The organism is Xanthomonas sp. JL1 (assembly GCF_038405005.1).
In genome coordinates, this window is record NZ_JBBYGR010000043.1 from 1 (window position 1) to 43780 (window position 43780).

37 protein-coding genes, 2 tRNA genes, 1 other RNA gene and 9 pseudogenes are annotated in these 43780 nt (G+C 64.7%); 31 read left to right on the top strand and 18 right to left on the bottom strand.

The window, feature by feature from the left end; translation table 11 throughout:
* The 5 genes and pseudogenes from WJW29_RS09445 to WJW29_RS09465 form a co-directional block, all read left to right on the top strand.
* Positions 1-348, top strand: a pseudogene (locus WJW29_RS09445) (transposase); the annotation flags it as partial.
* Between the two features lie 435 nt (positions 349-783).
* Positions 784-879 (top strand): annotated as a pseudogene (locus tag WJW29_RS09450) (hemolysin D); the annotation flags it as partial.
* Between the two features lie 8 nt (positions 880-887).
* Positions 888-1109 (top strand): annotated as a pseudogene (locus WJW29_RS09455) (hypothetical protein); the annotation flags it as partial.
* Positions 1110-1689: 580 nt separating this feature from the next.
* Positions 1690-3195, top strand: a complete 1506-nt coding sequence (gene katB, locus WJW29_RS09460; protein ID WP_027704120.1) for a catalase KatB — start codon at positions 1690-1692, stop codon at positions 3193-3195.
* Positions 3196-3253: 58 nt separating this feature from the next.
* A complete protein-coding gene (locus WJW29_RS09465) occupies positions 3254-3829 on the top strand; it encodes an ankyrin repeat domain-containing protein (RefSeq protein ID WP_011257351.1) in 576 nt (191 codons plus the stop codon).
* A gap of 284 nt (positions 3830-4113) precedes the next feature.
* On the opposite strand, the gene WJW29_RS09470 is transcribed toward WJW29_RS09465, so the two are convergent.
* Positions 4114-4299 carry a hypothetical protein gene (locus WJW29_RS09470; RefSeq protein ID WP_113160272.1) on the bottom strand — a complete coding sequence of 62 codons (186 nt, stop codon included), beginning with the start codon at positions 4297-4299 and terminating at the stop codon, positions 4114-4116.
* A 250-nt stretch (positions 4300-4549) separates the two neighbouring features.
* On the opposite strand from WJW29_RS09470, the gene WJW29_RS09475 reads away from it, so the two are divergent.
* The 7 genes from WJW29_RS09475 (at position 4550) to WJW29_RS09505 (ending at position 12095) form a co-directional block, all read left to right on the top strand.
* Positions 4550-4774 (top strand): hypothetical protein, encoded by a 225-nt coding sequence (locus tag WJW29_RS09475; RefSeq protein WP_011257352.1) that lies wholly within the window; start codon positions 4550-4552, stop codon positions 4772-4774.
* A gap of 463 nt (positions 4775-5237) precedes the next feature.
* Complete coding sequence (gene dusA, locus WJW29_RS09480) at positions 5238-6242, top strand: tRNA dihydrouridine(20/20a) synthase DusA (protein WP_011257354.1); 1005 nt, start codon at positions 5238-5240, stop codon at positions 6240-6242.
* Positions 6243-6578: 336 nt separating this feature from the next.
* A complete protein-coding gene (locus WJW29_RS09485) occupies positions 6579-6881 on the top strand; it encodes a hypothetical protein (protein ID WP_033013584.1) in 303 nt (100 codons plus the stop codon).
* 71 nt (positions 6882-6952) lie between these two features.
* Entirely contained in the window at positions 6953-7636 is a 684-nt protein-coding gene (locus WJW29_RS09490; RefSeq protein WP_002808458.1) for a response regulator transcription factor, read from the top strand.
* A 74-nt stretch (positions 7637-7710) separates the two neighbouring features.
* On the top strand, positions 7711-9081 hold the full coding sequence (locus WJW29_RS09495) for an ATP-binding protein (RefSeq protein ID WP_012446314.1): 1371 nt from the start codon (positions 7711-7713) through the stop codon (positions 9079-9081).
* Between the two features lie 120 nt (positions 9082-9201).
* Positions 9202-10791 carry a DUF1800 domain-containing protein gene (locus tag WJW29_RS09500; RefSeq protein WP_012446313.1) on the top strand — a complete coding sequence of 530 codons (1590 nt, stop codon included), beginning with the start codon at positions 9202-9204 and terminating at the stop codon, positions 10789-10791.
* A gap of 119 nt (positions 10792-10910) precedes the next feature.
* The gene (locus tag WJW29_RS09505) at positions 10911-12095 is read left to right on the top strand and encodes a DUF1501 domain-containing protein (protein WP_027704119.1); all 1185 of its coding nucleotides are present in this window, start codon (positions 10911-10913) and stop codon (positions 12093-12095) included.
* A gap of 152 nt (positions 12096-12247) precedes the next feature.
* Here the strand turns inward: WJW29_RS09505 and WJW29_RS09510 are convergent, their stop codons facing one another.
* Both WJW29_RS09510 and WJW29_RS09515 read right to left on the bottom strand, forming a co-directional pair.
* Positions 12248-12991: a M90 family metallopeptidase gene (locus WJW29_RS09510; protein ID WP_075239894.1), complete on the bottom strand. Its 744-nt coding sequence runs from the start codon at positions 12989-12991 to the stop codon at positions 12248-12250.
* A 20-nt stretch (positions 12992-13011) separates the two neighbouring features.
* Complete coding sequence (locus WJW29_RS09515) at positions 13012-13323, bottom strand: hypothetical protein (RefSeq protein ID WP_012446311.1); 312 nt, start codon at positions 13321-13323, stop codon at positions 13012-13014.
* A gap of 306 nt (positions 13324-13629) precedes the next feature.
* Here WJW29_RS09515 and birA point away from each other — a divergent pair, with 306 nt between their 5' ends.
* From birA to WJW29_RS09535, 4 genes are all read left to right on the top strand, one after another.
* On the top strand, positions 13630-14646 hold the full coding sequence (gene birA / locus WJW29_RS09520) for a bifunctional biotin--[acetyl-CoA-carboxylase] ligase/biotin operon repressor BirA (protein WP_012446310.1): 1017 nt from the start codon (positions 13630-13632) through the stop codon (positions 14644-14646).
* Positions 14643-15371, top strand: coding sequence for a type III pantothenate kinase (locus tag WJW29_RS09525; RefSeq protein ID WP_011257361.1), 729 nt, complete (start codon positions 14643-14645; stop codon positions 15369-15371). The genes birA and WJW29_RS09525 overlap by 4 nt, the downstream gene beginning before the upstream one ends.
* Positions 15372-15380: 9 nt before the next feature.
* Positions 15381-16310: an SPOR domain-containing protein gene (locus tag WJW29_RS09530; RefSeq protein ID WP_011257362.1), complete on the top strand. Its 930-nt coding sequence runs from the start codon at positions 15381-15383 to the stop codon at positions 16308-16310.
* Between the two features lie 32 nt (positions 16311-16342).
* Positions 16343-16418: transfer RNA gene (locus tag WJW29_RS09535), tRNA-Thr, on the top strand.
* A gap of 695 nt (positions 16419-17113) precedes the next feature.
* Here the strand turns inward: WJW29_RS09535 and tmk are convergent.
* The 4 genes and pseudogenes from tmk to WJW29_RS09555 all read right to left on the bottom strand — a co-directional run.
* The gene (gene tmk, locus WJW29_RS09540; RefSeq protein ID WP_011257363.1) at positions 17114-17797 is read right to left on the bottom strand and encodes a dTMP kinase; all 684 of its coding nucleotides are present in this window, start codon (positions 17795-17797) and stop codon (positions 17114-17116) included.
* A gap of 479 nt (positions 17798-18276) precedes the next feature.
* Positions 18277-18819, bottom strand: a pseudogene (locus tag WJW29_RS09545) (GTPase).
* Positions 18816-19280 (bottom strand): annotated as a pseudogene (locus WJW29_RS09550) (hypothetical protein); the annotation flags it as partial. The pseudogenes WJW29_RS09545 and WJW29_RS09550, both read right to left, overlap by 4 nt.
* A pseudogene (locus WJW29_RS09555) lies at positions 19272-19490 on the bottom strand (hypothetical protein); the annotation flags it as partial. The pseudogenes WJW29_RS09550 and WJW29_RS09555, both read right to left, overlap by 9 nt.
* A 321-nt stretch (positions 19491-19811) precedes the next feature.
* Here WJW29_RS09555 and rocF point away from each other — a divergent pair.
* The 7 genes from rocF (at position 19812) to WJW29_RS09590 (ending at position 26294) form a co-directional block, all read left to right on the top strand.
* Positions 19812-20735: an arginase gene (gene rocF / locus WJW29_RS09560; protein WP_011407409.1), complete on the top strand. Its 924-nt coding sequence runs from the start codon at positions 19812-19814 to the stop codon at positions 20733-20735.
* A 107-nt stretch (positions 20736-20842) separates the two neighbouring features.
* Positions 20843-20995, top strand: coding sequence for an entericidin A/B family lipoprotein (locus WJW29_RS09565; protein WP_011407410.1), 153 nt, complete (start codon positions 20843-20845; stop codon positions 20993-20995).
* Between the two features lie 63 nt (positions 20996-21058).
* Positions 21059-21193: an entericidin A/B family lipoprotein gene (locus WJW29_RS09570; RefSeq protein WP_011257368.1), complete on the top strand. Its 135-nt coding sequence runs from the start codon at positions 21059-21061 to the stop codon at positions 21191-21193.
* Between the two features lie 243 nt (positions 21194-21436).
* Positions 21437-21646, top strand: coding sequence for a CsbD family protein (locus WJW29_RS09575; protein WP_011407411.1), 210 nt, complete (start codon positions 21437-21439; stop codon positions 21644-21646).
* A gap of 168 nt (positions 21647-21814) precedes the next feature.
* Entirely contained in the window at positions 21815-23104 is a 1290-nt protein-coding gene (locus tag WJW29_RS09580; protein ID WP_011257370.1) for a tryptophan--tRNA ligase, read from the top strand.
* A 130-nt stretch (positions 23105-23234) separates the two neighbouring features.
* Complete coding sequence (locus WJW29_RS09585; protein WP_041181936.1) at positions 23235-24179, top strand: MBL fold metallo-hydrolase; 945 nt, start codon at positions 23235-23237, stop codon at positions 24177-24179.
* 462 nt (positions 24180-24641) lie between these two features.
* Positions 24642-26294, top strand: coding sequence for a M28 family metallopeptidase (locus tag WJW29_RS09590; RefSeq protein WP_027704117.1), 1653 nt, complete (start codon positions 24642-24644; stop codon positions 26292-26294).
* 4 nt (positions 26295-26298) lie between these two features.
* Here WJW29_RS09590 and WJW29_RS09595 read toward each other — a convergent pair.
* Both WJW29_RS09595 and WJW29_RS09600 read right to left on the bottom strand, forming a co-directional pair.
* Positions 26299-26375: non-coding RNA, sX9 sRNA (locus tag WJW29_RS09595), on the bottom strand.
* 419 nt (positions 26376-26794) lie between these two features.
* Positions 26795-27247, bottom strand: coding sequence for a Rap1a/Tai family immunity protein (locus tag WJW29_RS09600; protein ID WP_011257373.1), 453 nt, complete (start codon positions 27245-27247; stop codon positions 26795-26797).
* A gap of 44 nt (positions 27248-27291) precedes the next feature.
* Here WJW29_RS09600 and yedA point away from each other — a divergent pair.
* A pseudogene (gene yedA, locus WJW29_RS09605) lies at positions 27292-28214 on the top strand (drug/metabolite exporter YedA).
* Entirely contained in the window at positions 28211-29119 is a 909-nt protein-coding gene (gene rarD, locus WJW29_RS09610) for an EamA family transporter RarD (protein WP_011257375.1), read from the top strand. The pseudogene yedA and the gene rarD overlap by 4 nt, the downstream one beginning before the upstream one ends.
* 79 nt (positions 29120-29198) lie before the next feature.
* On the opposite strand, the gene WJW29_RS09615 is transcribed toward rarD, so the two are convergent.
* The 4 genes and pseudogenes from WJW29_RS09615 to WJW29_RS09630 form a co-directional block, all read right to left on the bottom strand.
* Positions 29199-30314, bottom strand: a complete 1116-nt coding sequence (locus WJW29_RS09615; protein ID WP_011407417.1) for an alpha/beta hydrolase — start codon at positions 30312-30314, stop codon at positions 29199-29201.
* 226 nt (positions 30315-30540) lie between these two features.
* Positions 30541-30855 (bottom strand): annotated as a pseudogene (locus tag WJW29_RS09620) (IS30 family transposase); the annotation flags it as partial.
* A gap of 159 nt (positions 30856-31014) precedes the next feature.
* Positions 31015-31548, bottom strand: a complete 534-nt coding sequence (locus WJW29_RS09625; protein ID WP_011257378.1) for a cytochrome b — start codon at positions 31546-31548, stop codon at positions 31015-31017.
* On the bottom strand, positions 31545-32636 hold the full coding sequence (locus tag WJW29_RS09630; protein ID WP_011257379.1) for a catalase family peroxidase: 1092 nt from the start codon (positions 32634-32636) through the stop codon (positions 31545-31547). Before WJW29_RS09630 ends, WJW29_RS09625 begins: the two co-directional genes overlap by 4 nt.
* A 164-nt stretch (positions 32637-32800) precedes the next feature.
* On the opposite strand from WJW29_RS09630, the gene WJW29_RS09635 reads away from it, so the two are divergent.
* Both WJW29_RS09635 and WJW29_RS09640 read left to right on the top strand, forming a co-directional pair.
* Entirely contained in the window at positions 32801-33316 is a 516-nt protein-coding gene (locus tag WJW29_RS09635) for an RNA polymerase sigma factor (RefSeq protein ID WP_011257380.1), read from the top strand.
* A pseudogene (locus WJW29_RS09640) lies at positions 33313-34065 on the top strand (anti-sigma factor). Before WJW29_RS09635 ends, WJW29_RS09640 begins: the two are co-directional and overlap by 4 nt.
* Positions 34066-34120: 55 nt before the next feature.
* Here the strand turns inward: WJW29_RS09640 and WJW29_RS09645 are convergent.
* The 4 genes from WJW29_RS09645 to WJW29_RS09660 all read right to left on the bottom strand — a co-directional run bounded on the left by WJW29_RS09645 (position 34121) and on the right by WJW29_RS09660 (position 38188).
* On the bottom strand, positions 34121-35491 hold the full coding sequence (locus WJW29_RS09645) for a leucyl aminopeptidase family protein (RefSeq protein WP_011257382.1): 1371 nt from the start codon (positions 35489-35491) through the stop codon (positions 34121-34123).
* A 40-nt stretch (positions 35492-35531) separates the two neighbouring features.
* Positions 35532-36269 carry an HAD family hydrolase gene (locus WJW29_RS09650; protein WP_011257383.1) on the bottom strand — a complete coding sequence of 246 codons (738 nt, stop codon included), beginning with the start codon at positions 36267-36269 and terminating at the stop codon, positions 35532-35534.
* A 131-nt stretch (positions 36270-36400) separates the two neighbouring features.
* The gene (locus WJW29_RS09655) at positions 36401-37507 is read right to left on the bottom strand and encodes an AI-2E family transporter (protein WP_011407418.1); all 1107 of its coding nucleotides are present in this window, start codon (positions 37505-37507) and stop codon (positions 36401-36403) included.
* Between the two features lie 604 nt (positions 37508-38111).
* A tRNA-Arg gene (locus WJW29_RS09660) sits at positions 38112-38188 on the bottom strand.
* A gap of 454 nt (positions 38189-38642) precedes the next feature.
* Between WJW29_RS09660 and ubiA the strand changes: the two genes are divergently transcribed.
* Complete coding sequence (gene ubiA, locus WJW29_RS09665; RefSeq protein ID WP_011257385.1) at positions 38643-39542, top strand: 4-hydroxybenzoate octaprenyltransferase; 900 nt, start codon at positions 38643-38645, stop codon at positions 39540-39542.
* 279 nt (positions 39543-39821) lie between these two features.
* Here the strand turns inward: ubiA and WJW29_RS09670 are convergent, their stop codons facing one another.
* Positions 39822-40547, bottom strand: coding sequence for a ComF family protein (locus WJW29_RS09670; RefSeq protein WP_042465430.1), 726 nt, complete (start codon positions 40545-40547; stop codon positions 39822-39824).
* A gap of 49 nt (positions 40548-40596) precedes the next feature.
* Between WJW29_RS09670 and bioB the strand changes: the two genes are divergently transcribed.
* The 3 genes from bioB to WJW29_RS09685 all read left to right on the top strand — a co-directional run.
* Entirely contained in the window at positions 40597-41631 is a 1035-nt protein-coding gene (bioB, locus tag WJW29_RS09675; protein WP_011257387.1) for a biotin synthase BioB, read from the top strand.
* Positions 41555-42928: an 8-amino-7-oxononanoate synthase gene (gene bioF / locus WJW29_RS09680; RefSeq protein WP_027704113.1), complete on the top strand. Its 1374-nt coding sequence runs from the start codon at positions 41555-41557 to the stop codon at positions 42926-42928. Before bioB ends, bioF begins: the two co-directional genes overlap by 77 nt.
* Positions 42929-43352: 424 nt before the next feature.
* Positions 43353-43780, top strand: a 428-nt coding sequence (locus WJW29_RS09685; protein ID WP_181680088.1) for a helix-turn-helix domain-containing protein, incomplete at its 3' end; no start/stop codon positions are given.

Below are 43780 nucleotides of genomic sequence, written 5' to 3' on the forward strand. Positions count from 1 at the left end.
GGAGCAGATGTCTACAGTGATGGACTCGGTGCGTTTCGAGCACTGGAAGCCGAGCACGCGCACACGGTGATCGAAGGCAGCGGTCGAAGTCGCTGCGAGGCAGAGAACGCACGCTGGGTCAACGTGGTGTTGTCCAACCTAAAGCGTTCGCTGGACGGTGCCTAGCACGCCTTCAAATTCGCCAAATACGCCCAGCGCTACCTGGCAGAGACGATGTGGCGGTTCAACCGCCGTTTCGATCTGACCCGGCTGGTGCCCAGCTTGCTGGCCGCCGCAGCCGCCAGCAAGCCGTGGTCCGAGCGGGCCCTGCGTGATGTCACCATGTTCACCGCTGAAAGTGCGTGCTAATCAGGTGCGGATTTACAGGCTCAGAATCAGCGCTACGACGCCCAGCAGCGCGATCTGCGTCGGCGCGTCACGCTGCTTGACGCGCAGATGGATAACACTGCCGAGCAGATTCGCTTGCAACGCCAGCGCGCAGAGCGCGCGCTCCGGCTCTAAGAGCAGTGGGTGACTGCTGCAGAAAAGGGAATATTGACCAAGGTTCAATTATTGCAGCAGCAAGACATCGCGATTCAGAATCAGGGGCAACTCGAAGAGTTGCAGAAACATGCGTTGGACCTGCGTGTGGAGCACTCTCAACTTCAGTTGCAGCTGGAGCAAACGCCTGCAACCTTGGAAGCAAAGCGCAACGACATCGCCAGGCAGATCGCAGATGTCGCGCAATCCCTTTCGGAAACTGGAGCACGCCGTTCGGTCGTATTGCGTGCGCCAACCGATGGCATGGTCACGAACCTGCTGGTGCATGCAGGGCAACCGGTCGGTGCGCAACAGCCGCTGATCACCTTGTTATCCAAGGACATCGCGTTGCGCGCCGAGCTGTGGGTGCCTTCCAAGGCAGTTGGATTCGTAACATGCGGCGACCGCGTGCTTCTGCGCTATCAGTGCCTACAGCACGGCGGACCTCGCCGTGTTCATTGATCGTAACCTCATCATGTCGGGGAAGCCGCAGCGGTACGCAACGCAAAGCCGACGGCAGCTTGTTCAAGTTGGAGAGTCCTGCCGACCTACAACAGCGGCGGGCAGAGGTCGGGCTGCCTGAGCAAGAGAGTCGCGCTGGCGGGTCCGGATCCGAACACGATGCAGGTGCCACCATTAACGCGCGGGTCTGTCGGTGGTTTGTGGTTTGAACGGTGGGCTCACGCTTCGATCGGCATTCCTAACTTGCGTTGGCCATGCAGGGGACTGCCGAGCAACGGCGCGGCACCCAGCGTGCTGTGTCTAATCGGTCTACGCAGCATGGCGATGCGTTTTCGGCTGTGCTGATCGTGCGGACCGGCATCACCGAGCGGGCACCTGCGCGTATCCGTGCAACGGGTGATGGGCAGTGTTCTTCGTTGTCGTGGCAGCGCATATAGCAAGCGCCAACTGGTCTCCGCACTGCAGCAAATGATTTGCCGCCAGCGCATACATGTGAGGTCGTCGAGATGCGATTGCTCAGCGAATGCGCCAGGTCGCTGCGTGATTCAAGACCAACTGCCACTCTGTAGCGAGATGCTTATCACGCAACGCAGTCATCATCACGTTCCCCTATCGCAGCGATAGTAACTAACGACTTCTCACGCTTCGGCCTGCTGGCCATGATGCAGCCTCCTCAAACGAGCTGACGCCATGCGCCCTGGATCTCTCATGGTGCTAGCCCTGCTAGCCCCGACGTTGATCGCTCCGCCGGTCTTCGCCCAATCCGTTCTGACCCGCGACAATGGCGCCAAGGTCGGCGATAACCAGAATTCGCAGACGGCTGGCCCCAACGGCCCGACCCTGCTGCAAGACGTCCAGCTGATCCAGAAACTGCAACGCTTCGATCGCGAGCGCATTCCCGAGCGCGTGGTGCATGCGCGCGGCACTGGCGTCAAAGGCGAGTTCACCGCCACCGCCGATGTGTCCAAGCTGACCAAAGCAAAGGTCTTCAGCGCGGGCGAAAGAACGCCGGTCTTCGTGCGCTTTTCCTCGGTGGTGCACGGCAATCATTCGCCGGAAACGCTGCGCGACCCGCATGGTTTCGCCACCAAGTTCTATACCAGCGAAGGCAATTGGGATCTGGTCGGCAACAACTTCCCCACGTTCTTCATTCGCGATGCGATCAAGTTTCCCGACATGGTGCATGCGTTCAAGCCAGACCCGCGCACCAATCTGGATGACGATTCGCGCCGTTTCGATTTCTTCTCGCACGTGCCCGAAGCCACCCGCACGCTGACGCTGCTTTACTCCAATGAAGGTACCCCGGCCGGCTATCGCTTCATGGATGGCAATGGCGTGCATGCCTACAAGTTGGTCAATGCGCAGGGCGAAGTGCATTACGTCAAGTTCCACTGGAAGACCCTGCAGGGCATCAAGAATCTCGATCCCAAACAGGTTGCCGCCGTGCAGGCCAAGGACTACAGCCACCTGACCAACGATCTGGTCGCTGCGATCAAGAAGGGCGATTACCCGAAGTGGGACCTGTACGTGCAGGTGCTCAAGCCGGAAGACCTGGCCAAGTTCGATTTCGATCCGCTCGACGCCACCAAGATCTGGCCGGACGTGCCGGAGCAGAAGGTCGGCCAGATGGTGTTGAACAAGAACGTCGACAACTTCTTCCAGGAGACCGAGCAGGTGGCGATGGCGCCGGCCAATCTGGTGCCGGGTATCGAGCCGTCTGAAGACCGCCTCCTGCAGGGCCGTATCTTCTCTTATGCCGATACGCAGCTGTACCGCATCGGTGCCAATGGCCTGAGCCTGCCGGTCAACCGCCCGCGGGTAGCGGTCAACAACGGCAACCAGGATGGGCAGGGCAATATCGGGCAGACCACCAGCGGCGTGAACTACGAGCCGAGCCGTCTGCAGCCGCGTCCGCAAGACGCGTCTGCGCGTTATAGCGAGCTGCCGCTGTCGGGCACCACGCAGCAGGCCAAGATCACCCGCGAGCAGAACTTCAAGCAGGCCGGCGAGTTGTACCGCTCCTATAGCAAGAAGGATCGGGCCGATCTGGTGCAGAGTTTCGGCGAGTCGCTGGCCGACACCGACACCGAAAGCAAGCACCGGATGCTGTCGTTCCTGTACAAGGCCGACCCCGAGTACGGCAGCGGCGTTACGCGCGTGGCCAAGGGCGACCTGTCGCGCGTCAAGCAGCTGGCTTCCAGCCTGCAGGACTGATCCGCCCGACGACATCGCGGCCTGCGCCGCGATGTCGTCTTGAGTCCGGGAGATTCCCATGCGCACCCTCTTGTTTTTGATGCTTGGCAGCCTGTCTGCAGTTGCCAATGCTGCTTCGCCGGCATCCACTCCCGCCGCCAATGCAACGGCCACCGCCACACCCGAGCAGATCAAGCTGCAACTGCGTGCGTATTTCTTCGATGCCGCGCGTGAAGGTCGCCAAGACATGCTGGCCGAATTCATTCGCTCGCACTACGACCTCAATACCCGCGACGAGAAGGGCTATACCGCGTTGATCCTGGCCGCGTACCACGGCCAGCGCCCGGCGGTGGAGCAATTACTCAGCGCCGGCGCCGACCCCTGTGCGCAGGACAAGCGCGGCAACACCGCGCTGATGGGCGCCATCTTCAAGGGCGAGCTGGGCATCGCCAAGCGCCTGATGCAGGCCGGCTGTGCGCCGGACCAGCGCAACAACGCCGGGCAGACCGCGGCGATGTATGCAGCGCTGTTTCAACGTACCGACGTACTGAAGGATCTGGCCGCCAAGGGCGCTGACCTCAGCCTCAAGGACGGGCAGGGCAACGACGTGAGCAAACTGCAACGCGGCGAATTCACTACCGCCCCGGCGCGCTGAGCATGCTGCTCTTGCTTGCTGGTTAGGCCCGCGCGCGTCGTGCGCGTGTCATCGGCGTCCAAGCGCCTCGGTATTCGGCTGCATGTTGCAATATGCCTGCGCGAGACGCGTCTGGCCGCTGCTGCCCGCTGTGCGACATGTAGGCTGCCGCTTGAGAGCTCTTGTCAGACTCAACGCAACATTGGCAGACCCTGGTGCAACCTCCAGGTCTTCTGCAGGTTGCGCCATTGCCTGGCAGCGCATCCCCGACCCGGCTCCACATCGGCGGCTTTGTAGAGCCAGCGTCAGGACAGCCTGGTCCTGGCAAGCGCCTGGAAGCGCAACGCCAGGCCGGTGACCTGCACGTTGTTGCCTGAGCCTGGCGATGACTTCCAACCTTTGCCGTGATCTTCCACCTCGGCACCCCACTGCATCGCCCGGAAGAACTGCAACCGGCACAGCTCGGAAACCGCACCTGCGACACGCCACAAATCGCCTCGTGCAGGCCCGTCGGTTTTCCGCCACGACCGCATTGGAACGCTGGCGCGGGTGGTGATTTTTTTGCCGGTGCGTCAGGAGTTTTTCGACACACAAGGCCTTGTGCGCCAAGGCTTTGACAGAAAACTGAGTGCTTGCTGACTTGCTCGAAATTGCCTGAAAAAAGCGCAGAAAAACAGTTCAAGAAAGCGCCGGGAACGCCGATGCTGCAGCTATCGCATCGCACCTTGGAACCCGCGGACCATGAAGCTCGATCCTTCCATTCCTTTCCTGATGTCTCTGCTGGCCATGGTGCTGTGCACCGCCACTGCCGTTGTCGCGCTGGTGTTCGGCCAGGTGCACGTGCTGGCCAAGTCGTGGAGCTTCTACACGGTCTTGGGCACCGCCCTGATCGCGCTGGTCGCCTCGTACCACGCACTCGGCAAGCCGCTCAGCGCCGAAGAGCGTGTGGGTGTCCGTAACCCGTAAGGTCCGGGTTCGTCCGAGCGCAGCGGTCACCGCGGCACCGGACTTGGAAAGCTCCGCTCGTCACTGACGATGCAAGGCGTTCGCCGCAGAGGCGAACGCAGACAGGCACCGCGCATCCTGCAGCGCTGCCTCCCGTCCCCGCCCGCACTTGGCGAGCGAGGGGAACAAAAACAGCGTCAACGCGATCTTCGGCGCTATTGCCCTTCCCGACAGTAGAACGCATCCGTGATGCTGGCCGCCGAAGCGCCTCACCAGCGCCATCCGCAATTGCGCGTAATACGCGTAGCCGGCCAGCTGATGGGGGGGGCGATCACATGGCGCAACGAGTAGGCGATCCTGCAGCTAAATCCCAAAGCAGCCGCTCCGGCCTGCCACTGCGCACCGCCGCAGATTCATCGACGCCCGTGTAAGCTGTTGATCCTGCTTCGCATTCTACTGGCTGCTCGCTGCGGCCACTTCGTCGATGACCGCTTCCGCCGATCGCTACGCCGCCTCCCTGCGCCTGTCCGTCGCTCCGATGATGGACTGGACCGACCGTCATTGCCGGGTCTTCCACCGTCTGTTGGCGCCGTCGGCACGCCTGTACACCGAGATGGTGCACGCCAATGCGGTGATCCACGGCGATCGCGCGCGGCTGCTCGGCTTCGATGCGGTCGAACATCCGCTGGCGCTGCAGCTGGGCGGCAGTGATCCGGCCTTGCTAGCGCAGGCGGCGGCGATCGCGCAGGAGTGGGGATTTGATGAGATCAATCTCAATTGCGGGTGCCCGTCCGACCGCGTGCAGGCCGGGCGGTTCGGCGCCTGCCTGATGCGCGAGCCGGCACTGGTGGCCGAATGCGTCGCTGCCATGTGCACGGCCACCCACGTGCCGATCACGGTCAAATGCCGTCTTGGCGTGGACGACGATGACGATTACGCGCTATTCGCCCGCTTTGTCGACCAGGTGGTCGCGGCCGGCGCGGCGATGGTGGTGGTGCACGCCCGCAACGCCTGGCTCAAGGGCCTGTCGCCGAAGGAAAACCGCGAAGTGCCGCCGCTGCGTTACGACTGGGCCTACCGGCTCAATCAGGAGCGGCCCGGCCTGCCTGTGGTGCTCAACGGTGGCATCGTGGCCGTGGACGCCGCAATGGCGCATCTGCAGCATACCGATGGCGTCATGCTCGGCCGCGCGGCCTACCACGACCCCTACGTCCTGCATTGTCTGGACGCTGCCTTGAACCAGCGGCCCGAGCAACCGCGCGAGTCCCTGCTGCGCGCATTGCAGCCGTACGTGGCATCGCAGCTGGCGCAAGGTCTTGCCCTGAAGCATATGACGCGGCACGTGCTGGGCCTGTTCCATGGCCAGCCCGGCGGGCGGTCATTCCGGCAGGTCTTGAGTGAAGGCGCACATCGTCCGGGTGCCGGCTGGGAGTTGGTCGAACAGGCGCTGCAGCGCACCGATACGCGATCCTGGCGGGTGGTCGCCTAGTTGGCCCACCGCTTGCGTTCCTGAACGGGCTGCTGGGATATCGATGGTTTCGAGGGTTTCCAGCAACGGGCGCGTCCGCCACAGCCCACGCCCACCATGGCTTTGAGCACTGACGATATTCATTTCGCTGAATGCCGTTACCTCGAAGCTAAAAAAGTTCAGATCGGATTCACCCCGAAAAATCAAGAATTTGGCTCAATTCCGATGCTCGACCATCTGTAACGCATGGTCGATTTCACGAATTCTGAATGTTTCTGAACAACCCGCTAGGATTCGTTTGTGACCCGATTGCCCTGCCGCGCTCGCCAAATTGCTCTGGTTGCCCTCTCGGTGGCCATGGCCGCGCCGTTGGCCTGGGGCCAGGGCTACCCGATGGTGCAGAGCGGGCGCGAGACGTTGCCGCCGTCGGCACGCGGCAATAGCCGCACGCTGTCGGACACCATTCGGCATGTGCAACGGTCTACCGGTGGACAGATCCTTGGTGCCGAGCGCGTGCCGTTCGATGGCGTCAATCTCAACCGGGTCAAGTACATGAAAGACGGGCGCGTACACACCGTGTATGAGCCGGAGCAGACGCAGGCCGCGCCGCTGCAGAACTTGCCGCCGCCGGACGCGCCACCACGCGACGATAACCGCTGAACGTAGACAGTTCTACGTTCAGTCTTATAAATTCCCCGGCCACTGGCCGACAACGTAACTAGGAAGAGTGCATGCGTATCCTTTTGGTCGAAGACGAAGCTCCGCTGCGCGAAACCCTTGCGGCGCGTCTGAAGCGTGAAGGTTTTGCGGTTGACGCTGCACAGGACGGCGAAGAAGGCCTCTACATGGGCCGTGAAGTGCCGTTCGACGTTGGCATCATCGATCTTGGCTTGCCCAAGATGTCAGGCATGGAGCTGATCAAGGCCCTGCGCGATGAAGGCAAGAAATTTCCGGTGCTGATCCTGACCGCGCGTTCGAGCTGGCAGGACAAGGTCGAAGGCCTCAAGCAGGGCGCCGACGATTACTTGGTCAAGCCGTTCCATGTCGAAGAGCTGCTGGCGCGCGTCAACGCGTTGTTGCGACGTGCTGCTGGCTGGAGTAAGCCCACGCTGGAATGCGGTCCGGTCGCGCTGGATCTGGCAGCACAGACGGTGAGCGTCAACGGCGCCAACGTGGATCTGACCAGCTACGAGTACAAGGTGCTTGAATACTTGATGATGCATGCCGGCGAATTGGTCTCCAAGGCCGACCTCACCGAGCACATCTACCAGCAGGATTTCGACCGCGATTCGAACGTGCTGGAAGTGTTCATCGGTCGTCTGCGCAAGAAGCTCGATCCCGATGGTGAGCTCAAGCCGATCGAAACCGTCCGTGGTCGCGGCTACCGCTTCGCCATTCCGCGTACCGAAGGCTGAGTCCGCGCGTCAACGAACGGGAAGACCACGTGCCGGGCCGCTCCAAGTGGTATAGACGCTGGCGGCCGCGCTCGTTGCAGGCCCGCCAGCTGCTGGCCGCCAGCCTCAGTCTGGTGGCCTTCCTGGCGCTGGCGGGTTACGCGCTGGATGTGGCGTTTGCCGACACCGCCGAAAAGAATCTGCGCGAGCGGCTGAAGAACTACGCTTCCGCGTATGCGGCCAATATCGATTTCGTACGCGACGGCTCGCTGTACATCGGCGGGCAACCGCCCGACCCGCGTTTCGATGTGCCTGGCGGCGGGCTCTATGTCGAAGTTGTACGTCCCGACGAAAGCTGGACCTCGATGTCGGCCGAAGGCCCGAATATTCCGCACGGCCGCATGCTGGAGCCGCGCCAGGAAGAGTTCATCGGCCCGCTGGAAATGACCCAGATCGACGGCAGCCTGGGCCAGCTGTATCGCTACGGCCTGGGCGTGAGTTATGTCGAACGCGAACACGGTGGCGAGATTCCGTACACCATCTATGTGATGGAAGATGCGCGCTCGATGGGCGCGCAGCTGCGCGTGTTCCGTGGTGCGGTGTGGTTCTACCTCGGTAGCGCTGGCGTGGTGTTGCTGGTGTTGCAGGCCTTCATTCTGCAATGGAGCCTGCGTCCGCTGCGGCGGGTCATCAACGAGCTGACCAAGGTGCAGCGCGGCGAGATCCAGCGCATGAGCGAGCAGCATCCGCGCGAGCTGGAGCCGCTGACCGACAGCATCAATGCCTTTATCGAGAGCGAGCGCGACAACCTGGAGCGCCAGCGCAATACGCTGGCCGATCTGGCGCATAGCCTCAAGACACCCATCGCCGTCTTGCGCACGCAATTGGATAGCGGCGCGTCCGAGCGCGATCTGCATGAAGAAATGGATGTGCAGCTGCGCCGCATGAACGATCTGGTGTCTTACCAGCTGGCACGCGCCGCTTCCAGCGGGCACAAGTTATTCGCCGCGCCTTTGCCGATCGAGCCGACCGCCGAAGAAATCGTGCGTGGTCTGGAGAAGGTGTATTCGGTCAAGGGCGTGCTGTGCGAGTTCGATATTTCCCCCGAAGCGCGCTTTCACGGTGAGCCGGGCGATTTGCAGGAGCTGCTCGGCAATTTGCTGGAAAACGGCTTCAAGTGGGCGCTTAGCCGCGTGCTGTTGACCGCACAACCGGGACCCACGACCGGTAGCCGTCGTGCCGGGTTGATCCTGTCGGTGGAAGACGACGGCCCCGGCATCGCGCCGGAAGACGTGGCCAAGATCCTGCAGCGCGGTGTGCGTGGCGATGAGCGCGTGCAAGGGCACGGTATCGGCATGTCGATCGTGCAGGATCTGATCAAGGCCTACCGCGGCGAGTTGCAGGTGGTGCGCTCGCAGGAACTGGGCGGCGCCCGCTTCGACGTGACCATGCCGCCGGGATTGTGACCAGCGGGAGTGGCCCGATAAACACCTGGTCAATGTCCACAGGCCTTCCGACAACCGTTTAACCCCGCATGCGTTGGCTTGCCCATACTGGGTCGGTACGTCGTTGCGATGGAGGGCCGCATGTTCGAGCGAGTGAGTCAGGCAGGGTGCATGGAAACGCGTGTGGTACGCGCGCAGCAATGGCGAGGACGGCGAGCGCTGCCGCTGTTGATCGGCAGCGTCTGGGTGCTCAATTGCACGGCCGCCGAAGCGCCGCTCACATCAACACAGACACGCTGGCTGCAACGCGCCACCTACGGTGTGGACGCCAACAGCGCGACGCAACTGACACAGCTAGGCCCCAAACGCTTCGGTGCGCTGTTATTGCAGCCCAGCGACGACGCGGCGTTGCCGGCGCCGGTACGCGTGCAGCTGCAGCGCTTCGATGGGCTGCATACCACTCTGGTGGATTTGCTGACCCAATACGAGGCCGACAAGGTCCGCCTGCAGGCCATGCCCGATGGCGATGAGAAGGTTGCCCTGAAGAAGGACTGGCAGGCGCGCGGCGGGCAGATGTTGGTGCAGGCGCGCCAGGCGCAATTGCTGCGCGCGGTGTACGCGCCGGATCAGCTGCGCGAGCAACTGGTGTGGTTCTGGCTTAATCATTTCAGCGTGTATGCCGACAAGGCGCGGGTGAAATGGATGGCCGCCGACTACATGGAAAACGCGATTCGCCCCAATGCCACCGGCAAGTTTGTCGACTTGGTGATGGCCACGCTGGAAAGCCCGGCGATGCTGGAATACTTGGACAATGCCAAGAGCGCCAAGGGCAAGGTCAACGAAAACTACGCACGCGAGTTGATGGAACTGCACACGCTGGGGGTGCATGGCGGCTACAGCCAGCAGGACGTGCAGCAGCTGGCGCTGATCCTCACCGGCGCAGGCTTGGTGCCGATCAAGGCCAACGGCGCGCCGCCGTTGCCAGCTGCAGCACCAGGGCAGACGCAGGTCGTGCGCAAAGGCTTGTTCGAATTCAATCCGGCGCGACATCAACCTGGCGACAAGATGCTGCTTGGTCAGCGCATCGCTGGAGGTGGTCTGGATGAGATCGAGCGCGCCGTGCAGCTGTTGGTACGGCAGCCAGCCTGCGCGCACTTCATTTCGCAACGCCTGGCCGAGTATTTCGTCAGCGACACGCCCCCCGCTGCGCTGGTGACGCGCATGGCCAACACCTTCCAACGCAGTGATGGCGATATCGCCCAGGTGATGCAGACCATGCTGGCGTCGCCGGAGTTTGCGCAGGCGCAACCGCGCAAGTTCAAGGACCCGAACCGATTCGTGGTGTCGGCGATGCGAGTGGCGTATGAGGATCAACCGGTGATCAATGCCGCGCCGATGGCCAGTTGGGTGCAGCAACTGGGCGAGCCGTTGTTTGGGCGTATCACGCCCGATGGCTGGTCGCTGCAGTCGCAGGCCTGGACCAGCTCCGGGCAATTGGCGCGCCGGTTCGAGGTGGCGCGCTCAATCGGCGGCGGACCGAAGCAACTGTTTCGTCTGGATGGTGATAACGACACGCCGATTCCGGCGGTGACGCGCATCGACACGCGGCCTGCGTACCGGTGGCTGGCGCCCTCGCTGTCCGCCGCCACACAGCAGGCGCTGGACCAGGCGCGCTCGCCTGCCGAATGGAATGGATTCTTGCTGTCGTCGCCTGATTTCAACTATCGCTGACGCAATGACACCGATTCGGATCCGCTGATGCAACGTCAACGATTCAACGCTTGCAGATTCAAAACGACCGATCCAACGATCCAACGAATGCCAAGCGGCCATCGCCGCGGGAGTACGCCATGCAACGACGTCAATTTCTGCTTGCCTCTGCAGCCGCAGCAAGCATGCCGTGGGCCGGTCGTTTGTTCGCTGCGCCACGCGATAGCGCGCGCATGCTGGTGGTGTTTCTGCGGGGTGGCTACGACAGCAATAATCTGCTGGTGCCGCATGGCAGCGATTTTTATTACCACTCGCGGCCGAGCCTGGCGATTGCACGACCGGATCCGGCCAATCCAAACAGTGCTGTCGCACTGAATGCGCAGTGGGGCCTGAACCCGGTGATGCGCGATGCTTTGCTGCCGTTTTGGGAACGCAAGCAACTGGCCTTCGTGCCGTTCGCTGGCACCGACGATCTGTCGCGCAGTCATTTCGAAACCCAGGACGATATCGAATCCGGCCAGGCGGGCAAGCACCGCGATTACCGTTCCGGATTCATGGCGCGCCTGTCGGGCGTGTTGAGTGGAGTGTCGGCGATCGCGTTCACTGATTCGCTGCCTCTGACCTTTCAAGGCGGCAGCGATTTACCCAATGTGTCGTTGCGGAGCATCGGCAAAGATGGACTGGACGCGCGGCAGGCGCAGATCCTGTCGCAGATGTACGACAGCACGCCGCTGGCTGCCGCCGCGCGCGACGGCTTGGCGCTGCGTCAGCAGGTCACCGTGCAGTTGCGCGACGAGATGGAGCAGGCCGCCCGTGGCGCCGCCAGCGCCCGTACCTTTGCCGATGAAACCCGGCGCATGGCGACCTGGATGCGCGAGCGCTATCGCCTGGGATTCGTCGATGTCGGTGGCTGGGACACGCATGCCAATCAAGGCAGCGTGGCAGGTGGCCTGGCAAATAACCTGCGCAATCTCGGCGAAGGGCTGGCCGCGTATGCCGATGCGCTGGGGCCGGCGTGGAACGACACCGTGGTGGTGGTGATCTCCGAGTTCGGCCGCACCTTTCGCGAGAACGGCAGCAAGGGCACCGATCACGGCCATGGCACCACGTACTGGGTGCTGGGCGGAGGTGTGCACGGCGGCCGCATCGCTGGCGAGCAGGTGGCGGTCGAACAGGCGCAGCTGCTGCAGAACCGCGATTACCCGGTGCTCAACAATTACCGCAGCCTGTTCGGCGGGGTGCTGACTCGCATGTGGGGCCTGTCGCCAGCGCAAGTGGAACGGGTTTTTCCGGGCGCCACACCACGCGATCTTGGATTGGTCTGAAGTTGGAGAGCGACCAAGCGCAAGAAAGAACATGTGCGGGGGATGACGGCGGATTCGCTTCAATGCATCGGCAGTGCTTCAAGCGGCGGCTGCGCAGTCGTTTTGTCAGCCGCGCTGAAGCGACAACCACGCCGTCCAGTGACGCAGCACACTCAGCGCTGCACTGACGCCGCAAACGGCGAGGGTCCGTAAAAACGTTCCAAGTGTGCAGCAACCTGCGGCATCGCACGTGCAAGCAGGTGCGGTGCGGAGAAGTGATATTCGCTGACCACCGCGAAGAATTCTTCCGGTGCTTCGGCGGCATATGGGTCGATCTCGGTGTCTTCGCCGGCATCGACGCGTTGGCAAAAAAGATCGTAGGCATGCTGGAAATCACGTGCCCAGGTGCGTTGCGCGGAGCGTGGTAATGGCGGGCTGCCGTCGAGCGCGCCATCCAGTGCATCGAGCTTGTGCGTCATCTCGTGCACGATCACGTTGAAGCCTGCCTGCGGGTCATCCAGATCGGCCTGCACATCCGCCCAGCTGACGATCAACGGACCTTGCTCCCAGGCTTCGCCGATCAGGGTGTCGTCCCATGCGTGCATCACTCCGGCTGCATCCATGTGCGTGCGCTGCACGCGGAACGCATCCGGATACACGATCAATTGCGACCAGCCGCGCCAACCGGCGGCGCCGATTTCCAACAGCGGCAGGCAGCAGGTCGCAGCCAGCATGAGCGCATCGCTTGGTTGCAGCTGCAGCCCGTCGACAGGCGAAATGGTTTTTTGATGCAGGAATTGCGCGGTCAATGCGCGCAGACGTTGCCGCCGCGGCAGATCGAGCGCTGCGACCCATGCGCACCTGCTACACAGCGGTTGCCAAAGCGCATCAGCGATATCGGGAGGCGGCCGGCGCAGCTAGCGCGTCAACCACTGGATCAGCGGAACATGCCCGGCAGGAAACTGTGCCAACGCGGCATCGTGCGTATGTGTGGGACTAACGAATCGCCATCGCTGCCACCACCACTGGTGGACGGCGCGGCTTTGTGCGGGGTGGTACGCGCCGGTGCCGGCTCGGGGGCCGGCGTTCTGCAGCGTGCGGCCGAGTTGGTGCTGACGCAGCTGTCATGATCGCCGTCGACCAGTTGGTCCGAAGCCAGGGCGGCAAGCGGAGCCAACAGCATGAGCAGGCAGACCGTGATTCGGCGCATCGTCCACATCCAGGGCAAGCGGCGTGAGGCACCGATCATAACGCGCTTTTCACTCCCTCACGCAAGCCGCGCTGGGCGCCCGGGAGGGCTTGGCGCATACTTTGGCTGATAGATTCGGGGACTTCAGGCGTGTGATGCACTTTGAGATAAGAGGCGCCGGCGGCCAGCCTTGCGGCGCGGACGCCGCGGGGCATTGGTCCGACGCGCGTGATGACCAGCCACGGCATGCCCCCCGTGTGCTGCCGGCCACCAACCCGACGCCGCGCTTCGTGTGGCGCGCCGATGCAGCGGCACGCGCGTTGCCCTGGCGACCAATCAAGCATGCAGGGTGCGCCTCTTCTACACATGCCGCCGCCCGCGCATTTGTCCGCTCATGCCTTCTCGCGCACCGCAGCCGTGGATGATCGCGCCTTGCTGGCCAAACTCGCCAGTGGCAGGCTGTCCGGCGATGCGCTGGCACGCGATGCCGGCTTGACCCGTGCGGCGGTGTGGAAGCGCATCCAGAATCTGCGTGCGGCCGGGGTCGACATCGAAGGGCGAGCCGGCGACGGTTACCGCCTGGCCACGCCCTTGGACCTGCTGGATGCGGCGTGCATTCGCGCCGGCATGGCACCGGATGCGGCCGCTGGCCTCGCTGCGCTGGACGTGGCCTGGACGCTGGAATCCAGCAACACCACCTTGCTGGCGCAGTCGGCGCCCGAACAGGGCGTGGCAGTGCTGCTGGCCGAGCGCCAGACCGGTGGCCGCGGTCGGCGCGGTCGGCAATGGACCTCGCCGCTGGGCGCGCATATCTACTTGTCGGCGTCGCGCCGTTTCAGTGGCGGGCTGGGCCAGTTGGCCGGGCTCAGCCTGGCCGTGGGCGTGGCAGTGGCCGAAGCCCTGCGTGGTTGCGGGTTTGCCGATGTCGGTCTGAAATGGCCCAACGATCTGCTGGCACGCGAGCGCAAGTTGGGCGGCCTGTTGATCGAGGGCGGCGGCGAGATGACCGGCAACGCGCGTGCGGTGATCGGGCTGGGCTTGAACGTGCACATGCCGGCGGCGGCAGCGGCCAGCATCGACCAGCCGTGGATCGATCTGGATACCTTGGCCGGCCGACCGGTGTCACGCGACCAAGTGGTGGCGGCGGTGCTGTCCGCTTTGCTGCCGGCGCTGGATCTGTTCGAGGCGCAGGGGCTGGTGCCGTTCCTGGGGCGCTATGCAGACCTGGACGTCCTGAGCGGGCGTGCGGTGCAGGTCGAAGAGGCCGGCACCCGACATCGTGGCGTTGCGCTCGGCCTGGCGGCCGACGGCGCGTTGCGGGTGCGACTGGGCGACACGGTGCGTCTGTTCCACTGCGGAGAAGTGAGCGTGAGACCTGCATGAGCGAGTGGTTGTTCGACCTGGGAAATTCGCGGTTCAAGTACGCGCCGCTGCACGGCAACCGTGCCGGCCAAGTGCAGGCATGGGCACACGGCGCCGAGGCCATGGATGCGGCCGCGCTGGCGGCGCTGCCGTCCGGGCAGATCGCGCACGTTGCCAGCGTGGCCGCACCGGCATTGACGCAGCGCATGATCGCCTGCCTGCAGGAGCGCTTTACGCAGGTGCGCATCGTGCGGACCGCCGCCGAGTGCGCCGGTATCCGTATTGCTTATGCCGATCCCAGCCGCTTCGGTGTGGACCGCTTTTTGGCGCTGCTGGGTGCGCGGGGCGACGCGCCGGTGCTGGTGGCCGGCGTGGGCACCGCACTGACCATCGACGTGCTGGGCGCCGATGGCCTGCATCATGGCGGCTGCATCGCCGCCTCGCCAACCACCATGCGCGAAGCGCTGCATGCGCGCGCGGTGCAGCTGCCGGCCAGCGGCGGCGATTACGTCGAGCTGGCCATCGACACCGACGATGCCTTGACCTCCGGCTGCGACGGCGCGGCGGTGGCGCTGATCGAGCGCAGCTTGCAGCACGCGCAACGCAGCCTGGGCGCGCCGGTGCGGCTGCTCGTCCATGGTGGTGGCGCGCCGCCGCTGCTACCGCTGCTGCCCGGTGCCACGTTCCGCGCCGCCTTGGTGCTGGACGGTCTGGCGACGTGGGCGACCGCTGCGGCATCCCCGTAGAATCGGCGCATGTATGTCCGCGCGCTCATCGTCGTTTTGATCGTCCTCAATGCCGGGGTGGCGTTGTGGTGGGCCTTGCAGCCACCGCCGGCACCGCCGCCAGCGCCGCCGCAACCGACAGGTGTCGCGCGGCTGGAGCTGCTGCCAACCCTGCCGGGTGTTGGCGGAGCGGCGCTGCCGGGTGCAGCGGCGGCGACCGGATCGGCGTCGGCGGCGGAGAGTGAGTCGACTGCATCGGCCACACCAGCCATACCAGCCACACCAGCATCAACGCCTGTATCCGCAGCGGTACCCGCCCCCACCCCGGCGGCAGTTGTCAGTACATCCACGTCCACGCCGGCATCGACGACATCAGCCAGCGCTGTCGCAGCGGAAACGCCGCATGCTGCAGCCGAGCCGTCGGTGACCACAAAAACTGCTGCAAAGCCTGCCGATAGCGTGGCTGCTACGGCGACAAAACCGTCGCCAACCACACCATCGCCTGCACCGGAGCGCTGCGCCAGCCTGGGGCCATTCGTGGCACGCGCCGATGCCGATGCGGCGCTGGCGCGTGTGCGTGGGCAGGCCAGTCGCGCCAGCGTGCGCGAGGACAAGGACGCTGGTGTCAGCACGTTTCGGGTGATGTTGCCCAACGTGGGCGACCGCGCGGCCGCGCAGGCGCTGGTCAAGCGCATTGCTGCGGCTGGGATGGGCGACTATTACGTGATTGCACAGGGCGAGGACAACACCGTGGCGCTGGGCCAGTACCAGAGCCGCGAGCGCGCCGAGCGGCGCCAGGCCAGCCTGGTCGGCGCAGGCTTCCCGGCGCAATTGGTGCCCAGCGGCAGCGGGCAATCGCGGTGGTGGATCGATGTGCGCAGCAGCGCGGCCACCAGCGCATTGCAAGGTGCTGCCGGTGCCGCGCGTCAGCGTTCGCTAGATTGCGCCGCGCTGCGCTAGAATGCGCATCGGCGCGCAATGCGCCTGCCTTCGCCGGCATAGCTCAGTTGGTAGAGCAACCGCCTTGTAAGCGGTAGGTCCCCAGTTCGAATCCGGGTGCCGGCACCATCTTCGATCCACGCGTCTGCGGCAATCTTGATTGGCTGTGCTGTCAGGGGGGGCACATGACACGGCGGCGTGCGCTGAACGGAATTGCACACGGACTCGTCGAGCACTTGCGTCAGTCGAAACAATGATGTGACTGGGTATGGGGTATCGGCCAGCTCTACCGTGAGGCTTTGGAGCGCCACGTATCGTCGGTGTCCATCGAGTTGCTCTGCAACAGTTCGTCTGCCGTTGGCTCTGTCGCTCAGGCCATCCAATTGCACTACACGCGCCGCTTGGAGCAGATGGCTCTAAATGCGGGCGTCTCACTCTCGCACGCGCAAGTCACTGTTGAATTCGGTGCCTTTGGGTCCGGCCCCGCAGACCGTGAGCACTCCTATGGCGATCCATTTCTGTGCACGGTCTCGTTGGTCGGTTCAAGTGGCCGCGCATACAAGGCAACACGCGCTGGGCGTTGTTCTCCGCACGACCCAAGAAGGGAAATCCGTTCGACGCGTGCGCGTGACCCCTCATAACTTGTTCAAGCCGTATGCGCTTTGCGGATCGGCCTAATTTCCGCGTTTTCTACCGTGCGCGGGATCTTTGGTTCAACCGGTTGCTACTCAGTCGGGTGCAGGTAAGTTACTTGCCAGTAGCGATTCGCCACGAGAGGTACGCTACTTTTGTCGCGCGACGCGACGCGACGCGCAGTACAGCACTCAGGCCGGGCGGCCGGCCGAGAGCAGTTCCAGCGCGGCCTTGCCGGTGTCTGCCGGCGCGCCGTCGCCGCTCAGTCGGTCGGCTAATGCGGCCACGATGATGGCGTGCGCCTGGCGCAGCACGCTGTCGGCGTCGGCGCTGGCATCCACCACGTGTTTGCCCGGCAATTCCAGCCCGGCAAAGATGGTGCGGCAGCGTTCCAGGTTGTCTTGGGTTTCGAAGTGATTGGGCGCATCGCCGCGCGCGCGGATACGGGCCAGGCCGGTGGGCGGGGGCAGGTCGAGCAGCAGCAGTACGTCCGGGCGCGGCGCGAAGGCGTTGAGTTCCAGTAGCTCGTCCAGCGGCAGGCCGGCAGCGCCCTGGTAGGCGACCATCGAGGGGAAGTAGCGGTCTAGGATCACGATGTCGCCACGTGCCAGCGCGGGCGCGATCAAGGTGTCCACATGTTCGTGGCGGTCGCGGATCAGCAGCTCGGCTTCTTCGTCCGCACTCAGGCGGCCGGTGGCGGCGGACTGGCGCAGTTTGGTGCCCCAGGGGCCGTTGGTCGGCTCCTTGCTCAGCACGACGCGCGCGCCAGCGGCTTCCAGCGTGGTGGTCAGGCGGCGGGCGAGGGTGGTCTTGCCGGCGCCGTCGATGCCTTCGATGGCGATCAGCAAGCCGCCGGGCTTCAGTTCAATTGTCATCGCGCTACTTTATCTGATCGTGACGATGGACCCTTAACCGGCAGCATCGCGATGGTGAGCATGCGTCCGCAGCGGACCCGCGCGATGGCGAAGCAGCAGCGACCGAGCCAGTTGCGGACGCAGACATGCGCCGCGAACCCTGCCGCAAGGTGATGGAGCAGCATGTGGCGAACACCGGCACGCCAGGGCTGGCAGGTCATGCGGCATATGCCGATGACTTATCGCCGGTATGTCCTGCGCGATGTCGGAAACGTCCCGATGTCCTGGTGTCTGACCACGCTGTATACTGAGTGAGTCAGACACGAGGCAGATTTGTACTACGACCGAGTCTTGTTTCTGGCTTCAAGGAAGACGGACGCGTCGCCGCAACCCTAGAGGCGGCATCCCCCGCGTGACGCCCTTTCAGGCACCGTCGTGACCGGATTCCTTGTCTTACTCACCGCGTCGACTGCATATGCACGCGTCACGCGCGCTGGCGATCAGCTGGTCGCCGAGGTGTAGCGATAGGACAGCAGCGACTTCACCAGGAAGGTGATCTGGGTGGCCGAGCGTGCATCCACCCGCATGACCGGGATGCGAAAGCCTTCGGCCACCAAGGCATCGCGAAATGGCGGCACCAGGAAAGCTTCGACTTCATCGGTCATGGTGATGCCCACCGCCAGGCTGGCGTCCGGGGCGATCTGCGTAAACTCACCCAACAGCGCCAGCGTGGCATTGAGCGTCTGCGGGTCGCGTGCGTTGGTCAGCACGATCACGCCCAACGCGCCGTCGCACACCAGCGGTCACATGAAATCCAGGTATTTCTGGCCAGGCACGCCGTAGACGTGCAGCAGCTCGCCGTCTTCCAGCTCGATCAAGCTGCAGTCCAGCGCGACGGTGGTGTAGGTCTTGTCGCCGTCCGCATCCTGGCTGAGCGGCATTTCGGTGTCGACTGGCTCCACATCGGAGATGGCACGCACTGCGGTGGTCTTGCCGGCGCCCATGCCGCCGACGAACACCAGCGTGTTGGCCGGAAGACTCATGATTGCGTCTGGAAGAGGGAAAGGCCGAACCGACGTGCGACCCATGAGAAGAACCGCGTGTTGCCGCTGTCCGGACGACGCTGCGTTGCAGGCACGGGACTCTCCGCAGTCTGGGCACGGCCGCTGGCGAGCGCGGCGGCGAACAGGCATTCCACCGTTTGCACCGGCAGCTTGCAGGCGCTGGCCAGCGCCTGCGGGCGCCACGGGCGCCACGGGCGCGCAGGCAGATGGGCGACGGCGAGCAATTGAGCCGGCGAACTGGTCTCTGCACTCAGCTCTGGCCACTGGCGCAGTTGCAGCGCATGGCTGGGTTCCACGGCCGGCAGCGCCGGGCGCAGATGTTCGGGCAGGGCAAAAAACAGCGCTTCGCATGAAAGACGTTGCGGTAGCGCGGTGGCAGCAAGGTCGGGCACGGCGTGCCAGCCCAAGCGGTCGAGCGTGGCGATCACCTCGGCCAGTGCGGCAAGCCGGCGACCGTCCACATCCAGGCTGGATTGCTCGGTAATGGCGCGCCCGTCGGCGGTGGAAAGCATCAACATGCCGATGCCCGGCTCGCGCTCGATGGTCTGCGCGACCGTATGCTCGATACGCTGTAGATTCTCAAAATGCAACGCCCGCGGGACCTCGCCCACAGCAGCCTTGACGACCTGGTTGACAGCGTTATTCGGCATGAAATCCCCCTGTTGCTTGATGGCCTGAGCGCGTGCATGCGTGGCGTGCTGCGCTGGCCGGCGCGCACCATACCCACCGGATCCGAGCAGGCTGTCACTCTCGCCCGTGTTGCTTCACCGGGCGGTCAGACAGACAGGATCGGCAACGTCGGGCGCGCCAAACAGTGTCCTGGTGTGTCGCGGTAGCGGCGCGACGAGGCAGATCTAACCTCGCGCTTCGTCGCACCGTTCATGGCACGGCCCATGCCGTGTTGCGCTGCTGCGCGTCACGGTGCGGGCGTACCACTAGAATGCTCGGTTTTATCGATACTGGAGCAATGCATGGCAACGCAGTACGTGCCGGTTTCCCTGATTGGCGTTCCCACCGACATCGGCGCCGGCCACCGCGGCGCGCGCATGGGACCGGAGGCGCTACGCATCGCCGGACTGCACGAGGCCCTGGTCGGCCGCGGTGTGGAGGTGCGCGACCTGGGCAACCTGGATGGCCCGCGCAATCCCTGGCAGGCACCGCAAGCCGGCTACCGGCATCTGGACGAAGTGGTGGCCTGGAACCAGGCGCTGATGGGCGCCAGCTACGCCGAACTGCGTGCCGGACGCATGCCGATCATGCTCGGTGGCGACCATTGCCTGGGCATCGGCTCCATCACCGCGGTGGCCAAGTACTGCCGCGAGCAGGGCCGGCCGTTGCGGGTGCTGTGGCTGGATGCGCACTCGGACTTCAACACCAGCGAGGTGACGCCCTCGGGCAATGTGCACGGCATGCCGGTGGCCTGTCTGTGCGGGCTGGGCCCGGAGACGCTGACCCATCTGGGCGGCAGTGCGCCGGCGCTGTTGCCCGAGCAGGTACGGCAGATCGGCATCCGCTCGGTGGACCCGGAGGAGAAGCGGCTGATCAAGCAGCACCGCATCGATGTCTACGACATGCGCTACATCGACGAAGCCGGCATGAAGCGCACCATGGAGGCCGCGTTGCAGGACATGAGTGCCGACACGCACCTGCATGTGAGCTTCGATGTGGACTTCCTCGACCCCAGCATCGCGCCGGGCGTGGGCACCACCGTGCCCGGTGGCCCCAACTACCGCGAGGCGCAGCTGGTGATGGAGATGATCGCCGACACCGGGCGCATGGGGTCGTTGGACATCGTCGAGCTCAACCCGGTGCTGGACAACCGCAACGCGACCGCCGAACTGGCGGTGGATCTGGTCGAAAGCCTGTTCGGCAAATCGACGCTGATGCGGGATTGATCCAGCGCTGAACGCGGCGCGCCACGTTCACATCAAATCCACGGCCGCGCAGTCAGATTTGGCGCCAAGCTAGGTGCGCTGGCACCGTTACACAACGAGGACGAGCGATGAAGCGACTGCTGACACTGATGGTGCTGGGCCTGTTTTCGGCCGGCGTGATGACGGGCTGCAACACCGTGGCTGGCGCTGGCAAGGACTTGCAGGGCGCGGGTGGGAAGGTCGAGAAAACGGCCGAAAAATGCAGCGATGGTAAGTGCTGATCCGTCACCACCTGAATTGTTCGATTTGCGGCAACGCGCCGCTTTATCCATGAGGAGTCTGTTATGAAGCGTGCAATTGTGCTGCTCGTGCTGTCCATGTTGTCGGTCGGTCTGCTGTCGGGCTGCAACACCGTCGCAGGTGCCGGCAAGGACGTGAAGGGCGCCGGCGAGAAGGTGGAAGACGCAGCGCGTAAGTAATCTGACGCCGCATGCAAACAAAAAACGGGCCGCAAGGTCCGTTTTTTTTTGTGCGCGATCGCGCCGTGCAAGGTGGCATCCGGATGCTGCGCCTGGCGCGGCCTACGCGTTGCAGACTGGCCGTGCGTCGGTAACCGTTCAGTGCCGTGATCAATCGTTTGACACCTGTTGATCAATCGCAAACACCGCTGTCGTCAGTCTGGCGACACGGTCAATCGAGGCCGTATCAAGCGGAGTCATCGCATGAACACTGACATCATTTCCGGCAAGTGGACCCAGTTGAAGGGCAAGGCCCAGGCAAAGTGGGGCGATCTCACCGACGACGATTTCAAGGTTGCCGAAGGCAATGCGCAATATCTGCAAGGCAAGTTGCAGGAACGTTATGGCTGGGACCGCGACCGTGCCCAGACCGAGGTGCGTGCGTTCGAGAAGTCGCTGCGCGACGACACCTGATGGCGCGTCATTCTGCCGCCCGACGGGGCGAGCAGATTGCAGACGACGGGCCGCCCAGTGCGGCCCGTTCTGCGTTTGTGCGTCTAAAACCTGCCTTCGACCAGGGGCCGGCAATGGCGGGCGTGCGGAACCGCTAAACTTGGGGGCTGATTCCCTGGCATTACGCAGATGACCACTCGTGTCCTTACCGGCATCACCACTTCCGGCACCCCGCATCTGGGAAATTACGTCGGCGCGATCCGCCCCGCCATCCAGGCCAGCGCGGGCGCCGATACCGAGAGCTTCTATTTTCTGGCTGACCTGCATAGCCTGATCAAGGCACAGGACCCGGCGCGCACGCAGCGCTCGACGCTGGAAATTGCCGCCACCTGGCTGGCCTGCGGTCTGGATCCGGACAAGGTGTGGTTCTACCGGCAGTCCGACGTGCCCGAGACTACCGAGTTGATGTGGCTGCTGACCTGCGTGGCCGGCAAGGGCATCCTCAATCGCGCGCATGCCTACAAGGCCGCGGTGGACAAGAACTGCGCCGACGGTGAGGACGAAGATGCCGGCGTCACCGCAGGCTTGTTCATGTATCCGGTGCTGATGGCGGCTGACATCCTGATCTTCAACGCGCACAAGGTGCCGGTGGGGCGCGATCAGATTCAGCACATCGAAATGGCACGCGATTTTGCGCAGCGCTTCAATCATGTCTATGGGCGCGAGTTTTTCACCTTGCCCGAAGGGGTGATCGACGAGCAGGTCTCTACCTTGCCGGGGCTGGACGGCCGCAAGATGAGCAAGAGCTACAGCAATACGATTCCGCTGTTTGCACCGCGCGAGGAGTTGCGCAAGCTGGTGTTTTCCATCCTCACCGATTCGCGTGCGCCGGGTGAGGCGAAGGACACGCAGGGGTCGGCCTTATTCCAGCTGTATCAGGCCTTCGCTGCGCCGCAGGAGTCTGCGGCATTTGCGCAGGCATTTGCCGACGGTATTAGCTGGGGCGATGCGAAGCAGCAGTTGTTCGACCGGATCGATCAGGACATTGCACCGCTGCGCGCACGCTACGAAGCATTGATGGCAGAGCCGGCCAAGATCGAAGCGATGCTGCGCGCTGGCGGCGCACGTCTGCGCGCACGCTACGCCACCCCGCTGCTGGCCGAGCTGCGCGATGCAGTAGGCCTGCGCGATCTGTCCCGTCAGGCTGGTGCAGCGGTGAGCGCGGTCGGCGAGAGGATCGCGCTGCCGGTATTCAAGCAATACCGTGAAAGCGATGGCCAGTTCTATTTCAAGTTGAACGACGGCGCAGGTACGTTGCTGTTGCAGAGCGATGGCTTCGCATCGCCACGCGATGCCGGGCAATTGATCGCACGGTTGAAACAGGCAGCGCAGGCGAGCGATTTGCAACTGCCGGGCGTGCATGCGCACATGGATGCGGACGTGATTCTTGCGGCGATGCACGCATTGCGCGAGGCATGATCGACATGACGCTGCAGGCGTCGCTGTTCGCCATGGCTAGCCGCATTCTGGGGTGCCTGTGGCGACATGCATCACAGCGACGCAATGCTTGGGCCTACACTGCAGTCTCTACAACCGCCGCGGGGTGCGAATGACAGTGACAGCCGAGTTCAACATCCACACCATCGATACCGGCTTTGGTGGTGTGCAATTCGATGCAGCGTATTTGATCGTCCAAGCGCAACGCGGCGCCTTGATCGATTGCGGCACCTCGCTGTCGGTGCCACAGATGCTGGCCGCGGTGCAGGCGGCCGGGTTGGCGCCGGCGCAGATAGAGTGGTTGATCCTGACCCATGTACATCTGGATCATGCCGGCGGTGCCGGGACCTTGTTGCAGCACCTGCCCAATGCGCAGGCGCTGGTGCATCCGCGCGGTGCACCGCATCTGATCGACCCCACACGGCTGATTGCCGGCGCCACCGCGGTGTATGGCGAGGCGGAAATGGCGCGCAGTTACGGTGTCATTGCGCCGGTGCCGGCCGAGCGCGTGGTCGAGGCGGTCGATGGGTACACGGTGATGCTGGGCGCGCGCGCGCTGCGCACGATCGATACCCCGGGGCATGCACGCCATCATCTGTGCGTGTGGGATGCGCGTAGCCGCAGCTGGTTTACCGGTGATACCTTCGGCCTGTCGTATCGGCAACTGGACAGTGCCCGGGGTGCCTTCATCCTGCCCACCTCGTCGCCGGTACAGTTCGAGCCCGAGGCGATGCTGCAGTCGATGACGCGCCTGATGGACGCCGCACCGGAGGCGATGTATCTCACCCATTACGGCCGTGTCACATCGCCGGCACCGTTGGCGCAGGCGCTAGGCGAGCAGATTCATGCGATGACCGAGATTGCGCTGGGTTGCGCGCAACGTCCGGACCGGCATCGCTGCATGGTGGCGGCGTTGACCGAATTGTATTTGGAACGCGCACGCCAGCATGGATGTCGGTTGGACGATGCGGCCGTGGAGCAACTGCTGGCAACGGATATCGAACTCAACGCGCAAGGGCTGGGGTTTTGGCTGGATCGTGCAGCGCGACCAAGTTAGCGCTCCGGGAGCGGCTGATATGTCCTCTCGACCGCTGTAGCGAATTGTCACGTCGTTTAAAGCCAGTCAGTCGAATGCGCGGTGCCCTCGCCGCTTGCAGGATACGCCGCAAGTACGTCCTTGTAGGCTCGATGGCGGCATTCATGCCGCCCACGGTCCCGCAAGCGGCGAAGACACCGCACCAGACAGTGCGCCGATGATCTTCTTCAACGCTCTGCGGTTGCCTGGCTTGAATTGGCAGGCGCATGGGGCACGCCGCTGCAACAACAATGTCGGTGGTGACCCGATTGCAGGTATGCACGTCGTGCATCTCGATGGTCGCCGTCCGCCCACCTGTGGCCCCTCAGCCATGCACGCAGTTCCCGCAATCTACTGCATTCTCGCGTCATGGTGCTCCTGCATTGGCTGCGCGCTTGTAAACTATGTGTCATCTACCTGTTGAAAGGGCTTGCCGTGAATCCGATGCGCATCCTGCTGTTGTCCGCCTGCCTGTTTGTGGGAGGTGTGGCGCAGGCCGCCAACGATCTGCCGGGCGGCGGCATCAATGCCGAGGCGTTGTCGCGGCATGTGCGCCTGCTGGCGTCGGACGAATTCGAAGGGCGCGCGCCGGCCAGTGCCGGTGAGCAGCGCACCGTGGATTACCTGGTGGAGCAGTTCAAGGCGGCCGGCCTGGAGCCAGGTGGCGAGCAAGGCGGTTGGACGCAGGCAGTGCCGCTGGTGCGCGCGCAGGTGGATGGCCCGGTGCGCGCAAGCGTGCGCGTCGGCGGCAAGACCCAAGCGCTGGTCAATGGCAACGATGTGATCTTGCAGAGCCTGCGGCCGCAGAAAGCGGTCGCGCTGAAGAATGCGCCGCTGGTGTTCGTCGGTTACGGCATCAGCGCACCCGAGCGGCAATGGGACGATTACAAAGGCGTGGATCTGCGCGGCAAGATTGCCGTGGTGCTGATCAACGATGCCGATTTCGAATCGCCGCAGCCGGGTGCATTCGACGGCAAGGCCGTGACGTACTACGGCCGTTGGACCTACAAGTACGAAGAGGCCGCGCGGCGCGGTGCGGCCGGTGTATTGATCGTGCACGAGACTGCGCCGGCGGCGTATGGCTGGGCCACGGTGCAGAGTTCGGGCATGTCGCCGTTGTTCGACATCGAACGCAGCGATGCCGACGCCCGCGCGCAGCATGTGCCGGTACGTGGCTGGATGCAGCGTGCGCTGGCGGTGTCGTTGTTCAAGCAGGCGGGCCTGGATTTCGAACAAGCGAAGGCACGTGCGCAGCAGCGCGATTTCGCGCCGGTGGCACTGGGCGATGCGACGTTGTCGGTGGATTTCAAGCTCAAGCGCGAGCGTGTGGTCACGCATAACGTGGTGGCCAAACTCACCGGCAGCCAGCACCCGGATGAGACGGTGATCTTCTCCGCGCACTGGGATGCGTTCGGTATCGGCAAGGCCGATGCCAGTGGCGAGACGATTCGGCGGGGTGCGGTGGATAACGCCACCGGCGTGGCCAGCGTGCTGGAACTGGCGCGTGTGTTCGCGGCCGGCCCCAAGCCGCAGCGCAGCCTGTATTTCATCGCGTTGACCGCCGAAGAAAAGGGCTTGCTTGGCGCCAATTACTACGCTGCGCATCCGCTGGCGCCGTTGGACAAGACCGTGGCCGTGCTCAATATGGAAATGTTCAGCCCGGATGGCCTGACCCGCGACATCGCTTCGTGGGGACGTGGACGGGTGTCGCTGGAAGGCGATCTGGAAGCCGCCGCCAAGGCGCGTGGACGCAGCTATTCGCCGGACCCGAATCTGGAGGCGGGCTTCTTCTACCGTGCCGATCATTTTGCGTTTGCGCGTATGGGCGTGCCGGCGATCACGGTTGGTCCGGGGCTGGACATGGTCAACGGCGGCATCACCGCGGGCAAGGCGCTGCGCGACACATATTTCGCCAATTGCTATCACCAGCCCTGCGACATTTGGACTCCGCAATGGGATGCCAGCGGCCATGCCGCCGATACCACGCTGGTCTACGACGTGGGCGTGGCGCTGGCCAACGGCCGGCAGTGGCCGAGCTGGCAGGATGGCTCGGAGTTCAAGGCGATCCGTGCCAAGAGCGATGCGGCGCGCAAATAAGAGCGGCTAACAACACCTAGCGAGCAGCGCTCAGGTGGGCGCGGACGTCGCGCTCAGAACCGGGGTGTGCGCGTGGTACATGCGGATTCCGAGCACCGGCCGCGCCCGCCTGGCGGTGAGCGCAGTCGTTTTGTTAGCCGCTCTAAGTGTGCAGGGCGTGCGTGGGCAGCGTGCCCCCGATCAAGGGGCCAAGACCAGCTAGCAACACGGCTGCGCTGATTGCCAGGCGGGCGTGCGGTACGTGCCACGCGTCCACTGCGAATCCTGCGTGCTGTCCACGCGCATCGGTGACTGCTCGCTACGCCAAGCGGACGCAGTCGGTGCTCGGTGTGGCCTTCGCTCACGCGTCCACTGCCGACCCTGTGCACTGTCCACGCGCATTGGACGGTTGCTCGCGACGTTGTGTTCGTCGCTCTCAGTGCGACTGCTGGTGTTGTGGTCAACGCTCTCGCATTGAACGCCTACGTATAGGCGTGCCCTACGACTTGCCGATGTTTGCGTTACGTGCCGCTGGCGGCACGCTTGTGCTGGGCGACGCTGCCGCACGGATAACGCTTGGCCAGTGCCTGGACGATCAGGTCAGGCGCGGCTTGCGCTTGGCGCGCGTCGGGCAGCGCGCCGATGTCGGCGATGATCGCCTGCAGGTCCGGCATGCCTGCCTTTCCTACCGGCATGCACCACTGGCTGCAGTAGCTGGCGCTGGCAACGCCCAGCAGATAGGCGCCAGCGCGGTTGGCCGACAGCATGACCTTGAGTTCGGCTTGCTCTGGCGCGGTGATTTCCGGCGCCAGCGATCCGTCCAGTCCCGCGTCGATCAGCTTGCTCCCGCTGAGCTCCCAAGGCTCGGGGGTGCGTGCTGCGGTGGTGGTGGACAGTGCGCTCAGGGCGGCCAGGGCCAACCAGAAAAGACGACGCTGCATATGCGCTCTCGGATGCGGGTTGGCGTGCACCATAGCGCGATAGACGGCTGCCGGTTGTGTGCGACGAGGGCGTGTGCATGTGCTCTAGAATTGAGGTTTCCGCTGTACTGCCCGGCACGATTCCGATGTCTTCCTCTCACGATGCTGCCGCGCCTGCGCGCAGCGGGTTAGTCGTTCTCGCCGTGTTGCTGGTCTACGTGGTGTGGGGCTCGACCTATCTGGCGATCCGCGTTGCGCTGGAAAGTGGTGCGCAGCCGCTGACGATGGTGTCCGGCATACGTTTCATCGTCGCCGGTAGCGTGCTCTACAGCGTGCTGCGCTGGCGCAGTGTGGCTGCGCCCACGCGCGCGCAATGGAAGAACGTGGCGCTGATGGGCGCGGCATTGTTGCTGCTGGGCAACGGTATGGTGGTGTCGGCCGGGCGCAGCGTGTCGTCCGGGCTGGCCGCCACGGCGGTGGCGACGGTGCCGTCGGTGCATTGCGCGGGCAGCATGCCAGCGGCGGCGAATGGTTGGGCATTGTGATCGGCTTTGTGGGCATGGTGTGGTTCAACGCCAGCACCCGTTTGACCGCGACGCCGGGTGGGTTGGTGTTGCTGCTGATCGCACCGATCGGCTGGGCGTTCGGCTCGGTGTGGTCGTGCGGACGCGATCTGCCGTCGCCGTTCATGACCGCCGCTGGACAGATGCTGTGCGGTGGCGTGCTGCTGGTCAGCACCGGCTTGCTGATCGGCGAGCGCCCACAGGCATGGCCGAGCCCGCAAGGCGTGTTGGCCGTGGCATACCGATGGGTGTTCGGCGCGATCGTGGCGTTCACCGCTTACGTGGGGTTGCTGCATCACGTGCGTCCGGCCTTGGCCGGCAGCTACGCCTACCCGGTGATTGCGGTGAGCCTGGGCGCCTGGCTGGGCCAGGAGCGCTTCCGCGCGCAGGACATCGCTGCGATGGCGGTGATCCTGGCGGGCGTGTTGGTAGTCATCTTCGCCAAGGCGCGGCGATGAGCACGGTCTCGCCACAGGAGGCGCGGCGCGGGCTACTGATCACCGCGTCCACCTTCGTGCTGTGGGGGCTGGTGCCGCTGTATTGGCATCTGCTCAAGGCGGTGCCGTCGCTGCAGATCATTGCCCACCGCATCGTGTGGAGCACGGTGCTGGTGGTGGTGTGGCTGCTGGCGAGCTTGGGCCTGCGCTGGTGGCGCAGCATTGCCGCGCAGCCGCGTGCATTGTGGATGCTGGCCGGCAGCAGCGTGGCGATCGCGTTCAACTGGGGCCTGTACATCTGGGCGATCAACGCCGGGCATGTCATCGAGGCCAGCCTGGGGTACTTCATCAATCCACTGCTGAGCGTCTTGCTGGGCGTGCTGGTGTTGAAAGAGCGCCTGCGTCGCATCCAGTGGGTGGCGGTGGTGTGCGCGGCAGTGGGCGTGCTGTGGCTGACCATCGTTGCCGGTGCGCCGCCGTGGATTGCGCTGGGGCTGGCGGTGTCGTTCGGTATTTACGGGCTGCTGCGCAAATTGGTGGCAGTGGATCCGGTGGCCGGGCTGGGCGTGGAAAGCGTGTATCTGTTCGTGCCGGCGTTGCTGCTGGCGGCCTGGGGCGAGCAGGGCCACGGCGGCGCGTTCCTGAGCGGCTGGAGCCTGCGCACCGATGCGATGCTGATCTTCGGTGGTGTGGTGACGGCGCTGCCGTTGATCGGCTTCGCTTACGGCGTGCGGCGCATTCCGCTGTCGTTGGTGGGCATCTTGCAATACATCGCGCCGAGCCTGCAGCTGCTGCTGGGCGTGTGGTTCTTCCACGAGCCGTTCGACCAAGGGCGCGCGATGGGCTTTGCCGCGATCTGGGTCGGCTTGCTGTTGTTCGTTGGAGACAGCGTACTGCGTTCGCGTCAGCCGGTGGCGGCGCGCTGAGTCAGCGCCACGCTGCATGCGATGCGTGTGGCGTGGAGCAGCGCGAAGGCTGCGCGTCAGCGTGCCGCGATTGCCGTGCTCAACTCTGCGGCACTGCCAGGGGGCTGGCGACGGCCAGCGTGGAAGCGGGCAGCGTTTGCGGCGCAGGGCAATGGCTGGGGTCTTCTTGCACCTGCGCCAGCCATTGATCGATCGGCCCGCCGAGCAGGTCAAGCCGCAGCGGCAGACTCAAATGGTTTTCGCCAGCGAGCTCGACGTAATGCGCACGCGCACTGGCCAAGGCGAGTGCGCGGCCATGGGTTACTGGAATGTGCTGATCGGCATCGCCATGCAACAGCAGCACGCAGCTGCGCGTGTCGGCCAGAGCGTGTGCGACATCGACATGGTCCAGATCCAACTTGAGCTGGGTATCGGCCGCTGCAATCACCGCGTCGATATTTTGGTCGGCATAGCGCCAGCGCGCATACGCGGCCACCGCCCGCCCGCGCCATCCGTGCGGTTGGCTGGAGAGCATGTGCGGCACCATGTCGCGAATGCCGCGCCCGGCATTGGCGAAGGATTCCATCGCCACCACGCCGGTCACGCGTGGGCCGAGTTTGTCGGCAGTGAACAGCGCGGTGGCCGCGCCGTAGGAAATACCGAACAGATACAGCGGCCCGCGGATTTCGCCGCGTGGCTGCAGTGCATCGATCACATCGATGACGTCATCGGATTCGCGCGTGCCGTAGCCGGACGGCCCGCCGCCGGAATGGCCGTGGTTACGCAGGTCGATGGTGACCACGCGATAGCCGGCCTGCGCGAGCTGCAGCGACCAGGGCAGCAGCGAATCGCCATCCATCATCCAACCATGCAGCACCACCACCGTGCCGCGTGGTGTCGGCGGCACAGCGGTCGGAACCTTGAAACTGAAATCCACATCCAGCGCATGCGCCGGGTCGTTGCGCTGACCCATGTAGCGGTACTGCATGGCGTACTGGCCGGGGTCGATCGCACGCCAGAAGATCGGCACGCCATCGCGCGTCAGCACATGCCCGCTGCGGTTGGGCACCGTGGCGATGGTGGCGGCGATGCGTTCTTCGTCCAGCAGCGGCGAGGTGCCACCGGGCGCAACCAGGCGCTCGCTGAGCGAGGTCGAAGGAGAGGAACAGCCGGCCAGCCACAGGCAGGCGCAGACCAGCAGAAGCAGGCGCGTCATCGCGATTGATCGATGGAACAAACGGCCGAGCAGACTACGGCCTGCCCGGCCCGCGCATCTACCGCATTGCGGTGACAGAACGATGACAGCCTGCCCTGTGTTCAGCTGCGGCAGCCAGATGCGCTGCCGCAGCTGTCACCACTCCCGACTCCCGAATCCCGGCGGGCCAATGGCCCGCCTACACCTCGCGCACGGTCGTGGCGATCAGCAAACGCGCTGCACGCACGCGCACGCCACGCCGACGGCGTTTGCGGCGGCGTTTGCGTAGATGCATGAATAACCGACCATCGCGCTTCTGGTCGGCGTCGATGTGCCGATAGATCCCTGCGTGACTGGCCAAGCCGGTGCGGCCGGCAATCTGTTCGGGACTGACGTCCTCCCTCAGCAGAACCTCGATCTGGCGGATGCGCTCGGCGTCGATGCGTGGACGCCGGCTGGCCTGCGTGCGCCGATGGGCGCTGATGCGCTGCGCGTGATCGGGCCGATACTGCACAGCGTGCTGGTTGCGACGCAGTTTGCGGCTGATCGTGCTGGGCGCACGTCAGAGTTGAAGCCACCTGTAGATAGGCGGCTCTAACGCACTGTTGCTGACGGACTCTGCCAATGAGCGAGCCCTGCTGTCCAGGGCAAGGCAAAGGGCTCGCTCAGTGCAAGCTGGGTCCGTGCTCCACCTGCGTGATCAAAGGCTCATGTGAAAGAGTCACCGCTCCCCAAGCGCCATGCTGGAAAACACGCCGTCGCGGCGCACCCAGGCATGGAACAGGGCTGCGCTCAGATGCCCCAGCACGGTGGCGAACAACAGATACGCCAGCCAGCCATGCGCGCTGCGCAGCCAGGCATACAGCGCAGGGTCGTGCGGTGCGATCGCCGGCAGGTTCGCGCCCGGCCACAGCACGATCGGGTAGCCGCCGGCCGACAACATCGCCCAGCCGATCAATGGCATGCCCAGCATCAATGCATACAGCAGCCAATGCGAGGCAATCGCGGCGGCCTTCTGCCACGCCGGCAGATCGGCCGGCAGCGGCGGTGGGCGATGGCGCAAGCGGTTGATCAAGCGCAGTACTGCCAGGATCAAAATCGCGATGCCCAGCGGGCGATGCAGATCGATCAACCACGGCCGTTGCGTCACCGAGGCCACCATGCCCACACCGACGAACAGCATGGTCAGGATCATCGCGGCCATCAGCCAATGCAATACGCGCGCAGGCAGATTGAAGTGGGTGCGTCTGCTCATTGGCGTGCTCCCTGGCCGGTGGCGGCGCTGCCTTGGCCGTCAGCGATCTCGCGCTCGCGGCGATTGAACGATTGCGAATACACCGACGAGCGTGCCGCCAGAATCGGGTCATTCGATGCGGCAAGGCCCTTGGGCAAGATCAACGGGTCGTAATTGAGATCGCGGCACGGGCCGGTGGCCTGCGGCTGCGCACGCTCGATCAAGAGCGTCCCGGCCACGATCTGCTTGCGGCTGTCCGGCCACGGCTGCGACGGGTCGTCCACCGCATCGCCGGGCTCGGCGATGGTCAGCACCATGTCCCAACGCAGCGGCCCCTGCGTCAGCCGCGCATCCAGATCGGTGGCGAGAAAATCGCCATCGGCCTGCTTGCGTTGTTCGGCGCTCAATTCCTTGAACGGCGTCTGCGGGCGCATCGACCAGCGGATGTAGCGTTCGCGTCCATCGCCGGCAATCGCGCGGAACGCGTTGACGCCGTTGTACTGCGTGTTGGCCCAGCTGTCCGACCACGGCGCGGTCTTGGCCCACTGCTGGAACTTTGCTGCCTCCGGATATTGCTTGCCGAACGCCGCCAGTTTTTCCGGGTCCGGCTTGCCGGTGGCCGGGTCTGGCTTGGAGGCCACATTGAGTGCCTGAAAGCCGGCCGGCGTGGCGACCACGAAGAACGGAAAACTGTTCATCGCCGTGCGCCATTGCTGCCCATCGTCGCTGCGCAACAGCAGCGCCATGCTGCGTACGCGCGCCTGCCCGTCGGGCCCGTGCGGGTCGCCGCCGCCGATCGACATGCGTCCCAGCACCGGCGTGCTGGGCTGGCTGAAGATGCGTGCCGACGACAGCCAGGTGGCCTTGCCGCTGGACTGGAAGTGCCCGCTCACGCAGACACCCTTGGTATGCGCACGGCGGAAGCCCGGATGCGGCGGCCCGCTGGATTCGATGGTGTCGGTCATGCGTGCGGCAGTGAGCCGGTCGCTGCCGATCCAGCCGGCCGTCCAGGCAAACGCCAGCGCAACGCCGCCGGCAATCGCGGCAATCCCCAACAACGGCAGCACGGGGCTGCGCGCACGCGGGGGCGAGGGAGGTGGCAACGTCATGGCTGGCTCCTGTGGTCGATGCTGTGAGTGGTCGATGCAGTGAGACGACGTGTGCGCCGAGTTATTCCCTTGATCGCCAATAATAGTGTGGCACGCGCACGAATGGTGGGAATCATCCGCGCTTCAGTGCGTCCACTGCGTGATGCCACCACCAAAACCTGCCAATGGATGCTCTGGACGATGACCAACTGCGCGCCATGCTGCCGGCGCTGCGCCGCTTCGCGCGCTCGCTGAGTGGCGACCCCGCCAGCGCCGACGATCTGGTGCAAGCCACACTCGAGCGTGCGCTGCGGCGGTGGCGCACACGGCATACCGCCGACGCCCTGCAGCCGTGGTTGTTCGCCATTTTGTACCGGCAGTTTCTGGATGGGCAGCGCCGTGTCGCGCGCTGGCAGCGGGTGGTGGGTCTGTTCGCCCCACAACAGCCCAGCCAATCCGCATCCGCCGAACAGGTGCACGACGGTCGCGCCATGTTGGCCCGTCTGGCGTTGTTGCCACCCGAGCAGCGCGCCTTGTTGCTCTTGGTCAGCGTGGAGGGTTTCAGTGATCGCCAGGTGGCAGACACCCTCGGCATCCCGATTAGCACGGTGATCTCGCGCCTGTCGCGTGCGCGCGAACGCTTGCGCGCAGTCAACGAAGGTCACGTGAACCACGCACCTGCATCGAGGATCCTGAAATGACCATCGCACCGCCCGACGAACACGCGTTGCACGCCTATGTCGATGGCCGCCTTGCCCCGCAGCAACACGCAGCAGTGGCGGCCTGGTTGCAGGCGCATCCCGCGCCGGCCGCGCGCGTGGCTGGCTGGCTGGAAGCGCGATGCCGAAGCGCTACGTGCCGCGCATGCCGGCCTTGCACCGGAGATGGGCGCCATGCACTCACGCCTGCGGCGATTCGCCGTGGCCTGCAACAACGCCGTCGCGCCGTGTTTGCTGTGGCCGCCAGTTGCGTGCTGGCACTGGGCTTGGGTACCGGACTGGGCTGGCAGCTGCATGCGAGCCGGGTCGCCAGCCAACGCGTGCCGATGGCCGCTGCCGTCGCCGCTTATCGCCTGTTCGCCGATGCCGGCACGCAGCAGGGCGTTGCGTTGGACGTGCAGCGCCGTGCGGAGTTGCAACCGTGGTTGCGCACGTATTTCGGCAATGCCGGCGTCGTGCCGGATCTGCGCGCGCAAGGCCATACGCTGCGCGGTGGGCAATTGCTGTTCATGCTGGAAGGCGCGGCCGCGATGCTGGTGTATAGCGTGCCAATTGCGCGCATTGGCCTGTATCTGCGTCCACGCAGCGGACCGATGCCGACCGGCGAGCGCCGCGATGGCCGTCTGTTGGCACAATACTGGGCTGAAGGCGATACCGCATTTGCATTGATCGGCCCGGCGACGCAGACACGCATGCGCACGATCGCGCCATTGTTGCGTAACCAGGGATGACCCGCGCAGCGGAAGCGCTGTGTTCGCCGCAGCGTGACAGCAGCGCTGGCCGCGCTCAACTTCCGTAACGTTGCTGCAGCATCGCGAACGCCGAGCGCAGGGCCAGTGCTTCGCCGCCGGCGGGGCGGCCAGGGCGGTCGCTGTCGTTCCAGGCGTAGACGTCCAGATGCGCCCACGGCTGGCCGGGTGCCACGAAGCGTTCCAGATACAGCGCGGCGGTGACGGCGCCAGCCATGCGCGAGCCGGCGTTTGCCATATCGGCGACATGGCTGTTGAGATAGCGCAGATACGGACGCCATAGCGGCATGCGCCACACCGGGTCGCGGGTCTGTTCGCCGGCGTTGATCCAGGCCTGTGCCAGCGCATCGTCGTTGGCGAATAGCGCCGGCAGGTCAGGGCCCAGCGCGATCCGCGCCGCGCCGGTGAGGGTGGCGAAATCCAGGATCAGGTCCGGGCGCTGCTCGGTGGCATAGCTCAGCGCATCGCACAGCACCAGGCGGCCTTCGGCATCGGTGTTGTCCACTTCCACCGTCACACCGGCGCGGGTGGTGATCACCTCGCCAGGGCGGAACGCATCCGGGCCCACCGCGTTTTCCACTGCCGCAATCAGCAGCGTCAACCGCACCGGCAACTGCTGCGCCATCACCAGCCCGGCCAGCGCCAACGCATGCGCCGCACCGCCCATGTCCTTCTTCATGTTGCGCATGCCATCGGCCGGCTTCAGATCCAGCCCGCCGGTGTCGAAGCACACACCCTTGCCGACCAGCACCAGATGCGGATGGGCCGTGTCGCCCCACTGCAACTCAATCAAGCGCGGCGCGCGATGCGACGCGCGCCCCACCGTATGGATGGTGGGGAAGTTCTGCGCCAGCAACGCCTCGCCGACAATCGCATCGACCTGAGCGCCATGCGCTTGGCCAACTGCGCGCGTGGCGTCTTCCAGGTGCTGCGGGCCCATGTCTTCGGTGGGCGTATTGACCCAGTCGCGCACCTGCAGGCAGGCCTCGATCAAGGCGCGCGTCTGTGCCGACGGCGTGGCCGCCAGTTCGGCCGGCGCACGCGGCACCTTGCGATAACGCGCGAAGCGATACGCGCCCAATCCCCAGCCCAGATGCAGCAACGCCTGCTCGGCATCACTCAACGGGTTGGCCAGCGTCCAGCGGCTGGCCGGCGGCAATGCCATCGGCGCATGCGCATAAGCGTAGGCATCAGCACGATCGCCAATACCGAGAATCGCCCCGGCCAGCCCGTTGTCGCCCGGCAACAGCAGTACGCTGCCCGGTGCGGCTTCGAAACGCTGCGCCTGCGCCCACGACAGCACACCGGTGGGCTGTTGTGCGCACCAGCGCGTAAAGCTCTCGCGGTCGAGTACATACAGCGGCAAGGCCGCGGCGTTGGAATCGATGAAACCGGTGAGGTGCGACATGGGAATCCTCGAATGTGGCGCCGTGCGCCGAGCAATGGGCTCAGGCGGGAAGGGTGATGCCGGCGTGCGCGGGGCCAGGATGCGGCGGCTGCGCGTCCAGCCAATCGGCCAGCCCGGTCATGCTGTCGAATTCCAGATCCGGTTGCTGGGTGGGGTGCGACCACACCGCACCTTCGCGGTTGATCCAGCAAGCGCGCAGGCCTGCATCCAGCGCGCCCAGCACGTCCGTGCGCACGTGGTCGCCCACATGCAGCACGTGCGCCGGAGACACCTCAAGCCGGCCGCAGGCGGCCAGGAAGATGCTCGGGTCGGGCTTTGCGCTGCCGTGTTCACGCGAGCCCAGCTGAAATGCGAAGTGATGCATCAGCCCGATGCGCTGCAGATCGGCATTGCCGTTACTGAGCGCGGCCACCGGTACGTGCGCAGCGATGCGCGCCAGCGCGTCGAGCACATCCGGATAGCATTCCACCTGGTTGCGTGCGGCATAGAACACTTCGTAGGCCGGCTCCAGCAACGCCAGATCGCCGCCGCTCTCGCGCAACGCCATTTCCAGCGTCAACCGACGCAGCGCGCTGAGGTCGTGATGCAGGTGCGGGTTGTCGGCAAAGCTGCGCTCACACAGCGCGCGCATCGCCTCCACCGGAAAGCGCTCGGCAGTGACCGGACTGTGCTCGCGCATCCAGTCGTACAGCATCTGATCGATCCGCGCCCCGATCGGCGCAAAGGGCCACAACGTATCGTCGAGGTCGAGGGTGATGGCGCGGATGTGGAAGCTCATTGCCGCATTTTACGGCGGTGGCTATGAAAAGGGGGTTGCGGAGTCGGGATTGGAGAGTGGCAAAAGCAGTCAAGTGGCCTTCGAGCCGATCCAGTGACGCAATGCATGCCTTTGCGGCTCCCCAGTCCCCGCTACTCAAGCAACCGCGCCCAGCGCTGCATGACGTCCACCCGGCTCAGCACCATCTTGATGCAGACCAGCAAAGGAACCGCCAGCAGCAGGCCGACCATGCCCCACAACCAGCCGAACAGCATCAGCCCCAGGATCAGCATCAGCGGCGAGATCGCCATGCGGCGGCCCAGTACGATGGGCGTGACCACCTGGCCTTCGATGGTGTGCAGTGCCAGGTACAGGATTGCCGGCAACAGCGAGGACAAGGTAGTGCGGAATTCCACAAAGCCCATCAGCAGCATCAGCATCACGCCGATCAACGGACCTACATACGGCGCAAAATTCAACAACCCTACCACCGTGCCCCACAAGATCGCTTCCGGCAGCGGAATCTTCAGTACATACAAAATGCCGGCAAACACCAGCCCGACCAGCGTGTTGATCACGCTGATGGTGAGCACGTAGCGCGAAACCTCGCGTTCGATGTCCAGCATGATCTCGGTGGTGAAACGTTGCTGCTGGCGGTTCGGCAGCAAGGCGATCGCATGCCGCTGCAGGCTTTCGCCATAGACCATGAAGAAGAACGTCAGCAGCACCACCGCCAACACCGACGCGGCGAGCTTGGGCGTGCGGACCAGGGCCTTGTAAGGGTCGTCCATCTGCGTGCGCACGATCTGCACGCCGCGCTGGCCTTCGCCACCGGCGGCGCGTGCAAAATTTTCCGCCGCCTGATTGGCCTGCATCACCGGCTTGGTGAGATTGCGCACATCGTGGGCAATCTGCTGCATGTGCTGCGGTGCCTGTTGCGCCCACTCGGCAGCCGGGCCGGCCAGTTGCACCGCCAGGGTCACGGTGCCTGCCAGGCCCAGGCACAGGATGAGCAAAGCGCCGAGAAACCGCGGGATATACAACTTGCGCAGACCGCGCAGGATGGGGTTGCCGATCAACGCGAAAAACACGGCCAGCATGATCGGCAGAATGATCGTCTGCGCCGCCCACAGCGTGTAGCCAACGGCAAGCGTGGCCAGCACCACCATCGAGGCAGGTGCGCGCGGGCGGTGCGCTGGTGCGGGCGGAAGCGAATCTGCCGCGGTGGCGGCATCCGATGAGTCGACGGAAAGAGACATACGCGCCCTGGCAGCAGACTGGCGTGCTGCCAGCGGTGCGCCATTATCGGCCCAATGCGTCAACAGCGCGCACAGAATCTGTGGGCGCGGTGTCAGTGAGCGGGTGGTTGCCTGGAGGACTCGGCCGCGCGCGCACTGGTGCAGTTTTCAGGGGTCGGGTCGGCACGCGATGTGGCGTCGCCGGCGACGCTGGGATCGCAGCGCAAGCATACCTTTGCCTATGTTAACAACGGACAGGCATGCTGGTGTGTTGATTGCAGAACTCGGCGGGTGCTTACCCGCCGCGTCCATGCTGTCTCTATTTGCTGCCGGCCGCCAGCCAAGCGCCAGCCGGTCTGTTTGCCAGCTTCGCGCAGACTGTCGAACCCTTGCATATCCAGGACGCCGCGTTGGTCGCTGTCGTTGAAGTGTTCCATGAAGCCGCTTGAGTGCATGGGACATCCATCTTCTGCACTCCTGCGTTGAAGGCGGGTGCGCCCATCTATGCCCGATCAGCCTGGATGCCAATGGCTCCGGGTTGACCTTTCGCTGTGTACGGACAACAAAAAACCCCCGATCTCTCGAGGGTTCTTTTAAATCCCAGCATAAGCCCTGGAACTGAAATTGGTGCGCCCGGAGGGATTCGAACCCCCGACCAATGGCTTCGGAAGCCACTACTCTATCCGGCTGAGCTACGAGCGCCTGGCCGCGCATTATGCCAGAACAGCCGGCGTGCGCGTGATGGGGCTGGGCGACACGGGACCTGGCCAGCCACGGCGTCACTCCAGATGTGATGACACCGGCCTCTCGGCCGGGGCATTCGCCGGGCGGCACCGGATGCCCAGGTTCAAGCGCACAGGGTCCAGACGTGCAGCGGCGCGGCCATCTCAAGCGGCCGTCGCCAGATGCAAGCCTGCTCAACGCTCCCCACCTGACCGTCAGGTTGAGCACGCGCCTGAGCGCGGTCATTGCCGAGCCTGCGGGGCAATCGCACCGCCCGCCCCAGCCCGCCTGCACCAACGCACGGCCCTGGCCGCTCGCAACCTTGATCGCTGCGGCCAGCCGTATCCCATCGCGGAGGCAGGGCATTGCCAGGATTGCCGCCCGCACAGCGCCCACATGACCACGGCCGAGCCGCGCTGCTACCCTTTGCCGCATGAGCAAGCATGATGTCGAACGACTGCCCGCAGCGTGCGGGCTGACGTGCCCGCAGCGACTGGGCCAGTACTGGCAGCTGGTCCGTGGCGACCGCCCGATCGGGAGTCTGCTGCTGCTCTGGCCTACCTGGTGGGCGTTGTGGCTGGCCGCCGATGGCCTGCCGCCGCTGTGGACGCTGTTCGTGTTCACCGCCGGGGTGTGGCTGACCCGCTCGGCCGGCTGCGTGATCAACGATTACGCCGACCGCTGGCTGGATCCGCACGTGGAGCGCACCAAATCGCGTCCGCTGGCCACCGGCGCGGTCTCCGGGCGCGAGGCGCTCTGGGTATTCGTGGTACTGATGTTGGTGGCCTTCGCGCTGGTGTTCACGCTCAACTGGCTGACCGTGCTGCTGAGCGTGCCCGGCGTCTTCCTGGCCGCCAGCTACCCCTATCTCAAGCGCCACACCCACCTGCCCCAGGTCTATCTGGGCATGGCGTTCGGCTGGGGCATCCCGATGGCCTTCGCCGCCGTGCAAGGCAGCGTGCCGGTTCTGGGCTGGCTGCTGTACGCCGCCAACATCCTGTGGGCAACTGCCTACGACACCTGGTACGCCATGGTCGACCGCGACGACGACATCCGCATGGGCAGCAAATCCACCGCCATCCTGTTCGGCAGATTCGATCTGGTCGCGCAAGGCATCTTGTATGCGCTGATGTTCGCAGTCCTGGCCTTGGTCGACCTGCGCGCTGATCTTGGTGCGGCGTACTGGGCCGGTCTGGGCGTTGCGGCCCTGCTGGTGGCCTACGAATTCCGCATCGCCCGCCACCGCGAGCGCGGCCCCTGCTTCCGTGCCTTCCTGCACAACAACTGGGTTGGCCTGGCGATCTTCGTTGGCATCGCGGTGGCGGGGCGTTAGATTCGGGAATGGGGATGGAGATGGAGATGGAGATGGAGATGGAGATGGAGATGGGAAATTCGTCGATTGAAGATCAGACATTGAAGTAGCGAGCAAGGATTCACAACTTGCCAGCCTCTACTGTTCAATTGCTCAATCTCTTTTTTAGCGATCCACCCACGGAAGCCGGATCGCTATCGACCACGCTGTCCTGTCAGACAGAGAGCCCCTCTCCTGCGGAAGAGCGGAAGGGGTGCGGGTAAGGGCGAAGCCTCACACAGCTGGCGCCGGCAGGCTAGATCACGGCACCCGCGCGCAGACCCAGGCATCCACCCGTTGCACTCCAGCCTTTCGCAATGCCTTCGCAGCGGCGTGCAGCGTCGCGCCGGTGGTCATCACGTCATCCACCAGCGCCACATGTGCCGGCAACGGGCCGCGGGCGACGAAGGCGTCGCGCAGATTGCGCTGCCGCTCGACCGCATCCAGCTCGGATTGCGGCGCGGTCGCGCGCACGCGGCGCAGCAACGGCAGGCACGGCAGCTGCAATGCGCGGCCGAGCGGCCTGGCCAACTCCAGCGCCTGGTCGTAGCCGCGCTGGCGCAGGCGCTGCCGGTGCAGGCTCACCGGCACCAACGCCTGCGGGCGCGGCAGCTCCACGCAGCGCCGGGCCATCAGCTCGCTAAGCAGGCGACCCGCCGCCAGATCTTGGTGGAATTTGAACCGCCGCAGCAGCCCGTCCACTGGCCAGCGATAGGTGAAACAGGCATGCACGCGCTGCAGCGGCGGTGGTTCCTGCAGGCATTGCCCGCACAGGGCCACCCCATCGGAGGCGAACAGCTGAGTGGCGCAGCATAAACAGGCGTGGCCGTGATCCGGCAAGGCGGCGCGACAGGAGGGGCACAGATCGCCGTCGGCCGTGCCTGCCTCTGCGCACACCAGACACAGGCTCGGCAGCAACAACCGAAACACCCGTTGCGGCCACCTGTAAACCGATCGCACCTGATTGACGTTGACAGCATCTCCCATGCTCACCAGACTGCCTTGCTTTCAAGCCGCTGACTGTCAGGAAACTCCGATGTCTGTTGTCGTCCGCCATGACTGGGATCACAAAGAGCTGCAGGCGCTGTTCGATCTGCCGTTTCCGGAGCTGCTGCACCGCGCCGCCAGCGTGCATCGCGCCCATTTCGATCCGGCTGAAGTGCAGGTCTCCACACTGCTGTCGGTCAAGACCGGCGGTTGCCCGGAAGACTGCGCGTATTGCCCGCAGGCGCAGCGCTACGACACCGGCGTGACCGCGCAGAAGCTGCTGGAGACCGAAGAGGTCGTGGCCAAGGCGCGTCAGGCCAAGGCGGCTGGCGCCTCGCGTTTCTGCATGGGCGCCGCCTGGCGCTCGCCCAAGGAGCGCGACATCCCCAAGGTGGCCGCGATGATCCGCGAGGTGAAAGCCATGGGTCTGGAAACCTGCGCCACGCTCGGCATGCTCGACGCCGGCCAGGCGCGTGCGCTCAAGGATGCCGGGCTGGACTACTACAACCACAATCTGGACACCGCGCCGGATTATTACGACACCATCATTCACACCCGCCAGTACCAGGACCGCCTGAACACGCTGGAGCATGTCCGCGATGTCGGTCTGAAGACCTGCTGCGGCGGCATCGTCGGCATGGGCGAAACCCGCGACCACCGCATCGGCCTGCTGCTGGCGCTGGCCACGCTGCCGGCGCATCCGGATTCGGTGCCGATCAATCAGCTGGTGCAGGTGCCCGGTACTCCACTGCACGGCACCCAGCAGCTGGACCCGTTCGAGTTCGTGCGCATGATCGCGGTTGCGCGCATCGCCATGCCCAAGTCGATGGTGCGCCTGTCCGCCGGCCGCGAAGCAATGAGCGACGAACTGCAGGCGCTGTGCTTCCTGGCCGGTGCCAATTCGATCTTCTACGGCGAAAAACTGCTCACCACCGGCAACCCGGATACCGAGCGCGACCAGACGCTGTTCCAGCGCCTGGGTCTGCGCCCGATGCAGATCACCGTCGATGCGGCCGAGCACGATCACCCCGCTACCGTGCATGCGGAGATCACCCGCAGCGCGGCCTGCGAGCATACCGCCTGAGCCGGCGTCCGGCACCGGTCGTCGGTGCCGGCTGGGCGCGCTGAGCCCGGCACGCTACGCTAGCGGCCCTTCTCTGCCGTTGAACGCTCCCATGGCTCGCCCCGATCTGCACGGACGGATTTCGTCGCTACGTAAATTGCATGTGGCCCAGGACCGGGTGCGGGTGCGGCGACAGGTCGGCCGCCGCGATGGCGTGCGGCTGGAAATCGACGGCCGCTGGCTGACCGGGTTCTGCTCCAACGACTATCTAGGCCTGTCGCAACAGTTCGAAGTGATCGCCGCGCTGCAGGATGCCGCTGCCCGCGATGGCGCCGGTGCCACCGCCTCGCATCTGATCTGCGGCCACCACACCGCGCACGAAACGCTTGAGCGCGAAATCGCCGAGTGGCTGGGCTATCCATCGGCGTTGCTGTTCGGCAACGGTTTCATCGCCAATCTGGCGGTGCAACAGGCACTGCTCAGCGAAGAAGACGATGTCTGCGTGCAGGACCGGCTCAATCACGCCAGCCTGCTCGACGCCACACGGCTGGCTGGCTGCCGGCTGCGACGCTATCCACATCTGGATGTGGAAGGCGCGATGCGTCAGCTCAAAGGCGCGCCCGAGGGTGCGGCGATGCTGGCCAGCGACGCTGTTTTCAGCATGGATGGCGATGTCGCGCCGCTGCGCGCGTTGAGCCTGGTGGCCCGCATGCAGGACGCCCTGTTTTATGTGGACGACGCGCACGGTGTTGGCGTGCTCGGCCCCCAGGGTCGCGGCTGCGTGGCCGATGCCGGGCTGGGCGTGGCCGAAGTGCCGTTGCAGTTGGTGACCCTGGGCAAAGCGCTCGGTGGCTACGGCGCGGTTGTTGTTGGCGACGACGCGCTGGTGCGCCATCTGGCCGAAACCGCGCGCCCGTACATTTACACCACTGCATTGCCACCGGCCCAAGTCGCCGCCACGCTGGCAGCCGTGCGCCTGGCGCGTCGCGACGATTGGCGGCGTGCGCGCCTGGTCGAATTGATTGCTGCGTTCCGCGATGGCGCGCGCAAGCATGGCTTCGAACTGATGGCGTCCGACACGCCGATCCAGCCCTTGCTGTGCGGTGAAGAAGCGACCGTCATGGCGATGTCGGCCGCACTGGAACAGGCGGGTTTCATGGTCGGCGCCATTCGTCCGCCCACCGTGCCCGAAGGCAAGGCGCGCTTGCGCGTGACGCTGTCCGCGCTGCATACGCCGCAGCAGGTGCAGGCGCTGATCGACGCTATCGTGCAGGCGCGCGATGTGGTGAGCCGGCAGCCGCTGCGTGCGTCTGCCTGAGACAAGCTGTGGCTTGTGCATGGCCTGCGCTGAAACAAGCGTGGGTCACTCAACGAGTGCATTGATTGCATGACGCATGCGCGTGGAAGGCGACAACCATGTGCTGATCTTTCGTTCCGATATGGGTCCCATGCAGTGCACCGGCGTTGCAGCGGGCGCGCGCTCGTATCCAATCGCATCTGTGCACTGACATGTCCCTAGCGGCAGGAAATGCATCGTAGCTAATGTCCACAGGCTTACCGACCTGTAACAGACCGACCGCCGAGCTGGGCGCCCATAGTTCGGCCACGAGCTTCGAATTTCTGGGAAGGATCACCATGAGTTGTGACGCTTCATCTACGGCCATGCCAGGATGTGCGAGGACATTTACGACAATGCCAGGTCCTCAAAAGCGTTGCGAATCGGAGTTGAATTCACCGAACAAATGTCGACGTCTGCTGTCCAACCATCCATAAAGAAGAGAGACGGACGTTTGGTATCTCGGGCAGCGCTGGAAGAAATGCGCCTGATGGCGTTGCAACGGATGGGCGAAGGCGAATCGCCGGCCGAAGTGGCCTCGTCGTTCGGGTTGCATCGCGGCTGGGCGTACAAAGTGCTGGCGCGAGCACAGGAGGGCGGCGCTGGCGCATTGATGACGCGTAAGGGCAGCGGTCGTCCGCGGACGTTGACGCCGGCGCAGGAGCGCCAGGTGTTCGGCTGGGTTAATGGCAAGAACCCTGGCCAGCATGGCTTCGACTTCGGTTTGTGGACGCGGCAGGTCGTGCGTGAACTAATCGAGAAGAAGTTTGCCGCACGGTTGAGTCTGGCCAGCGTCGGGACGTTGCTGGCGCGGCTGGGGCTGAGCCCACAGAA

What these genes read in the sequence shown, in the direction of transcription:
- WJW29_RS09485 (WP_033013584.1), top strand. Translation starts at nt 6,579, where the DNA reads ATGGCCGCGCCGTTGGCCTGGGGCCAGGGCTACCCGATGGTGCAGAGC.
- WJW29_RS09475 (WP_011257352.1), top strand. Translation starts at nt 4,550, where the DNA reads ATGAAGCTCGATCCTTCCATTCCTTTCCTGATGTCTCTGCTGGCCATG.
- WJW29_RS09635 (WP_011257380.1), top strand. Translation starts at nt 32,801, where the DNA reads ATGGATGCTCTGGACGATGACCAACTGCGCGCCATGCTGCCGGCGCTG.
- katB (WP_027704120.1), top strand. Translation starts at nt 1,690, where the DNA reads ATGGTGCTAGCCCTGCTAGCCCCGACGTTGATCGCTCCGCCGGTCTTC.
- WJW29_RS09505 (WP_027704119.1), top strand. Translation starts at nt 10,911, where the DNA reads ATGCAACGACGTCAATTTCTGCTTGCCTCTGCAGCCGCAGCAAGCATG.
- bioB (WP_011257387.1), top strand. Translation starts at nt 40,597, where the DNA reads ATGTCTGTTGTCGTCCGCCATGACTGGGATCACAAAGAGCTGCAGGCG.
- WJW29_RS09525 (WP_011257361.1), top strand. Translation starts at nt 14,643, where the DNA reads ATGAGCGAGTGGTTGTTCGACCTGGGAAATTCGCGGTTCAAGTACGCG.
- WJW29_RS09615 (WP_011407417.1), bottom strand. Translation starts at nt 30,314, where the DNA reads ATGACGCGCCTGCTTCTGCTGGTCTGCGCCTGCCTGTGGCTGGCCGGC.
- WJW29_RS09625 (WP_011257378.1), bottom strand. Translation starts at nt 31,548, where the DNA reads ATGAGCAGACGCACCCACTTCAATCTGCCTGCGCGCGTATTGCATTGG.
- rocF (WP_011407409.1), top strand. Translation starts at nt 19,812, where the DNA reads ATGGCAACGCAGTACGTGCCGGTTTCCCTGATTGGCGTTCCCACCGAC.
- WJW29_RS09530 (WP_011257362.1), top strand. Translation starts at nt 15,381, where the DNA reads ATGTATGTCCGCGCGCTCATCGTCGTTTTGATCGTCCTCAATGCCGGG.
- WJW29_RS09580 (WP_011257370.1), top strand. Translation starts at nt 21,815, where the DNA reads ATGACCACTCGTGTCCTTACCGGCATCACCACTTCCGGCACCCCGCAT.
- WJW29_RS09590 (WP_027704117.1), top strand. Translation starts at nt 24,642, where the DNA reads ATGCGCATCCTGCTGTTGTCCGCCTGCCTGTTTGTGGGAGGTGTGGCG.
- dusA (WP_011257354.1), top strand. Translation starts at nt 5,238, where the DNA reads ATGACCGCTTCCGCCGATCGCTACGCCGCCTCCCTGCGCCTGTCCGTC.
- WJW29_RS09630 (WP_011257379.1), bottom strand. Translation starts at nt 32,636, where the DNA reads ATGACGTTGCCACCTCCCTCGCCCCCGCGTGCGCGCAGCCCCGTGCTG.
- WJW29_RS09575 (WP_011407411.1), top strand. Translation starts at nt 21,437, where the DNA reads ATGAACACTGACATCATTTCCGGCAAGTGGACCCAGTTGAAGGGCAAG.
- WJW29_RS09500 (WP_012446313.1), top strand. Translation starts at nt 9,202, where the DNA reads ATGTTCGAGCGAGTGAGTCAGGCAGGGTGCATGGAAACGCGTGTGGTA.
- WJW29_RS09490 (WP_002808458.1), top strand. Translation starts at nt 6,953, where the DNA reads ATGCGTATCCTTTTGGTCGAAGACGAAGCTCCGCTGCGCGAAACCCTT.
- WJW29_RS09600 (WP_011257373.1), bottom strand. Translation starts at nt 27,247, where the DNA reads ATGGTGCACGCCAACCCGCATCCGAGAGCGCATATGCAGCGTCGTCTT.
- WJW29_RS09670 (WP_042465430.1), bottom strand. Translation starts at nt 40,547, where the DNA reads ATGGGAGATGCTGTCAACGTCAATCAGGTGCGATCGGTTTACAGGTGG.
- birA (WP_012446310.1), top strand. Translation starts at nt 13,630, where the DNA reads ATGCCGCCGCCCGCGCATTTGTCCGCTCATGCCTTCTCGCGCACCGCA.
- WJW29_RS09565 (WP_011407410.1), top strand. Translation starts at nt 20,843, where the DNA reads ATGAAGCGACTGCTGACACTGATGGTGCTGGGCCTGTTTTCGGCCGGC.
- WJW29_RS09655 (WP_011407418.1), bottom strand. Translation starts at nt 37,507, where the DNA reads ATGTCTCTTTCCGTCGACTCATCGGATGCCGCCACCGCGGCAGATTCG.
- WJW29_RS09585 (WP_041181936.1), top strand. Translation starts at nt 23,235, where the DNA reads ATGACAGTGACAGCCGAGTTCAACATCCACACCATCGATACCGGCTTT.
- tmk (WP_011257363.1), bottom strand. Translation starts at nt 17,797, where the DNA reads ATGACAATTGAACTGAAGCCCGGCGGCTTGCTGATCGCCATCGAAGGC.
- WJW29_RS09570 (WP_011257368.1), top strand. Translation starts at nt 21,059, where the DNA reads ATGAAGCGTGCAATTGTGCTGCTCGTGCTGTCCATGTTGTCGGTCGGT.
- bioF (WP_027704113.1), top strand. Translation starts at nt 41,555, where the DNA reads ATGCGGCCGAGCACGATCACCCCGCTACCGTGCATGCGGAGATCACCC.
- WJW29_RS09645 (WP_011257382.1), bottom strand. Translation starts at nt 35,491, where the DNA reads ATGTCGCACCTCACCGGTTTCATCGATTCCAACGCCGCGGCCTTGCCG.
- WJW29_RS09465 (WP_011257351.1), top strand. Translation starts at nt 3,254, where the DNA reads ATGCGCACCCTCTTGTTTTTGATGCTTGGCAGCCTGTCTGCAGTTGCC.
- WJW29_RS09515 (WP_012446311.1), bottom strand. Translation starts at nt 13,323, where the DNA reads ATGATCGGTGCCTCACGCCGCTTGCCCTGGATGTGGACGATGCGCCGA.
- ubiA (WP_011257385.1), top strand. Translation starts at nt 38,643, where the DNA reads ATGAGCAAGCATGATGTCGAACGACTGCCCGCAGCGTGCGGGCTGACG.
- rarD (WP_011257375.1), top strand. Translation starts at nt 28,211, where the DNA reads ATGAGCACGGTCTCGCCACAGGAGGCGCGGCGCGGGCTACTGATCACC.
- WJW29_RS09650 (WP_011257383.1), bottom strand. Translation starts at nt 36,269, where the DNA reads ATGAGCTTCCACATCCGCGCCATCACCCTCGACCTCGACGATACGTTG.